The sequence below is a fragment of the Streptomyces sp. NPDC058758 genome, from assembly GCF_042746075.1.
Taxonomy (GTDB): domain Bacteria; phylum Actinomycetota; class Actinomycetes; order Streptomycetales; family Streptomycetaceae; genus Streptomyces.
This window is the reverse complement of record NZ_JBHYPS010000001.1, coordinates 111304-167907: the sequence shown is the minus strand read 5'-3', so window position 1 is coordinate 167907 and position 56604 is coordinate 111304. Positions and strand designations below refer to the sequence as shown.

51 protein-coding genes (2 of these 51 cut by a window edge) are annotated in these 56604 nt (G+C 74.0%); 34 read left to right on the top strand and 17 right to left on the bottom strand.

The window, feature by feature from the left end:
* A protein-coding gene (locus tag ACFW6A_RS00775) for an SPW_0924 family protein (RefSeq protein WP_107063131.1) crosses the window boundary here: on the top strand, window positions 1–76 show its 3' portion. The gene continues 65 nt to the left of window position 1, outside the view; the window shows 76 of its 141 coding nt (coding positions 66–141); its start codon lies off the left edge, out of view; it ends in the stop codon at window positions 74–76.
* Window positions 77–85: 9 nt separating this feature from the next.
* Window positions 86–1081, top strand: a complete 996-nt coding sequence (locus tag ACFW6A_RS00770; RefSeq protein WP_351851250.1) for a DUF3068 domain-containing protein — start codon at window positions 86–88, stop codon at window positions 1079–1081.
* Here ACFW6A_RS00770 and hrpB read toward each other — a convergent pair.
* Both hrpB and ACFW6A_RS00760 read right to left on the bottom strand, forming a co-directional pair.
* Window positions 1065–3644 carry an ATP-dependent helicase HrpB gene (gene hrpB / locus ACFW6A_RS00765; RefSeq protein ID WP_386638014.1) on the bottom strand — a complete coding sequence of 860 codons (2580 nt, stop codon included), beginning with the start codon at window positions 3642–3644 and terminating at the stop codon, window positions 1065–1067. The genes ACFW6A_RS00770 and hrpB overlap by 17 nt on opposite strands.
* A 100-nt stretch (window positions 3645–3744) precedes the next feature.
* Window positions 3745–4584, bottom strand: coding sequence for a methyltransferase domain-containing protein (locus ACFW6A_RS00760; RefSeq protein WP_351851256.1), 840 nt, complete (start codon window positions 4582–4584; stop codon window positions 3745–3747).
* A 346-nt stretch (window positions 4585–4930) separates the two neighbouring features.
* Here ACFW6A_RS00760 and rpsA point away from each other — a divergent pair, with 346 nt between their 5' ends.
* The 4 genes from rpsA to ACFW6A_RS00740 all read left to right on the top strand — a co-directional run bounded on the left by rpsA (window position 4931) and on the right by ACFW6A_RS00740 (window position 8593).
* Window positions 4931–6436, top strand: coding sequence for a 30S ribosomal protein S1 (gene rpsA / locus ACFW6A_RS00755; RefSeq protein WP_351851258.1), 1506 nt, complete (start codon window positions 4931–4933; stop codon window positions 6434–6436).
* Between the two features lie 166 nt (window positions 6437–6602).
* A complete protein-coding gene (locus ACFW6A_RS00750) occupies window positions 6603–7541 on the top strand; it encodes a PAC2 family protein (protein ID WP_351851260.1) in 939 nt (312 codons plus the stop codon).
* Between the two features lie 31 nt (window positions 7542–7572).
* Window positions 7573–8169 carry a dephospho-CoA kinase gene (coaE, locus tag ACFW6A_RS00745; protein ID WP_351851263.1) on the top strand — a complete coding sequence of 199 codons (597 nt, stop codon included), beginning with the start codon at window positions 7573–7575 and terminating at the stop codon, window positions 8167–8169.
* A gap of 55 nt (window positions 8170–8224) precedes the next feature.
* On the top strand, window positions 8225–8593 hold the full coding sequence (locus tag ACFW6A_RS00740; RefSeq protein ID WP_031002694.1) for a tetratricopeptide repeat protein: 369 nt from the start codon (window positions 8225–8227) through the stop codon (window positions 8591–8593).
* Window positions 8594–8609: 16 nt separating this feature from the next.
* On the opposite strand, the gene ACFW6A_RS00735 is transcribed toward ACFW6A_RS00740, so the two are convergent.
* Together ACFW6A_RS00735 and ACFW6A_RS00730 are read right to left on the bottom strand one after the other, a co-directional pair.
* Window positions 8610–8918, bottom strand: a complete 309-nt coding sequence (locus ACFW6A_RS00735; protein WP_351851265.1) for a DUF6343 family protein — start codon at window positions 8916–8918, stop codon at window positions 8610–8612.
* Window positions 8919–9027: 109 nt separating this feature from the next.
* Entirely contained in the window at window positions 9028–9360 is a 333-nt protein-coding gene (locus tag ACFW6A_RS00730) for a hypothetical protein (protein ID WP_351851268.1), read from the bottom strand.
* 229 nt (window positions 9361–9589) lie between these two features.
* Here ACFW6A_RS00730 and ACFW6A_RS00725 point away from each other — a divergent pair, with 229 nt between their 5' ends.
* The 3 genes from ACFW6A_RS00725 to ACFW6A_RS00715 all read left to right on the top strand — a co-directional run bounded on the left by ACFW6A_RS00725 (window position 9590) and on the right by ACFW6A_RS00715 (window position 14656).
* Entirely contained in the window at window positions 9590–12433 is a 2844-nt protein-coding gene (locus ACFW6A_RS00725; protein ID WP_351851271.1) for a DEAD/DEAH box helicase, read from the top strand.
* Window positions 12430–13707: an SWIM zinc finger family protein gene (locus tag ACFW6A_RS00720; protein ID WP_351851273.1), complete on the top strand. Its 1278-nt coding sequence runs from the start codon at window positions 12430–12432 to the stop codon at window positions 13705–13707. The genes ACFW6A_RS00725 and ACFW6A_RS00720 overlap by 4 nt, the downstream gene beginning before the upstream one ends.
* 148 nt (window positions 13708–13855) lie before the next feature.
* On the top strand, window positions 13856–14656 hold the full coding sequence (locus tag ACFW6A_RS00715) for a chaplin (protein ID WP_351851276.1): 801 nt from the start codon (window positions 13856–13858) through the stop codon (window positions 14654–14656).
* A 56-nt stretch (window positions 14657–14712) separates the two neighbouring features.
* Here the strand turns inward: ACFW6A_RS00715 and ACFW6A_RS00710 are convergent, their stop codons facing one another.
* Genes ACFW6A_RS00710 through ACFW6A_RS00695 form a run of 4 tightly spaced genes read right to left on the bottom strand, consistent with a single transcriptional unit; the run spans window position 14713 to window position 17147 of the window.
* Window positions 14713–15447, bottom strand: coding sequence for a DUF2293 domain-containing protein (locus tag ACFW6A_RS00710; protein ID WP_351851278.1), 735 nt, complete (start codon window positions 15445–15447; stop codon window positions 14713–14715).
* An 11-nt stretch (window positions 15448–15458) separates the two neighbouring features.
* Entirely contained in the window at window positions 15459–15917 is a 459-nt protein-coding gene (locus ACFW6A_RS00705) for a hypothetical protein (protein WP_351851281.1), read from the bottom strand.
* A 56-nt stretch (window positions 15918–15973) separates the two neighbouring features.
* Window positions 15974–16357, bottom strand: coding sequence for a MerR family transcriptional regulator (locus tag ACFW6A_RS00700; protein WP_351851283.1), 384 nt, complete (start codon window positions 16355–16357; stop codon window positions 15974–15976).
* 13 nt (window positions 16358–16370) lie between these two features.
* Window positions 16371–17147: an SDR family oxidoreductase gene (locus ACFW6A_RS00695; protein ID WP_351851285.1), complete on the bottom strand. Its 777-nt coding sequence runs from the start codon at window positions 17145–17147 to the stop codon at window positions 16371–16373.
* A gap of 44 nt (window positions 17148–17191) precedes the next feature.
* Here ACFW6A_RS00695 and ACFW6A_RS00690 point away from each other — a divergent pair, with 44 nt between their 5' ends.
* Both ACFW6A_RS00690 and ACFW6A_RS00685 read left to right on the top strand, forming a co-directional pair.
* A complete protein-coding gene (locus tag ACFW6A_RS00690; RefSeq protein ID WP_351851288.1) occupies window positions 17192–17767 on the top strand; it encodes a hypothetical protein in 576 nt (191 codons plus the stop codon).
* Window positions 17691–18338: a uridine kinase gene (locus tag ACFW6A_RS00685; protein ID WP_351851291.1), complete on the top strand. Its 648-nt coding sequence runs from the start codon at window positions 17691–17693 to the stop codon at window positions 18336–18338. Before ACFW6A_RS00690 ends, ACFW6A_RS00685 begins: the two co-directional genes overlap by 77 nt.
* On the opposite strand, the gene ACFW6A_RS00680 is transcribed toward ACFW6A_RS00685, so the two are convergent.
* Both ACFW6A_RS00680 and ACFW6A_RS00675 read right to left on the bottom strand, forming a co-directional pair.
* Window positions 18330–19256, bottom strand: coding sequence for a PfkB family carbohydrate kinase (locus ACFW6A_RS00680; RefSeq protein ID WP_351851294.1), 927 nt, complete (start codon window positions 19254–19256; stop codon window positions 18330–18332). The two genes, ACFW6A_RS00685 and ACFW6A_RS00680, sit on opposite strands and share 9 nt — an antisense overlap.
* The gene (locus tag ACFW6A_RS00675; RefSeq protein ID WP_351851296.1) at window positions 19253–20173 is read right to left on the bottom strand and encodes a pseudouridine-5'-phosphate glycosidase; all 921 of its coding nucleotides are present in this window, start codon (window positions 20171–20173) and stop codon (window positions 19253–19255) included. Before ACFW6A_RS00675 ends, ACFW6A_RS00680 begins: the two co-directional genes overlap by 4 nt.
* Before the next feature lie 286 nt (window positions 20174–20459).
* Here ACFW6A_RS00675 and ACFW6A_RS00670 point away from each other — a divergent pair, with 286 nt between their 5' ends.
* Window positions 20460–20819 (top strand): cupin domain-containing protein, encoded by a 360-nt coding sequence (locus ACFW6A_RS00670; protein WP_351851299.1) that lies wholly within the window; start codon window positions 20460–20462, stop codon window positions 20817–20819.
* 11 nt (window positions 20820–20830) lie between these two features.
* Here ACFW6A_RS00670 and ACFW6A_RS00665 read toward each other — a convergent pair whose 3' ends face one another.
* A complete protein-coding gene (locus ACFW6A_RS00665) occupies window positions 20831–22132 on the bottom strand; it encodes an MFS transporter (protein WP_351851301.1) in 1302 nt (433 codons plus the stop codon).
* Between the two features lie 135 nt (window positions 22133–22267).
* Entirely contained in the window at window positions 22268–22831 is a 564-nt protein-coding gene (locus ACFW6A_RS00660) for a methylated-DNA--[protein]-cysteine S-methyltransferase (protein WP_351851303.1), read from the bottom strand.
* 292 nt (window positions 22832–23123) lie between these two features.
* On the opposite strand from ACFW6A_RS00660, the gene ACFW6A_RS00655 reads away from it, so the two are divergent.
* The 5 genes from ACFW6A_RS00655 to ACFW6A_RS00635 all read left to right on the top strand — a co-directional run bounded on the left by ACFW6A_RS00655 (window position 23124) and on the right by ACFW6A_RS00635 (window position 30255).
* Window positions 23124–24023 (top strand): MHYT domain-containing protein, encoded by a 900-nt coding sequence (locus ACFW6A_RS00655; RefSeq protein ID WP_351851305.1) that lies wholly within the window; start codon window positions 23124–23126, stop codon window positions 24021–24023.
* A 94-nt stretch (window positions 24024–24117) separates the two neighbouring features.
* On the top strand, window positions 24118–26265 hold the full coding sequence (uvrB, locus tag ACFW6A_RS00650; protein WP_351851307.1) for an excinuclease ABC subunit UvrB: 2148 nt from the start codon (window positions 24118–24120) through the stop codon (window positions 26263–26265).
* Between the two features lie 108 nt (window positions 26266–26373).
* On the top strand, window positions 26374–26952 hold the full coding sequence (locus ACFW6A_RS00645) for a TerD family protein (protein ID WP_043219333.1): 579 nt from the start codon (window positions 26374–26376) through the stop codon (window positions 26950–26952).
* 119 nt (window positions 26953–27071) lie between these two features.
* Entirely contained in the window at window positions 27072–29006 is a 1935-nt protein-coding gene (locus ACFW6A_RS00640; protein WP_386638005.1) for a TerD family protein, read from the top strand.
* Window positions 29007–29238: 232 nt separating this feature from the next.
* Window positions 29239–30255, top strand: coding sequence for a TerC family protein (locus tag ACFW6A_RS00635; RefSeq protein WP_351851312.1), 1017 nt, complete (start codon window positions 29239–29241; stop codon window positions 30253–30255).
* Between the two features lie 79 nt (window positions 30256–30334).
* On the opposite strand, the gene ACFW6A_RS00630 is transcribed toward ACFW6A_RS00635, so the two are convergent.
* The 3 genes from ACFW6A_RS00630 to ACFW6A_RS00620 form a co-directional block, all read right to left on the bottom strand.
* Complete coding sequence (locus ACFW6A_RS00630; protein ID WP_351851325.1) at window positions 30335–31624, bottom strand: MFS transporter; 1290 nt, start codon at window positions 31622–31624, stop codon at window positions 30335–30337.
* Between the two features lie 140 nt (window positions 31625–31764).
* Window positions 31765–32421 (bottom strand): MBL fold metallo-hydrolase, encoded by a 657-nt coding sequence (locus ACFW6A_RS00625; protein WP_351851314.1) that lies wholly within the window; start codon window positions 32419–32421, stop codon window positions 31765–31767.
* A 47-nt stretch (window positions 32422–32468) separates the two neighbouring features.
* The gene (locus tag ACFW6A_RS00620; protein WP_351851317.1) at window positions 32469–33158 is read right to left on the bottom strand and encodes a maleylpyruvate isomerase family mycothiol-dependent enzyme; all 690 of its coding nucleotides are present in this window, start codon (window positions 33156–33158) and stop codon (window positions 32469–32471) included.
* Between the two features lie 195 nt (window positions 33159–33353).
* Between ACFW6A_RS00620 and uvrA the strand changes: the two genes are divergently transcribed.
* Both uvrA and ACFW6A_RS00610 read left to right on the top strand, forming a co-directional pair.
* A complete protein-coding gene (gene uvrA, locus ACFW6A_RS00615) occupies window positions 33354–36407 on the top strand; it encodes an excinuclease ABC subunit UvrA (RefSeq protein WP_386638001.1) in 3054 nt (1017 codons plus the stop codon).
* 211 nt (window positions 36408–36618) lie between these two features.
* Window positions 36619–37056, top strand: coding sequence for a Rieske (2Fe-2S) protein (locus ACFW6A_RS00610; protein ID WP_351857286.1), 438 nt, complete (start codon window positions 36619–36621; stop codon window positions 37054–37056).
* A gap of 30 nt (window positions 37057–37086) precedes the next feature.
* On the opposite strand, the gene ACFW6A_RS00605 is transcribed toward ACFW6A_RS00610, so the two are convergent.
* The gene (locus tag ACFW6A_RS00605; protein ID WP_351857284.1) at window positions 37087–38016 is read right to left on the bottom strand and encodes a hypothetical protein; all 930 of its coding nucleotides are present in this window, start codon (window positions 38014–38016) and stop codon (window positions 37087–37089) included.
* A gap of 300 nt (window positions 38017–38316) precedes the next feature.
* Here ACFW6A_RS00605 and ACFW6A_RS00600 point away from each other — a divergent pair, with 300 nt between their 5' ends.
* From ACFW6A_RS00600 to ACFW6A_RS00530, 15 genes are all read left to right on the top strand, one after another.
* Window positions 38317–38931 (top strand): papain-like cysteine protease family protein, encoded by a 615-nt coding sequence (locus tag ACFW6A_RS00600; protein ID WP_351857281.1) that lies wholly within the window; start codon window positions 38317–38319, stop codon window positions 38929–38931.
* Between the two features lie 2 nt (window positions 38932–38933).
* Complete coding sequence (locus ACFW6A_RS00595; protein WP_386637998.1) at window positions 38934–39770, top strand: hypothetical protein; 837 nt, start codon at window positions 38934–38936, stop codon at window positions 39768–39770.
* Between the two features lie 463 nt (window positions 39771–40233).
* Window positions 40234–42216 (top strand): excinuclease ABC subunit UvrC, encoded by a 1983-nt coding sequence (gene uvrC / locus ACFW6A_RS00590; protein WP_386637995.1) that lies wholly within the window; start codon window positions 40234–40236, stop codon window positions 42214–42216.
* Window positions 42213–43193, top strand: a complete 981-nt coding sequence (gene rapZ, locus ACFW6A_RS00585; protein WP_319011115.1) for an RNase adapter RapZ — start codon at window positions 42213–42215, stop codon at window positions 43191–43193. The genes uvrC and rapZ overlap by 4 nt, the downstream gene beginning before the upstream one ends.
* On the top strand, window positions 43190–44230 hold the full coding sequence (gene yvcK, locus ACFW6A_RS00580) for a uridine diphosphate-N-acetylglucosamine-binding protein YvcK (protein ID WP_351842331.1): 1041 nt from the start codon (window positions 43190–43192) through the stop codon (window positions 44228–44230). Before rapZ ends, yvcK begins: the two co-directional genes overlap by 4 nt.
* Window positions 44221–45210 carry a DNA-binding protein WhiA gene (gene whiA / locus ACFW6A_RS00575; protein WP_031002759.1) on the top strand — a complete coding sequence of 330 codons (990 nt, stop codon included), beginning with the start codon at window positions 44221–44223 and terminating at the stop codon, window positions 45208–45210. Before yvcK ends, whiA begins: the two co-directional genes overlap by 10 nt.
* A 342-nt stretch (window positions 45211–45552) precedes the next feature.
* The gene (locus ACFW6A_RS00570) at window positions 45553–48507 is read left to right on the top strand and encodes a M14 family zinc carboxypeptidase (protein ID WP_386637990.1); all 2955 of its coding nucleotides are present in this window, start codon (window positions 45553–45555) and stop codon (window positions 48505–48507) included.
* A 222-nt stretch (window positions 48508–48729) separates the two neighbouring features.
* Window positions 48730–49740: a type I glyceraldehyde-3-phosphate dehydrogenase gene (gene gap / locus ACFW6A_RS00565; protein ID WP_351842326.1), complete on the top strand. Its 1011-nt coding sequence runs from the start codon at window positions 48730–48732 to the stop codon at window positions 49738–49740.
* A 117-nt stretch (window positions 49741–49857) separates the two neighbouring features.
* Window positions 49858–51069: a phosphoglycerate kinase gene (locus ACFW6A_RS00560; protein WP_351842324.1), complete on the top strand. Its 1212-nt coding sequence runs from the start codon at window positions 49858–49860 to the stop codon at window positions 51067–51069.
* 7 nt (window positions 51070–51076) lie between these two features.
* Window positions 51077–51853 (top strand): triose-phosphate isomerase, encoded by a 777-nt coding sequence (tpiA, locus tag ACFW6A_RS00555; protein ID WP_351842322.1) that lies wholly within the window; start codon window positions 51077–51079, stop codon window positions 51851–51853.
* 105 nt (window positions 51854–51958) lie between these two features.
* The gene (gene secG / locus ACFW6A_RS00550) at window positions 51959–52189 is read left to right on the top strand and encodes a preprotein translocase subunit SecG (RefSeq protein ID WP_017238647.1); all 231 of its coding nucleotides are present in this window, start codon (window positions 51959–51961) and stop codon (window positions 52187–52189) included.
* Window positions 52190–52266: 77 nt separating this feature from the next.
* Window positions 52267–52602, top strand: a complete 336-nt coding sequence (locus ACFW6A_RS00545; RefSeq protein ID WP_003957010.1) for an RNA polymerase-binding protein RbpA — start codon at window positions 52267–52269, stop codon at window positions 52600–52602.
* 154 nt (window positions 52603–52756) lie between these two features.
* Window positions 52757–54421, top strand: coding sequence for a glucose-6-phosphate isomerase (gene pgi, locus ACFW6A_RS00540; RefSeq protein WP_386480210.1), 1665 nt, complete (start codon window positions 52757–52759; stop codon window positions 54419–54421).
* A gap of 3 nt (window positions 54422–54424) precedes the next feature.
* Window positions 54425–54925 (top strand): PH domain-containing protein, encoded by a 501-nt coding sequence (locus ACFW6A_RS00535; RefSeq protein ID WP_351842320.1) that lies wholly within the window; start codon window positions 54425–54427, stop codon window positions 54923–54925.
* The gene (locus tag ACFW6A_RS00530) at window positions 54922–56481 is read left to right on the top strand and encodes a PH domain-containing protein (RefSeq protein ID WP_351842318.1); all 1560 of its coding nucleotides are present in this window, start codon (window positions 54922–54924) and stop codon (window positions 56479–56481) included. The genes ACFW6A_RS00535 and ACFW6A_RS00530 overlap by 4 nt, the downstream gene beginning before the upstream one ends.
* A 19-nt stretch (window positions 56482–56500) precedes the next feature.
* Here ACFW6A_RS00530 and pgl read toward each other — a convergent pair whose 3' ends face one another.
* On the bottom strand, window positions 56501–56604 hold the end of the coding sequence (gene pgl, locus ACFW6A_RS00525; protein ID WP_351842316.1) for a 6-phosphogluconolactonase. Its footprint extends 649 nt past the window's final position; the window shows 104 of its 753 coding nt (coding positions 650–753); the start codon falls outside the window, past its right edge — the gene reads right to left on this strand; the stop codon is at window positions 56501–56503.

The window sequence follows — 56604 nt, the reverse complement described above, 5'->3', positions numbered from 1 at the left end:
CCTGGTCGATCTGCCGCCCGACGGACCCACCTCGCCCAGACCCCTGCTCACCGCCGACCCCGGCCCCAAGAAGTAGGGAGCCCCCGTGCGCCGCCGAGCCAGCCTCGTCCTCCTCTCCTTCGCCGTCTTCTTCGCCGCCATGGCCCCCACCCTGCGCTGGTACGCCTTCCCCCGGCTGGCCAAGATCCCGCCGAACCAGTACCAGGAGGTGGTCCTGGAGGCCCGCCCCGCGACCCTCCTCGACTACGGCACCCTCAAGTCCCGCGAGGTCGAGAAGATCACCATCGTCCAGACCCTCAAGGGCAACGTGGAGGAGTCGAAGCGGATCGAGGCCGGCACCGACCGCGACGTCGTCGTCTGGGACGGTCTCTCCTACGTCATGGGCCCCGACGGCAAGATGGTGTCCAAGATCCCCGAGCGGTACGTCTTCGACGCCCACACCCAGGACCCCGTGAACGTGCCCGGAGAGATGGTCGACGGCGACCCGGTCAAGCGCGAGGGCATCGAGTTCAAATGGCCCTTCCTCACCGAGAAGCGCGACTACCTCTACTTCGACGCCCAGACCCGCACCTCGTCCCCCATCCACTACGCGGGCACCCGCACCTTCCGCGGCCTGGAGGTCTACTACTACGAGCAGACCATCCCCTGGACCCAGGTGCCCATGCCCAAGACCATGCCGGTCGAGGGCATCACCCCCGAGGTCATCGCGAGCACCGGCCTCACCCGCTGGTACACCACGAAGCGGATGTTCTGGGTCGAGCCCGTCACCGGAGCCCCCGTCAACGGCGAGGAGATCCACAAGGAGGAGCTCCGCGGCGCCAAGGCCCTCATGGGCACCGACACCCTCACCGTCTTCGACGGCCACGTGAAGATGCGCGAGGACTACGTCGCCGACACCGTCGAGCTGGTCTCCGCCAACCGCACCACCGTCCTCCTCCTCGTCTCCCGGCTGCCCTGGACCTTCACCCTCCTCGCCCTCGCCCTCCTCGCCCTCGCGCTGTGGCTGGAGCACCGCTCCCGCCGCCCCGCCCCCGCGACCGCCCCGAAGGCCGCCCCCGAGCCGGTCACCCCTCCCGTCTGAGCCGCGCGCTCGTGTGCCGGGTCGCCACCGCGACGGTGGGGTCCTCCGGCCACGGGTGCTTCGGGTACCGCCCCCGCAGCTCCGCCCGCACCGCCCGGTAGCCGTCCCGCCAGAACGACGCCAGATCGGCGGTCACGGCCGCCGGCCGGCCGGCGGGGGAGAGCAGGTGCACCAGCACCGGCACCCCCGCCACCCTCGGCGTCCCCTCCAGACCGAACATCTCCTGGAGCTTCACCGCCAGCACCGGCCGCCCCTCCCCGTACGCCACCCGGATCCGCGAACCGCTCGGCACCTCGATCCGCTCCGGCGCCAGCTCGTCCAGCCGTCCCGCCTCGCCGGTGGCCCACGGCAGCAGCCGCCGCAGCGCCTGGCCGGCGTCGATCCGCCCCAGATCGGCCCGCCGCGCCGCCCGCGACAGCTCCGGCTCCAGCCACTCCCCGGCCCGCTCCACCAGCGCCTCCTCCGCCACGTCCGGCCACGCCCCGCCGACCGCCCCGTGCAGGAAGGCGAGCCGCTCCCGCAGCTCCACCGCCTCCCGCCCCCACCGCAGCAGCCCCGTCCCCTCTCTCCGCAGCCCGTCGAGCAGCGCCTCCCGCACCAGCACCGGATCGGCCCCCGCGCCCAGCGGCCGGACGGTCAGCTCCACCGCCCCCAGCCGCTCCACGGACCGCGCGACCACGTCGCCGTCCTCCCAGCGCACCTCCTCGCCCACCCGGAACAGGTGCCCCGCCGCCTTCCGCGCCACGGCCTCGTCCACCACCGCCGCCAGCCGCACCCGCGCCGTCGCGTCCCGGGCCGTCCGGTCCGCCACCGCGACCGCCAGCCACGGTGCCGACCGCAGCCCCGAGCCCTCCGCGAGCCGCGCCCCGCCGCCGGACACCATCAGATGCCCGCCCTGCTCACGGGCCCGCGCCACCCGCTCGGGGAACGCCAGCGCCGTCACCACCCCCGCCACCGCGTCGTCCCCGCCCCGGACCCCGGCCCCCGGGCCCCTGCCTTCGGCCTCCGGGTCCCGGCCTTCGGTCTCCTTCCCGCCCGAGGCGGCCGCGCGCTCCAGCCGGCGCACCTCCGCCCTCCACCGCGCCCCGTACGCGTCCCCGCCCCGGCGGGCCTCGCGCCAAGCCGCCGCCAGGTCGTCCCCGTACTCGCGGGGCGGTTCCTCGCTCAGCAGGGCCACCACCTCGGCCGCCCGCCGCACCCCCACCTCGGCCGCCCCGTCGAGCAGCGCCCGCCCGAGCCGCGGATGCACCCCGAGCCGGGCCATCCGCACCCCCCGCCCGGTCGCCTGCCCGGCCTCGTCGACCGCCCCGATCGCCGTCAGCACCGCACGCGCCGCCGCCAGCGCCCCGGCCGGCGGCGCGTCGAGCAGCGCCAGCCCCTCCGCCGTCGGGTCCCCCCAGCAGGCGGCCCGCAGCGCGAAGCCGGCCAGGTCCGCGATCCGGATCTCCGGCGCCGGGAACCGCGCCCGGCCGCTCTCCTCCGCCTCCGCCCAGCAGCGGTACACCGTCCCCGGCGCCTCACGCCCCGAGCGCCCCGCCCGCTGCGTCGCCGCCGCGGCCGACACCGGCACCGTCGCCAGCGAGCCCAGACCGCGCGCGTGGTCCATCCGCGGCTCCCGGGCCAGCCCCGCGTCCACCACCACCCGCACCCCCGGCACCGTGAGGCTCGACTCGGCCACCGACGTCGACAGCACCACGCGCCGCCGCCCGGCCGGGCCCGCCCCGCGCAGCACCGCGTCCTGCACCGCCGCCGGAGCCCGCCCGTGCAGCTGGAGCACCTCGGCGTCCACCCCGTCCAGGAGCCCCGCCGTCCGCGCGATCTCCCCGGTGCCGGGCAGGAAGCAGAGGACATCGCCCTCGTGCCGCGCCAGCGCCTCCCGGACCGTCGCCGCCACGTGCCGCAGCAGCGCCGGATCCACCCAGGTGCCGTGCGCCGGCCGGATCCCCGACGGCGGCGGCGCGTGGACCACCGCGAAGCCGTGCCCCTCGCCCTCGCTGCGCACCACCGGCGCCGGCCCGCCGCCCTCCTGCACGGTCAGCAGCCGCGCCCACGCCTCCGCGTCGCTGGTCGCCGAGGCCGCGACGACCCCCAGCTCCGGCCGCAGCGCGGCCCGTACGTCCACCAGGAACGCGAGGGCCGTGTCGGCGTCCAGATGCCGCTCGTGGCACTCGTCGAGCAGCACCACGTCCACGCCCGCCAGCTCCGGATCCCGCTGGAGCCGCTGGAGGAGGAGACCCGTCGTCACCACCTCGACCCGGGTCGAGGGGCCGGCCCGCCGCTCTCCTCGCACCGCGAAGCCGACCGTCCGCCCGACCTCCTCGCCCAGCAGCCACGCCATCCGCGCGGCCGCGGCCCGCACCGCCATCCGGCGCGGCTCGGCCACCAGCACCCGCCGCTCCGGCCCGTCCCCCACGAGCCCCGCGAGGGCCAGCGGCACCAGCGTGGTCTTGCCGGTGCCGGGCGGCGCGTGCAGCACCGCCGTGCCACGCCCGTCGAGCGCGGCCAGCAGCTCGGGAACGGCATGCCGGACGGGAAGCAGATCGAGTACGTCGTTTCGGATCACGCACTCAGTCTCGTACGCGAAGGAAAAAGGCGGGCCCGGTTATCCACAGGCCCGCCCATAAGTACGACTGTCCGACTCCTGGCGAGCCGGTCCGGCCCCGTCAGTCCTCGCGCTCGCACACGAAGATCGCCGTGCCCGGGATCAGATTGCCCCGCAGCGGGGACCAGCCGCCCCACTCCTGGCCGTTCCACGCCGGCCACTCCGGCTCGACCAGGTCCACCAGCCGGAAGCCGCCCGCCACCACGTCCCGCACCCGGTCGCCCAGCGTCCGGTGGTGCTCGACGTACACCGCCCGCCCCTCCCCGTCCTGCTCGACGTACGGGGTGCGGTCGAAGTAGGAGGCGGAGACCGACAGGCCCTCCGGCCCCGGCTCGTCCGGGAACGCCCAGCGGATCGGGTGCGTCACCGAGAACACCCAGCGCCCCCCGGGCCGCAGGACCCGGCGCACCTCGCGGAAGACCCGCACCGGATCGGCCACGAACGGCACCGCGCCGTAGGCCGAGCACGCCAGGTCGAAGGAGCCGTCGCGGAAGGGCAGCGCCCCCGCGTCCGCCTCCACCAGCGGCACCTCCCCGCCGATCCGCAGGGCGTGCTGGAGCTGCCGGTGCGACAGGTCGAGCGCCACCGGCCGGGCCCCCCGGGCCGCCAGCCAGCGCGAGCACTGCGCGGCGCCGGCCCCGATCTCCAGGACGTCGAGACCCTTCAGTTCCTCGGCCGGTCCGAGCAGTCCCGCCTCGGCCTCGTCCAGGCCCTCCGGGCCCCACACGAACCGGTCGTCGCCGAGGAAGGCGCCGTGGTCGTTCTGGTACTCGTCGGCGTTCCGGTCCCACCAGCCCCGGCTGGCCCGGCTGCTCTCCGCGTCGTCCGCGTCACGCCGGGTCGCCTCCGCCTCGTCCTCGTCCGTCTCGAAGCGGTCGTCCTGTTCGTACTCTTGGTTCATCTCGCCCGTCGATGTAGTTTGCGCTCAGTGCTCCGGAACGGCGGAGGCCCGCCGATGGCCCGCGGGCGGACACGAGTTGTGCCGGGTTTACGCACTTCTGCCCCGGGTGCGCGCTTCGCGCATTGACCCTGTCCGGCCGCCCCCGTATGCTAAAGGTTGCGCTGCGGGCCTGCGCGCCTCAGACGGAGCAGGCCGCGCTCGCACCTGTTGCGGTCCCCTCGGTTTACGAGGCGCCCCCGGTCACCGGGACGGCGCTTCATCGGCTGTCTGGCTTCTTCAGTGCGATACGGGCTCTCGGCGTAGCAGTACCTACGACTTTCTGTCCGTAACCGGAGCCCTTTCCCACATGACGAGCAGCACCGAGACCACCGCCACCACCCCGCAGGTTGCGGTCAACGACATCGGTAACGAGGAAGCCTTCCTCGCCGCGATCGACGAGACGATCAAGTACTTCAACGACGGCGACATCGTCGACGGCGTCATCGTGAAGGTCGACCGGGACGAGGTCCTGCTCGACATCGGTTACAAGACCGAAGGTGTCATCCCGAGCCGCGAGCTCTCGATCAAGCACGACGTCGACCCCAACGAGGTCGTCAAGGTCGGCGACGAGATCGAGGCCCTGGTTCTCCAGAAGGAGGACAAGGAAGGCCGCCTGATCCTCTCGAAGAAGCGCGCCCAGTACGAGCGCGCCTGGGGCACCATCGAGAAGATCAAGGAAGAGGACGGCATCGTCACCGGTACCGTCATCGAGGTCGTCAAGGGTGGTCTCATCCTCGACATCGGCCTCCGCGGCTTCCTCCCGGCCTCCCTGGTCGAGATGCGTCGTGTCCGCGACCTCCAGCCCTACGTGGGCAAGGAGCTCGAGGCGAAGATCATCGAGCTGGACAAGAACCGCAACAACGTGGTCCTGTCCCGCCGCGCCTGGCTGGAGCAGACCCAGTCCGAGGTCCGCCAGACCTTCCTCACGACCCTCCAGAAGGGTCAGGTCCGCTCCGGCGTCGTGTCCTCGATCGTCAACTTCGGTGCCTTCGTGGACCTGGGCGGCGTCGACGGCCTCGTGCACGTCTCCGAGCTCTCCTGGAAGCACATCGACCACCCCTCCGAGGTCGTCGAGGTCGGCCAGGAGGTCACCGTCGAGGTTCTCGACGTGGACATGGACCGCGAGCGTGTCTCCCTGTCGCTGAAGGCGACGCAGGAGGACCCGTGGCAGCAGTTCGCCCGCACCCACCAGATCGGCCAGGTCGTCCCCGGCAAGGTCACCAAGCTGGTTCCGTTCGGTGCGTTCGTCCGCGTCGACGAGGGCATCGAGGGTCTGGTCCACATCTCCGAGCTGGCCGAGCGTCACGTGGAGATCCCGGAGCAGGTCGTCCAGGTCAACGACGAGATCTTCGTCAAGGTCATCGACATTGACCTCGAGCGTCGCCGGATCTCGCTGTCCCTGAAGCAGGCCAACGAGTCCTTCGGTGCCGACCCGGCGTCGGTCGAGTTCGACCCGACCCTGTACGGCATGGCCGCGTCCTACGACGACCAGGGCAACTACATCTACCCCGAGGGCTTCGACCCCGAGACCAACGACTGGCTCGAGGGCTACGAGACCCAGCGCGAGGCGTGGGAGGCCCAGTACGCCGAGGCGCAGGCTCGCTTCGAGCAGCACCAGGCGCAGGTCATCAAGTCCCGCGAGGCCGACGAGGCCGCCGCTGCCGAGGGCGCTGCCGCCCCGGTCGCCGGCAACGCCGGTGCGGGCATCTCGGGCGGCTCCTACTCCTCGGAGTCGGACGACAACGCCGGCGCCCTGGCGTCGGACGAGGCCCTCGCCGCCCTGCGCGAGAAGCTGGCCGGCGGCCAGAGCTGAACAGGCTCACCGCTGAGCAGCGCTAGCCGCTAGCACAACCGGGGCCCGCTCCCTCCCGGGGGAGCGGGCCCCGGTCGCGTTCTCCCGGCACGGCCGAAGCCCCCCGCCGGGAATGACCTTGCGCCCCGGGGCGTTCTTCCAGGAGACGCGAGGAGGAGCGGTAACCGTGCTTGATCCCCAGGATTTGTACGAATGGGACGCCAAGGGCCTGGCCGTGGTGGACCTGGCCCTGGCACAGGAGTCGACCGGGCTGGTCATGCTCTACCACTTCGACGGCTACATCGACGCGGGGGAGACCGGCGAGCAGATCGTCGAGGGCGTGCTCGACACCCTGCCGAACCAGGTGGTCGCCCGCTTCGACCACGACCGGCTGGTGGACTACCGCGCCCGCCGTCCCCTGCTGACCTTCCGGCGCGACCGCTGGACCGCGTACGAGACGCCGGCCCTGGAGGTCCGCCTCGTCCAGGACGCCACCGGAGCCCCCTTCCTCGTCCTCAGCGGTCCCGAACCGGACGTCGAGTGGGAGCGCTTCGCCGCCGCCGTCGCCCAGATCGTCGAACGGCTCGGCGTGCGGCTCGCGGTCAACTTCCACGGCATCCCCATGGGCGTGCCGCACACCCGGCCCGTCGGCCTCACCCCGCACGGCAACCGCACCGACCTCATGCCCGGCCACCGCAGCCCCTTCGACGAGGCCCAGGTGCCCGGCAGCGCCGAGTCCCTCATCGAGTTCCGGCTCACCGAGGCCGGTTTCGACACCCTCGGCGTGGCCGCCCACGTGCCGCACTACGTGGCCCGCTCTCCCTACCCGGACGCGGCGCTCACCGCCCTGGAGGCCGTCACCGCCGCCACCGGGCTGGTCCTCCCCGGCGTCGCCCACGCGCTGCGCACCGAGGCCCGCCGCACCCAGACCGAGATCGACCGCCAGATCGGCGCGGGCGACGAGGAACTGGTCGCCCTGGTCCAGGGACTTGAGCACCAGTACGACGCGATGGCCGGTGCGGACACCCGCGGCAGCCTGGTCGCCGAGCCCGTCGACCTCCCCTCGGCCGACGAACTGGGCCGCGAGTTCGAGCGCTTCCTCGCCGAAAGGGAGGGCGACGCCTAGCCCGGCGGAGCCAGGGCCTAAGCTGCCGCCCATGCTGAAGGTGGGCCTGACCGGCGGTATCGGCGCCGGCAAGAGCGAGGTGTCCCGGCTGCTCGTCTCGTACGGAGCCGTGCTGATCGACGCGGACCGGATCGCCCGCGAGGTCGTCGAACCGGGCACACCGGGCCTCGCGGCGGTCGTGACCGCCTTCGGGGAGGACGTCCTCCGCGAGGACGGCACGCTCGACCGGCCGAAGCTCGGCTCCGTCGTCTTCGCCGACCCGGAGCGGCTGGCCGCGCTCAACGCGATCGTGCACCCGCTCGTCGGCGCCCGGTCGGCCGAGCTGGAGAGCGCGGCGGGCCCCGGGGACGTGGTGGTCCACGACGTGCCCCTGCTCACCGAGAACGGCCTCGCGCCCCTCTACGACCTCGTGGTCGTCGTGGACGCCTCGCCCGAGACCCGGCTGGACCGGCTGGTACGGATCCGGGGCATGGCCGAGGAGGAGGCGAAGGCCCGCATGGCGGCCCAGGCCACCCGTGCGGCCCGGCTGGAGATCGCCGACCTCGTGATCGACAACGACGGCCCGCTGGAAGCCCTGGAACCGCGGGTGCGCGAGGTCTGGGAAGAGCTGACACGGCGGGCGGCCTAGCCCCGGGACGCCCCGTCCGGTGTTCCGGGGCCGGATCGTGGGAAGGATGCAGTTCATGGCCGAGAGAAATCCGGAGACGCACGTCATCGACTTCCGTGCCGCCGAGCAGTTGCTGGCCGCACGGGACCCGCGTGGCGCCGTGAAACTGCTCGACTCGGTCATCGCCGAGCACCCGGAGAACACGGCGGCCCGCCTCCTGCGGGCGCGGGCCTTCTTCGCCGCGGCCCAGCTGCGGCCCGCGCAACTGGAGTTCGAGCTGGTCCTGGAGCGCGAGCCGGACAACGCCTTCGCGCACTTCGCCCTCGCCCGCACCCTCCAGCGCTCCGGGCAGGACGCGCGGGCCACCCGCCACTTCCGGCTGGCCGCCGCGCTCGACCCCCGGCCCGAATACGTACGGGCCGCCGGTTTCGGCACCGAGGACTGACCGCCCGCGGCCGGGCTCAGGGATCCCGCCCGTCCTGGCCCCGTCCGCCGGGGTCCCGGGGAGGCCGGTTGCCGCGGTCCGGCTCGTACGGAGGGACGTCACGGCCCGGCTGCCAGTGCGGGCCCTGCCGCAGGTGGCGCAGCACCATCGACATGTCGACCGCGACCACCAGGAACAGCACCCCGCAGGCCACCGCCCAGCCGGGGCGCCCGAGCAGCACGAAGACCACCGTGCCGAAGACCGCCCACACCATCCCCCAGGCACTCAGCCAGAACCGCAGCCGCAGCGCGCTGCGCGCGGTCGCGGGTTCGCTGCCGGTACGCATGACGGCGCCTTCTCCCGTCGGATCCCACCTGTCGGGCACTTCCAGCATGTACCCGCCCGGGGGCGAAGGGAACGGCGCCGTCCCGAGGAGGCTCGGTGCGCGGTGGGACTCAGTGCACGAGGGAGTAGCTGCGCCAGGGCAGGGTGCCCGGCGCGATCGAGTCGGAGCTGTTGGTGGGCAGGTAGATCGGCTCCTCGCCCCGGCAGTGCGGGGTCCGGTAGAGGATCAGGTCGATCAGGGTCCCGTTCTCCACCCGGGTCGCGCCCAGCGGGAGCCGGTGGCAGCCCTTCACCGGCGGGCTCATCACCCGCACCACCTTCTCCCCGCGCGTCTCGTACGTCACGGGGCCGACGGCGGTGCGGCCGAGGCCCGAGCAGCCCGCGACCGTGAGCGTGAGCAGCACGGCCCCGGTGGCGGTCGTGAGACGCCGGCGAACGGACATGGCGGGATCCCCTTCGATCGGGCGAGCGAGGCGGTCGGCGGCAGCCCCGGAGGCGAAAAGCCCTGGTCGACGCCACTTTCCCGCCCCCGGGGGCCGCTGTCATCCGGGGTTGGGCCGGCCGGGGGACACGCCTGCGCCACCGTTGTCAGACCCCGCCCGTAAGGTCGGGGAGACCGACGCGGAAGATCCGCGCCGGCTCGACGGACCCCGGGGGGAAGGAGCACGGCCCGTGACGGAGCGCTGGACGGCCCGTGCCGCCGTCTTCCTGCCGGCCGCGCTGCCCCGCGACGGCCGGATCGCCCTGTGGGCGCCCGACGGGGCGGCCCTGCCCCCGGCCGACGGCCTCGCCGGGGCGGAGCCCGCCCGGATCACCGTCGTCCGCCGCCACGGCACGGGCGCCCGCGGCCGGGAGGTCCCCGCCGTCACCCTGCCCGTGGCCACCGCGCTGCCCCTGCTGGTCGAGGCCCGGCACAGCCCCGCCGCCCATCCCGCCACCGCCTGCTGGGGTGCGGCCGCCCTGCACGCCCTGCACCTCGTCGCCCGGGGCCGGATGCTGCCCGGGCTCACCGCCGACGACCTGGACGCCTGGCGGGCCGGCCCGCTCGACGCCGAGGACATCGCCCACCTGCGGGCCGTCGCCGCCGCCATGCCGTACGAGGCGCACGCGGTGCCCGTCGCCGGCTCCGGCCCGCTCGGGCTGCCCGACCCGGAAGCCCTGGTGCGGGCCTTCCTGGACGCGGTCGCCGACACCCTGCCCCGCACGCCCGCCGCCGTGCACGCGGTCGGCGCGCCCTTCGCCGCCGCCGCGCCGCAGCACCTCCCCGGGGCCCGGGCCTGGGCCGCCGAGGCCGCCGCCGGCATGGACGCCGGGGTGCGGATCTCGCTCCGCCTCGACCTCTCCGCCGCCGAGCTCTTCGACACCGCGGAGGAGGCCGAGGGCGGGCCCGAGCGGCAGGCCGCGGCCGCCGTCCTCCAGGTGCACAGCCTCGCCGACCCGACCCTCGTCATCGACGCCGCGGCCCTCTGGGCGGGGGAGGGGGAGCACTTCGGTCCCCGCGCCCGGATCGACGCCCTCCTCGCCCTGCGCCGCGCCGCCCGGATCTGGCCCCCGCTCGGCCGGCTCCTGGAGCGCGACGCGCCCGACGTCCTCGCCGTCACCGAGGCCGAGCTGTACGAGCTGCTCGGCCCCGCCGCCGCCCGGCTCGCCGACGCCGGGGTCGCCCTGCACTGGCCGCGCGACCTGGCCCGCTCGCTCAGCGCCTCCGCCGTCGTCCGCCCCGCCCGCTCCGCGCCCGGCTCCGCCACCGACGGCACCAGCTTCTTCGACTCCACCGAACTGCTCCGCTTCGACTGGCAGCTCTCCCTCGACGGCGACCCCCTCACCCAGGGCGAGATGGACGTCCTCGCCGAGGCCCACCGGCCCGTCGTACGGCTCCGCGACCGCTGGGTCGTCGTCGACCCCGACCTCGTCCGCAAGGCACGCAAGCGGGAGCTGGGCCTGCTCGAACCGGTCGACGCGCTCGCCGCCGCCCTCACCGGCAGCGCCGAGGTCGACGGCGAGACCGTCCCCGCCGTGCCCGTCGGCGCGCTCGCCGTCCTCCGCGACCGGCTCCTCGCCGGCCCCGAGGCCGCCGCGCCCCCGCCCGGGCTCACCGCCACCCTCCGGGACTACCAGCTCCGCGGCCTCGCCTGGCTCGACCTGATGACCTCCCTGGGCCTCGGCGGCTGCCTCGCCGACGACATGGGCCTCGGCAAGACCGTCACCGTCCTCGCCCTCCACCTGCGCCGGGCCCGCCGCGAGCCCACCCTCGTCGTCTGCCCCGCCTCGCTCCTGGGCAACTGGCAGCGGGAGGCGGCCAGGTTCGCCCCCGGCGTCCCCGTCCGCCGCTTCCACGGCACCGCGCGCGAACTCGGCGGCCTCGACGGCGGGATCGTCCTCACCACCTACGGCACCCTGCGCACCCGCGCCGGCCGGCTCGCCGAGCAGCCCTGGGGGATGATCGTCGCCGACGAGGCCCAGCACGTGAAGAACCCCTTCTCCGCGACCGCCAAGGCACTGCGGACCCTGCCCGCGCCCGCCCGGGTCGCCCTCACTGGCACCCCCGTGGAGAACAACCTCTCCGAGCTGTGGGCCCTCCTCGACTGGACCACCCCCGGACTCCTGGGCCCCCTCAAGGCCTTCCGCGCCCGGCACGCCCGCGCCGCGGAGAACCACGAGGAGCTGGAGAACGAGGAGGCGGTGGAGCGGCTCGCCCGCCTCGTCCGCCCCTTCCTGCTGCGCCGCCGCAAGTCCGACCCCGGCATCGTGCCCGAGCTGCCCCCCAAGACCGAGTCCGACCACCCGGTGCCGCTCACCCGCGAACAGGCCTCGCTGTACGAGGCGGTGGTCCGCGAGACGCTGGGCCGGATCGAGGAGGCCGAGGGGATGGCCCGCCGCGGACTGGTGATGAAGCTGCTGACCTCGCTCAAGCAGATCTGCAACCACCCCGCCCAGTACCTCAAGGAGGACGCCCCGCGCGGCGGCGGCACCGCCCGCCTCGCCGGCCGCTCCGGCAAGCTGGCCCTCCTCGACGAACTGCTCGACACCATCCTCGCCGAAGGCGGCTCCGTCCTGGTCTTCACCCAGTACGTGTCGATGGCCCGGCTCCTCGCCGACCACCTCACCGCCCGCGGGATCGGCAGCCAACTCCTGCACGGAGGAACGCCCGTGGCGGAGCGGGAGCGGATGGTCGATCGCTTCCAGGCCGGTGAGGTCCCCGTCTTCCTGCTCTCCCTCAAGGCCGCGGGCACCGGCCTCAACCTCACCCGCGCCGGCCACGTCGTCCACTACGACCGCTGGTGGAACCCGGCGGTCGAGGACCAGGCCACCGACCGCGCCTACCGGATCGGCCAGACCCAGCCCGTGCAGGTCCACCGGCTCGTCACCGAGGGCACCGTCGAGGACCGCATCGCCGAACTGCTCCGCGCCAAGAAGGCCCTGGCCGACGCCGTCCTGGGCTCCGGCGAGGCCGCCTTCACCGAACTCACCGACCGCGAACTGGCCGACCTGGTCTCCCTGAGGAGGTCCGCGTGAACCGCCCCGGAGCCCGGGCCGCCCGTCCCGCGCGCGGGGCCGGCCCCCGCCACGACGAGCGCCGCCGCACCTTCCCGGCCGTCCCGCCCCGCGAGACCTCCGACGGACGCTTCGCCGCCACCTGGTGGGGCAACGCCTGGGTGGCCGCCCTGGAGCGCACCGCGCTCGACCGGGCCCGCCTCGGCCGCGGCCGGGCCTACGCGGAGCGCGGACACGTCGACGCGATCACCGTCACCCCCGGCCGGGTCGTCGCCTACGTGCACGGCAGCCGGATCCGCCCGTACCGCACCGAGATCCGGATGCGGACCCTCGGCGACGACGGCTGGGAGCTCTTCCTCGACGAGGCCGCCGCCCGCCCCGAGCACATGGCCGCCCTCCTCGACAAGGAGGTCCCGCACGCCCTGGAGGCGGTCGAGGGGCTGCTGCCCGCCCCCGGCGACCTGCTGCCCGACTGCTCCTGCCCCGACGACGGCTTCCCCTGCAAGCACGCCGCGGCCCTCTGCTACCAGGCGGCCCGCCTCCTCGACGAGGACCCCTTCGTCCTCTTCCTGATGCGCGGCCGGGGCGAGGGGGAGCTCCTCGCCGAACTCTCCCGGCGCAACGCCGCCCGGTCCGCCGCCGAGACCGCGGCCACCGCGCCCGTCCTGCCCGCCGTGCCCGCCCGCGAGGTGCTCGCCGCCGGGCCCCCGCTGCCGCTGCCCCCGCCACTGCCCCTCCCGGACCGGCCCGGGCGCCCCGCCGTCTTCCCGCCGGACCCGCACGCCCCGGACCCCCTCGCGCTCGACCTGCTGGCCGGCGAGGCCGCCGCCCGCGCCCACGCCTTCCTCGCCACCGGGCACGACCCGGTCGCCGCCCTCACCCCCTGGCAGGACGCCGTCCGGCTCGCCGCCGCCCACCCCGGCTCCGGACTCACCGCCTCGACCCGCGCGCTCTACCGGGACCTGGCCGACGCCCTCGGCCGCACCCCCACCGACCTCGCCCGCGCCGTCGCGGCCTGGCGGCAGGGCGGCGCGGAGGGCCTCACGGTCCTGGAGGAGCCCTGGGACCCGCCCGCCGGTCCGTTCGACCGGGCGAGACCCGCCCTCCTCGCCGCCGACTTCCCGTCCTTCCGGCCCTGGCGCAACCGGCTCTCCACCGACTCGCTCCAACTCCGGCTCGGCCGGGACGGCCTGTGGTACCCGTACGAATCGGACCACGGCCGCGAGGACTGGTGGCCGCGCGGCACGCCCGACCCCGACCCGGTCGGAGCCCTCACCGAGCTCCTCGGCCGGTAGCCCCGTCCGAGGGAACGCCCGGGTCGCCACTCGAACGGAAACTCCCTCGAAGGAGTGAAACCCGCCAGCGGCCGGATCCGGCAGACGCGTGCGTCGCGTTTATTCCGGTACGGGCACTTGCCCGTGCAACTCCGGAAGGCAGGAAGCCATGAGGCAGATGCGCCGAAGTGGTCTGGCCACACTGTTGGTCACGGGTGGTGCGCTCGCGCTGTCGGCGGGCGCCGCCCACGCGGACTCGGGCGCCGAGGGCGCCGCGGTCGGCTCGCCGGGAGTCGGCTCCGGCAACGCGATCCAGCTGCCGGTCCACGTACCGGTCAACCTCTGCGGGAACACGGTCAACGTGGTCGGGCTGCTCAACCCGGCCATGGGCAACTCGTGCGCCAACACCTCGGCCCCGGCCGGGGAGGACCGGGGCACCGGCCCCGGCCGCACACACAAGGACGAGGCCGTGACCCCGCGCGGCGGCGAGCAGACCGACACCCGCGGCGGCGCCTCCGGCGGCGGGGCGGCCAACGGCGGCGGAGCCACCGCCGAGAGCCACGCCGAGGGCTCCCCGGGCGTGCTGTCCGGCAACGGCCTCCAGCTCCCGATCGACCTGCCGGTCAACGTCGTCGGCAATTCGGTCAACGTCGTGGGCGTCGGCAACCCGGCCGTCGGCAACACCGGGGTCAACGGCCCGGGCACCCCCGAGGAGCCGCAGGTCGAGATCCCGACCCCGCGCCCGCAGACCCCGGTGCGCAACCTGCCGCCGAAGCCGGTCGCCGAGCAGGAGAAGCCCGCGGTGCCCGCGCCGGCCCCGGCACCGGCCCCGCAGGGCGAGACCAGCACCTCGTCGCTGGCCGCCACCGGCAGCGAGCCCGTCGGCTACGCCGCCGCGGGCAGTGCCGCGCTCCTCCTCGGCGGCGCGCTGATGTACCGCCGCGCCCGCCGCGCGGCCGACCGGGTCTGACCGGGTCCGATCCGGACCGCCCACGCCGTGGCCCGGCCCCGCCGACGTCCGAGCCGTCAGCGTTCGGCCCGGCCCGGCGTCCCCTCCGCGCCCGTCGCGCCCCTCGCGCCGGGCGCGTCCCCCTGTCCGGACGGCCGCTCCCGCCAGGCCCGGAGCACGGTCTCGATGGCGGGGGAGACCCGGGTGCGGGCCTGGTGGCGGGGGACACCGCGCATCAGCAGCGCGTCGTACGGCGTGTCCACGTGCCGTACCGAGGCGCGCACCGCGGCCGTCACGGCGCCCCGGTCGAGGGCGCGTCCGGCGGCCGTCCTGCCCACCCGGCCGCTGCCCTTCGCCGAGGCGTGGACGGCGATCTCGGTCGCCCGCTCCGCCGGCATCGCGGGGAACAGCCGCAGGATCTCCGTCCGCAGGGCCTCGGTGATCCCGGCGTCCTCCACCGCGCGCCGCTCCGCGTCCCGGGCCCGCCGCCGGGCCCGGGCCTCCGCGTCGGCGAGGCAGGCCGTCTCCGCCCGGGCGAGGGCCGCCTCCTCGACGAGCAGCCCCTGGCGCTCGTACCGGGTGCGGCGCCGGTTGTGGCGTACCACCACCGCCCACAGGGCGCTCTGCTCCCGGGCGCGCCGGGTGAGCGCGGTGTCGCCGCGGCGCAGGAAGACGAGGTGGCCGAGGTCGGCGCAGTCCAGGCAGACCGGCCGGCCGTACTCGACGATCATGCGCTCCAGCGGGCCCTTGCGGCACTCGGAGCAGCGGCGGCGGCGCAGCGGTTCGACGACGACGGGGGCGACGAGGTCCACGGCGGTGCCCCTCAGCGGAGTCCGGGCGCGGCGGCGGCGATGAACCGGGCGAGGGCGTCCTTGGCCCGGTCGGACCGGCGGGCCCGGTCCGTCGTCCCCACCGCCTCGTGCATGCAGTGGGTCTCGTCGAACGCGGCCTCGGCGAGCCGCCGGAGGTCCGCGTCGTCGCAGACCAGCTGGACGCGGAAGAGGGCCTGCCGGGCGGCGGTCCGCTGCCGGTAGGAGGCGTGGCGGGACTCCTCGGCCTCCTCCGAGCCGGGTTCCTCCACGGCCCGGAACCAGCGGTCGTTCTGGCTGTGCCGGTACTCGACGACGGCGCCGGCGAAGGCGCTGTAGGTGGCGATCCGCTCCTGGCGGAGCTGCTCGTTCCGGGCGAGCACGGCCGTGCGCAGGGTCGTCCGGCCCTGGAACCAGTGGGTGGCGATCACGCCGAGGAGCGTGCCCGCCACCGCTATCAGTGCCACGTCCATGCCGGTCGCCCTCCCCGTACCGCTCCGACCGTCCGAAGATCCATCGGACCTTCAGATCATGGCAGCCGCACGGCGGTTGCGTCACGGGGGCCGTCGGACCGGGCGGCGAGCGCCGACGCCAGCCGGTCCCGGGCCGCGGTCTGCGCGGCGATCCGGGCGTCGAGCACCGCGAGCCGCTCGCGGGCGATCTCCAGACCGCGGCCGGAGGGGCGTACCGACGGCAGGTCCCCGTCGAGGCACGAGCGGAAGGCGGCCACGTCGTCCAGGGTGAGGCCGGCGTCGAGCAGGTACCGGATGTTGGCGACGCGGACGACCGCGGTCTCGTCGTACACCCGGTAGCCGTTGGCCGCGCGGGACGAGGAGACGAGGCCCGCCTGCTCGTAGTGGCGCAGGGACCGCGCCGACACGCCCGTCCTGCGGGCCAGTTCACCGATGCGCATCCGCGCAGTCCTCTCACGTGACGAGCGCGCCCCCGTCGACCGGGAGCACGGTCCCGGTGAGAAAGGCGGCCTCGGGGGCGGCGAGCGCGGTGACCGCCCAGGCGACCTCCTCGGGGCGGCCGACCCGTCCGAGCGGGGTGTGCGCGAGCTGCCAGGCCCGTACCGCGCGGAGCTGTTCCGGTGCGAGGCCGCTGTGGTCGCCGATCGGGGTGTCGATCGCTCCGGGGGCGACGGCCACCACCCGGACGCCGGCGGGCGCGAGTTCGACGGCCCAGCAGCGGGTGAGGGTCTCCAGGGCGCTCTTGGTCGCGGGGTAGACCGAGTTGCCGGGCCAGCCGCGCTGCCCGATCGTCGTCGTCACGTTCACGACGACGCCGCCGGAGGCACGCAGCGCGGGGACGGCGGCCTGGGTGAGCAGGACGGGCGCGAGGAGGTTGGTCTCCAGGAGGGGGACGAGCGCGGCGCGGTCGAGGGTGCCCAGGGGGCCGCCCGTGGCGATGCCCGCGTTGTTGACCAGGACGTCGAGGCGGCCGTGGTCGGCGAGCACCCGGCGTACGAGCTCCTCGGGCGTGCCCTCGGCGGTGATGTCGGCGGGATGCGGGTGGATCGCGGTGGGGTCCTCGGCCGCGGTCTCGCGCAGCGGTCCGGGCCTGCGGCCCACGGCGACGACGGTCGCGCCCTGCCGGGCGAAGGCACGGGCGGTGGCGCGGCCGATGCCGGTGCCCGCGCCGGTGACGAGGACGACCCGGGGGGAGGAGGTGCGGGTGGCGGGCGTGGTGGTGGTGTCCATGAATCCGATGGTGGAACCGTGACGCCAGTGACAAGGTCAAGCCCATGGCCCACGACGACCGTTCCCTTCCGCCGCACGAGCTGTGGGCGGCCCTGTCGTGGGAGGTGCGGGAGCGGGTGGACGCCCGTGTGGTGCGGCGGGCGCGGCTGTCGGCGGCCCGGGAGGTTCTGGACGCCGGGGTGTCGCCGCGCCCGGGGCTGTACGCGTGCCTCGAACTCGTCCACGTGCGGGAGGAGATCCTCGCCGACCGGCTCGTGCCGCTGCCGCCCCGGGACGCGGAGACGCTCACGGAGCGGGCGCGGGCGCTCGGCCGGCCGGTCGTGGCCCTGGAGCTGGAGTGGGACGGGGACAGCTGGGGCACGGTCCTGGTGCTGTCCGCCGTGGACGAGGCGGGGGAGCGGGCGCAGCTCGCCCAGTGGCAGGGGTGCCCGTGGGACGGACCGCTCGCGGTCGCGGCGGAGGTCGCCGGGCGGCTCGGGGCGCCGGTGCGGGGGCCGGGGGAGGACGGGCCTGGAGCGGTGGACGCAGGGCAGAATGGGCGGGATGCGATACGAGGCGATCACCTGGGGCCGGATGGCCGGGCGGCTGGCGAAGCACGTGGACCGGCTGGCGCCCGGTGACGGCGGGGAGTGGCTGAAGGTCGCCGTCGACGGGGCGCCCGACGCCCGGGGCGAGGAGCTGGCCGGGCTCCTCGCGGAGCAGTTCCAGGACCGGGGGCGGCCGGTGCGCGTCATCGGGACCCGCGGGTTCCTGCGGCCCGCGTCGCTGCGGTACGAGCACGGCCGGCAGGACCCCGACGCGTACTACGGGGGCTGGACCGACACCGGCGCCCTGTGGCGGGAGGTGTTCACCCCCCTGGAGCCCGGCGGCGACGGGCGGATCCTGCCCGACCTGTGGGACCCGGTGAAGGACCGGGCGACCCGCAGCCCGTACGTGACGCTGCCGCCCGGCGGTGTCCTGGTGCTGCACGGGCCCTTCCTCCTCGGGCACTGGTTCCCCTTCGACCTGACCGTCCATCTGCGCCTGTCGCCCGCCGCCCTGGCGCGGCGCACCGGGGAGGCCTGGACGCTGCCCGCCTTCGCCCGCTACGAGGCGGAGGTCGACCCGGTCGGGACCGCCGACGTCGTCGTACGGGCCGACGACCCGCGGCACCCGGCGTGGACCGGGCTGGGGGCGCTCGGCTCAGACTGACGGCGGCCGGCCGCCCACCACGGTCACCGCCTCGGCGCCCGCCGCGCACCCCGCCCGGGCCGCCTCCGCCGGGTCCGCGCCCGCGAGCCGGGCCGCGAGGAACGCCCCGGTGAAGGCGTCGCCCGCGCCCGTCGAGTCCACCCGCCGCTCCGGCGGCACGGCGGGGGCCGCCACCCGGGCGGTGACCGTCCCGGCCTCGGCGACCAGCGCCCCGGCCGCGCCCAGCGTCACCACGGCCAGCGGCACCCGCCGGCTCAGCTCCCGGGCGGCCGTCTCCGGGTCCGGCGCGCCGGTGAGCAGCCGGGCCTCGTCGGCGTTGGGCAGCAGGAGGGACGCGCCCCCGGCCGCTTCGAGGAACCGCTCGGGGCCCAGTCCGGCCAGGAAGCCGGCCGACGCCGGGTCGACGCTCACCGGTATCCCGGCCGCCCGGGCGTCCCGCAGGGCCAGCAGCGCCGCCGCCCGGCTCGGCTCGGCGAAGAACAGGTAGCCGGAGAGGTGGAGCGCGGCCACGCCGTCGAGGAGTCCGGCCGACCAGTCGGCGGGGCAGAGGCGCAGCACGGCGCCGCCGTCCGTGAGGAAGGTGCGCTCGGCCGCCGCGTCCACCAGGGCGATCACGGTGGCCGTCGGCGCCTCCGGGTCGGGCACCAGCAGCGGGCGGACGCCCGCGCAGGTCAGCGCCCGCTCGTGCCAGCCGGCCGACTCGGTGCCGACCCGGCCGAGCAGCCGCACGTCCGGGTGGCCCGAACGGGCCGCCCAGCAGGCCGCGTTGGCCCCCGCGCCGCCCGGCAGGGTGCGGATCGCGGCCGCCGTGTCCGTCGCGGGCGCGAGCGGGGTGCGGTGCCGGGCCACCACGTCCGTGACGACGTCCCCGACGACCAGCAGCGCACCGCCCGGAGTCCGCCTCCCGGCCTCCGTCACCGCTCGCCCGCGGCGTACGCCCCGGCGATCTCGGCCGCGAGCCGGACGTTGCCCCGCACCGCCGCCAGGTTGGCCTCCAGGGAGGCGCCGTCCGTGTGCGTCGTCAGGTACTCCAGGAGGAACGGGGTCACCGCCTGCCCGGTGACGCCCTTCTCCCTCAGCTCGGCGAGGCCCCGGGCGAGGACCCGGTCGTGCAGTGCCGGGTCCAGCTGCTCCGCCTCCGGCACCGGGTTGGCCACGATCAGCGCCGACCAGGGGCGGCCGAGCGCCTCCCGGGCCCGTATGACCGCGGCGACCTCGGCCGGGGTGCGCAGCGTCCAGTCGACCGGCTCCCCCGAGGAGGCGAGGTAGAAGCCGGGGAAGGTCTCCGTGCCGTATCCGGCGACCGTGACGCCCAGCGTCTCCAGGCGCTGGAGCGTCGCCGGCACGTCGAGGATCGACTTCACGCCCGCGCAGACCACCGTGACGCCCACCTCGGCGAGCAGGCGCAGGTCGGCGGACTCGTCCTGGGTCTCGCGCCACTCGCGGTGCACCCCGCCGAGGCCGCCGGTGGCGAAGACCCGTATGCCCGCGGCGTCGGCGAGCCGGGCCGTCGCCGAGACCGTGGTCGCCCCGGTGGCGCCGGTGGCGAGCGCCGGTGCCAGGTCGCGGTGGCCGAGCTTGCGCACCGTGGGGTCCTCGGCGATCCGGGTCAGTCCGGCCCGGTCGAGGCCGATCCGCGCCACTCCGTCGAGCACGGCGATGGTGGCCGGCACGGCGCCCCGGGACCGTACCGACTCCTCCAGCTCCTCGGCCACCGCCAGGTTCCGCGGGCGCGGGAGGCCGTGGGCGATGATCGTCGATTCGAGGGCGACGACGGGCCGGCCCTCGTGGAGCGCCTGCCGTACCTCTTCGGACACCAGTGTGGTCGTGGTCATGGTCCATTCCTGGCGCGGCCACCCGCCCCGCAAACACCTCTGGCGATCTCCCGCCACCCCCCTTTCGTACGGGGGTGCGAGCGGGGTACGGATTCGGTTTCCGGGTGCCGGGCGCGCCGGGGGCGAGCGGCGCGGAACCCGCCGCAGCGGTGGCCAAGGCCCCGGTGCGGAATCCGTCGCCTCCGGCCGGATCCGTAACGTGCCTGGTCAGGGCGGGTAACGGAGGGATTCGTTCCGCGATCCCGGCGTCACGTGCCACCGGCGGGCCCGGCTACAGTCACCGCCCATGACGACTCACGACCTCCCCTCCTTCGCCGTCCACATCCCCGACGCCGAGCTGGAAGCCGACCCGCTCGACCCCGACCAGATCGTGTCCGGCACCCCCGAGGTGTCCGGCAAGGTGCTGTGGGAGTCCGCCGACGGCAAGCAGCTGCGGGGCATCTGGCAGATCACCCCCGGCGTCGTGACCGACACCGAGGCGAACGAGCTCTTCGTCGTCGTCAGCGGCCGCGCCACCGTCGCCGTCGAGGGCGGCGCCACGATGGAGGTCGGGCCCGGTGACGCCTGCGTCCTGCGCGAGGGCGACCGGACCACCTGGACCGTCCACGAGACGCTGCGCAAGGCGTACCACATCACCCTGCCCTGAACCGGGCACGGTCAGGCCCTGCGGAGCACGCCCCGCAGGGCCAGGGCCGCCATCGGCAGCAGCAGACAGGCCGCGAGGGCGTTGAGCGGCCCGTAGCCCGCCTGGGAGACGACCACGCCGGCCACCAGGCCGCCGATGCCCGCCGCCGCGTTCATCACCGTGTCCGACAGGCCCTGCACGGCCGCCCGCGCCGCCTGCGGCACCGAGTCCGTCAGCAGCGCCGAGCCCGACACCAGGCCGGCCGACCAGCCGAGCCCCAGGACGAACAGGCCGGCCGCGACCTGGGGGTGGCTCGCCCCCGAGGTGCCCGCGAGCAGCGCCGCGAGCCCCAGGAGCCCGACCGCGAGGCCGATCACGGCGAGCCGCCCGAGCCGGTCCGCGAGCCAGCCCATGACCGGCGAGAAGGCGTACATGCCCGCGATGTGCACGCTGATGACGAGCCCGATCAGCTCGATGCCCGCCCCGTGGTGGGTGAGCGCCACCGGCGTCATCGACATGATCGACACCATCACCGTCTGCGAGGCGGCCACCGTCACCAGGGCGATCCGGGCCTGCGGCGAGGCGCGGACCGCCCGCAGCCCGGCCCGCAGGGACCGGTTCTCGGGCCGGTCCGCCGCCCCGCCCTCGTCCGCGGCGGCCAGCGCCCGCGCCGTCAGCAGCGGATCGGGCCGCAGCAGCAGCGCCACCACCAGCGCCGACACCACGAACACCACGGCGGCCCACAGGAACGGTCCGGCCGCCACGGGTATGCCGAGGCCCGAGACGCTCCGGCCGGCCGGAGCCGCGATGTTCGGGCCGAGGACGGCACCGATCGTGGTCGCCCACACCACCGTCGAGATGGCGCGCGCCCGCCGGTCCGGCGCCGCCAGGTCGGCGGCGGCGAACCGGGCCGCCAGGTTGGCCGAGGACCCGGCCCCGAAGCCCACCAGACCGGCCAGCAGCACCGGGAAGCTGCCGAGGACCGCGCCGAGCACGGCGACCCCGGCGCCGAGCGCGCCCAGCAGGTAGGCCAGCACCAGGCCGGCCCGCCGCCCCCGCCGCGCCATCAGCGCCGCCAGCGGCATGGCGAGCAGCGCGGGGCCGGCCACCGTCGCCGTCGAGGCGAGCCCGGCCAGCGCGTCCGTGCCGCTGACCTCGGTGGCGAGGACGGCGGCGAGCGCGACGCCGGTGGCGATCCCGAGGCCGCCGAGGATCTGGGTGGCGACGAGCACGGCCTGGACCCGCCGGCGCAGCTCCGGCAGGGCGGCGGGGGCGATCGGGACGGCGGCCTCCCGGGAGGCGGCGGTGTCAGGGGCGTCGGGCGTTTCGGTCACTACCGGAGTGTGCCAGCCACCCGGTCCTATGGGAACGCCCGGAACGGGAATCCCCAGGTGGGCCGCCTCGCGGCCCTCGCGGCGCGGCCCCTCGCAGGCGCGACGCCCCGCCCCCGCAGCGGACCGCCGCGGGCCTCAGAAGAGCGGTTCCGGCAACACGCCCTCCAGGGCCAGCAGTCTCCGCTTCGTCTCCAGGCCGCCGCCGAAGCCCCCGAGCCCGCCGTCGCTCTCCACCACGCGGTGGCACGGCACCACCACCGGCAGCGGATTGGCGCCCATCGCCGCTCCCACCGCCTGTGCGGCCCCCGGCTGCCCCACGCGCCGCGCCAGCTCCCCGTACCCGACCACCGCGCCGTACGGCACGCCGGCGGCCAGCTCCCGCAGCACCTGGCGGTTGAAGCCGGTCGTCAGCGACCAGTCCAGCGGCAGGTCGAACGCGCGCAGCGCGCCCGCGAAGTACCGCTCCAGCTGCCGCACCGGCTCGGCGAGCAGCCCCGTGGAGCACGCGACGACCGTGGCGCCCAGCTGCTCGGCGAGCAGCCCGGGCATCCGCTCGCCGCGCGCCCCGCCCGCGTGGAACCCGACCCGCACGAGCCCCCGCCCGGTGGCCGCCAGGAAGAGCGGGCCGATGCCGCTCTCCACGACCGCCCACTCGGCGGCCACGCCCCCGGCCGCGCGGCGCCCGTCCTCATCGTCCATGCCCTCACCGTACGGCCCGGCACCGACAGCCCGGCCCCGCCGGAGGTCGACCGCCGCCCTCCGGCCACCTTCCCGCCGACGCCCACCGGCCAAAACGGGCGTTCGACGGCGATCCGGCGGTGCGGCCCCCCCCGAGGTCACGGACCGGTCTCGCTCCGGTCTCGCGACCGGAAAATCCCCGGTCAGGTGCCCGCGGGGCCCGCGGCGCGCCATAATCTCGCCCCGGTAGTACTACCCAGCGGTACCGACTGTTTTCGGACGTCATGCGCCAGGGGTGGGAGGGCTCACGCTCATGCAGGGCACGGTCGACGGATTCAGCTACGGGATCGTCACGCCGGTGGCGGCCTTCCTCATGGCCTGTCTCGGCGGCGCCCTGGGGCTGAGATGCACGACCCGCTCGCTGCGCCACCGGGAGTCCTTCAAGGCCGGCTGGCTCGCGCTCGGCTCCACGTCCATCGGCACCGGCATCTGGACCATGCACTTCATCGCGATGATGGGCTTCTCGGTCCAGCAGGCGCCGATCGACTACGACCGCCCGATCACCTTCGCCAGCCTCGGCGTCGCCGTCGTCATGGTCGGCGTCGGCATCTTCATCGTCGGCTACCGGGGCGCCACCGCGCTGACCCTCGTCACCGGCGGCACCATCACCGGCCTCGGCGTCGCCACCATGCACTACCTCGGCATGGCCGGCATGCGCCTGCCGGGACGCATCGAGTACGACACCCTCACCGTCGCCCTCTCCGTGGTCATCGCCGTCGTCGCCGCCACCACCGCCCTGTGGGCGGCGGTCTCGGTCCACGGCTTCCTCGCCAGCCTCGGGGCCAGCCTCGTCATGGGCGTCGCCGTCAGCGGCATGCACTACACCGCCATGGCGGCCGTCAGCGTCCACCTGCACGCCGCCCCCGCCGCGGGCGCCGCGGCCGCCACCACCGGGTCGCTGCTGCTGCCCATGCTGATCGGCCCCGCCGTCTTCCTCATCCTGGCCGCCGTCGTCGTCATGTTCGACCCGCTGCTCGTGATGGGCGAGCCCGACTGGCGGCGGACCCCGGCACGCCCCCCGTACCGGCCCGGGGTCCCCGCCCCCCGGCACGTCCCGAGCTACGGCGAGCCCGCGAACTGGACCGCCCGGCCGGCCGGACGCGGCTTCCGCCGCTCCGTCCCGCGCGGCGGACACCGCTCCCAGGACTGGTGACGCGGACCGGCGGCGCCGGCCGACGACCCCCGCCGCGCCCCGGTGGCGCGGCGATCGCACCCCGACTGTCGGTGGCGGGTCGTACGGTGGTGGCATGCGGCCCGTTTCCAAGATCGAACGTTCGGTGGCGCCCTTCGAGGTCGTCTCCTCCTACCAGCCGAGCGGCGACCAGCCGACGGCCATCGCCGAGCTGGACCGGCGCATCCGCGCCGGCGAGAAGGACGTCGTCCTGCTCGGCGCCACCGGCACCGGCAAGTCGGCCACCACGGCCTGGATGATCGAGAAGCTCCAGCGCCCCACCCTGGTGATGGCGCCGAACAAGACCCTGGCCGCCCAGCTGGCGAACGAGTTCCGCGAGCTCCTGCCGAACAACGCCGTCGAGTACTTCGTCTCGTACTACGACTACTACCAGCCCGAGGCGTACGTCCCCCAGTCGGACACCTACATCGAGAAGGACTCCTCGATCAACGAGGAGGTCGAGCGGCTGCGCCACTCCGCGACCAACTCCCTGCTCACCCGCCGGGACGTGGTCGTGGTCGCCTCCGTCTCCTGCATCTACGGCCTCGGCACCCCGCAGGAGTACGTGGACCGCATGGTCCCGCTCAAGGTGGGCGACGAGATCGACCGCGACCAGCTGCTCCGCCGCTTCGTCGACATCCAGTACACGCGCAACGACCTCGCCTTCACCCGCGGCACCTTCCGCGTCCGCGGCGACACCATCGAGATCTTCCCCGTGTACGAGGAGCTCGCCGTCCGCATCGAGATGTTCGGCGACGAGATCGAGGCGCTCTCCACCCTCCACCCGCTCACCGGCGAGATCATCAGCGAGGACCGGCAGCTGTACGTCTTCCCGGCCAGCCACTACGTCGCCGGCCCCGAGCGCATGGAGCGGGCCGTCAACGACATCGAGCGCGAGCTCGACGGGCGCCTGAAGGAGCTGGAGAAGCAGGGCAAGATGCTGGAGGCCCAGCGGCTCCGCATGCGCACCACCTACGACATCGAGATGATGCGCCAGATCGGCTCCTGCTCCGGCATCGAGAACTACTCGATGCACTTCGACGGCCGCGAGCCCGGCTCCCCGCCCCACACCCTCCTCGACTACTTCCCCGAGGACTTCCTCCTCGTCATCGACGAGTCGCACGTCACCGTGCCGCAGATCGGCGCCATGTACGAGGGCGACGCCTCCCGCAAGCGGACCCTCGTCGACCACGGCTTCCGGCTCCCCTCCGCCCTCGACAACCGCCCGCTGAAGTGGGAGGAGTTCCAGGAGCGGATCGGCCAGACCGTCTACCTCTCCGCCACCCCCGGCACCTACGAGCTGTCCCGCGGCGACGGCTTCGTCGAGCAGATCATCCGCCCCACCGGCCTCGTCGACCCCGAGGTCGTCGTCAAGCCCACCGAGGGCCAGATCGACGACCTGGTCCACGAGATCCGGCTGCGCACCGAGCGCGACGAGCGCGTCCTCGTCACCACCCTCACCAAGAAGATGGCCGAGGACCTCACCGACTACTTCCTGGAGCTCGGCATCCAGGTCCGCTACCTCCACAGCGACGTCGACACCCTGCGCCGCATCGAGCTGCTGCGCGAACTGCGCTCCGGCGAGTACGACGTCCTCGTCGGCATCAACCTGCTCCGCGAGGGCCTCGACCTGCCCGAGGTCTCCCTCGTCGCCATCCTCGACGCCGACAAGCAGGGCTTCCTGCGCTCCGGGACCTCCCTCATCCAGACCATCGGCCGCGCCGCGCGCAACGTCTCCGGCCAGGTCCACATGTACGCCGACACCATCACCCCCGCCATGGCCCAGGCCATCGACGAGACCAACCGGCGCCGCGAGAAGCAGGTCGCCTACAACAAGGAGCACGGGATCGACCCCCAGCCGCTCCGCAAGAAGATCAACGACATCGTCGCCACCATCGCGCGCGAGGAGATCGACACCGAGCAGCTGCTCGGCACCGGCTACCGCCAGGGCAAGGACGGCAAGGGTGCCAAGTCGCCGGTGCCCTCGCTCGCCGCGCACGCACCGAAGCCGGGCAAGGGCGCCAAGGCGGCGGCCAAGGGCGGCTCGACGCTGGAGCTCGGCGACCGGCCCGCCGCCGAACTGGCCGCGGTCATCGAGGAGATGACCGAGCGCATGCGCGCCGCCGCCGCCGAGCTGCAGTTCGAGGTGGCCGCCAGGCTGCGGGACGAGGTCGCCGAGCTGAAGAAGGAGCTGCGCCAGATGAAGGAGGCGGGACTGGCGTGACCCGGGGCGGCCCGGTGTGTTGCAAGACCGACACAAAACCGGGCCGCACCCGGCACGTTGTCAGTGGGCCTGCGTAGGGTGCTGCCACAACGACGAGAGGGGCAGCGCGTGACGGTCAACATGACCAAGGGGCAGGCCATCAGCCTGGAGAAGCAGGGCGGGGGCAGCCTCACCCAGGTGCGGATGGGGCTCGGATGGCAGGCGGCGCCGCGCCGAGGACTCTTCGGTTCGCGCACCCGCGAGATCGACCTGGACGCCTCCGCGGTGCTCTTCGCCGAGAAGCAGCCGGTGGACGTGGTCTTCTTCCGTCACCTGGTCAGCGACGACGGCTCCGTCCGCCACACCGGGGACAACCTGGTGGGCGGCGTGGGCCAGGGCGGCGACGACGAGGCCATCCTCGTCGACCTCCAGCGGGTGCCCGTCCACATCGACCAGATCGTCTTCACGGTGAACTCCTTCACCGGGCAGACCTTCCAGGAGGTGCAGAACGCCTTCTGCCGGATCGTCGACGAGACGAACGGCCAGGAGCTCGCGCGCTACACCCTGGACGGCGGCGGCCAGTACACCGCGCAGATCATGGCGAAGGTGCACCGGGTCGGCTCCGGCTGGCAGATGACCGCCCTGGGCAACCCGGCCAACGGCCGCACCTTCCAGGACCTGATGCCGGCGATCCTGCCGCACCTGTAGGCGGACCCGCGGGACCGGCTCCACGGCCCCGCCGCCGCACCGCAGCTCCCGACGGGCACCGGCCCGCCGGGAGCTGTCCCGCATGACCGATCGAAGCGCCGAGGGGAAACAGAGTCCAGATGACGGCCGAGCTGGTCCGGGGGCAGAACCACCCCCTGCCCGACACCCGACTCGAACTCCGGGTCTCCGCCGGACACCCGGTCGTCGCCGGGGCCACCCTCGGCGACGAACGGGGCCGCGTCGCCGGCGCCGAGTGGATCGCCCACCCCGGTGCGCCCGTACGCCCCGGCGTCGAGGTGTCCGGCGCGGTCGCGGCCGAGCACCGGATCGCCGTGGACCTCGCGGCCGTCCCGGAGGCCGTGCACCGGCTCTCCCTGCTGCTCGCCCTGCTGCCCGGCGCGGGCGGCCCGGCCCGCTTCGGCACCGCCGCCGCCCCCTTCGTGGCCGTCGCCGACCCGGCGGGCGCGGCCGTCGCCACGTACACGATCACCGGTCTCGACCGGGAGTCCGCCGTCGTCGCCCTGGAGCTCTACCGCCGTCAGGGCGCCTGGAAGGTCCGCGCGGTCGGGCAGGGGTACGAGGGCGGGCTCGCCGCCCTCCTCGCCGACCAGGGCGCCCCGGCCGCCGCGGACCTCGCCGCCGCCGTCCTCGACGCGGCCGCCCCCGCCGGCGCCCCGGCACCGCCGCCGCTGGTCGCCGAGACCGCCCCGGCCGAGACCGCCCCGGCCGACTCCGCCTCGTCGACCACCACCATCAGCTACTCCCACCCGGGCCGGCGCCCCGCCCCCGCCGCGCGGCCCTCCGCGCCCGCGCCCGGGCAGGGCCCCACCGGAGCCGGAGCCGGAGCCGGGACCGGGACTGGGACCGGAGCCGTACCGCCTCCGCCGGCCGGGCCGCCCGCCGGGCCGCAGGAGTCCCGCCCGGCGCCCGTCGCCGGGGATGCCACCGGCTGGACCATGGACGAGCGGCTCTACAACCAGGTCTGGGGCATGTTCGAGGACCTGGCCCGGACCGTCGCCGCCTACCGCAGCGCCCGCGACTTCGCCGACCACCGCCTCGACCGCGCCGTCGACCAGATCCTCGCCGACCCGGGCACCCGCGTCGGAGGCGCCGGCGAGGCCGCCCGGGCCGCCGCCCGGGCCACGCACGAGGAGCTGATGGGCCGGGCCCAGGAGGTCCTCGACCGGGACCTCGCGCAGCTCGCCGCCGAGTCCGAGGTCGTCGAACCGGCCCTCCCCGTCGCCTACGCCCGCTGGGACAACCCCGCCTGGCACGCCTACCGGATCCCCGAGGAGCCCCCGATGGCGGTCCGCCTCGGCGACCTCCACCTCCCGGAGCGGAGCGACCTCAGGATCCCCTTCCTCGTCCGCCTGCCGCTGGAGCGCGGGCTGTGGGTGGACTCGGGGCCCGGCCGGACCTCGGCCGCCGGACTGCTCGACGAGACCGAGCTGCGCCGCCTCGCCCTGGACAGCGCCGTCGCCCACACCGCCCGGCTGCTCGCCGCCCACCCCGCCGGCGCCCTCACCGTCCACGTGCTCGACCCGGCCGGCGGCGGGGCCGCCGCCTTCGCGCCGCTCGTCGAGACCGGCGTCCTGGCGGCCCCGCCGGCCCGGGCAGCGGCGGGGGTCACCGCCGTCCTGGCGCAGCTCACCGAGCGGGTGGACCTGCTCCAGATGGCGGTGCGCGGCGACGCCTCCGAGGACCTGCCGCCCGGCTTCGACCCGGCGCGCCAGCTGCTCGTCGTCCACGACTTCCCGCACGGCTTCGACGACCGGGCCGTCACCCGGCTGCGCTACCTCGCCGACGAGGGCCCCTCCGTCGGCGTCCACCTGCTGATGGTCGCGGACCGGGCGGACGCCGCCGCGTACGGCCCCGTGCTCGACCCGCTGTGGCGCTCGCTGCTCCGGCTCACCCCCGTGCCCGACGACCATCTCGCCGACCCCTGGGTCGGCCACGCCTGGACGTACGAGCCGCCGACGGTCCCGCCGGGCAGCGCGGTGCTCTGGCAGGTCCTCGGGCAGGTCGCGGAGGCGCGTCGGCGAAACCTCGGCTGACCTGGCCTTTTGGGCCTCCTTTACCCTTCTCTTTACCTTCTCTTGGTCCTTCGGGTACTCTCTTTCCAGCGGAGGGGAGTACTCCCCATGCGCGGCGTACCCGTCAATACGGACGGATCAAGGACATCCGGTCCCGGGGCGTCGGCCCGGCGGTCGTGTCCGCACGCCCCGGGTGGAAGAGACCTCCGGCAGCGACGACGCTGATCAGTAGCCGTACGAAGCCGGAGGCGCAGTGGACGTTTCGATGACCATGTGGGTGCTGACCATTCTCGGTCTGTGTGCCCTGATCGCGGTCGACTTCTTCATCGGGCGCAAGCCCCATGACGTGTCGATCAAGGAAGCCGGAATCTGGACGATCGTCTGGATCGTCCTCGCCGTGCTCTTCGGGCTCGGCCTGCTCATCTGGGGCGACAGTCAGGCGTCCGGAGAGTTCTTCGCCGGTTACATCACGGAGAAGTCCCTCAGCGTCGACAACCTCTTCGTCTTCGTCCTGATCATGGCGAAGTTCGCGGTCCCCTCGCACCTCCAGCAGCGGGTGCTGATGGTGGGCGTGCTGATCGCCCTGGTCCTCCGCGCGATCTTCATCGCCGCGGGCGCCGCGATCATCGCGAACTTCTCCTGGGTCTTCTACATCTTCGGCGCGTTCCTGATCTACACCGCCTGGAAGCTCATCCAGGAGGCGCGCGCCGGTGACGAGGAGGACGACTACGAGGAGAACCGCCTCCTCAAGTCGATCGAGAAGCGCTTCGGGGTGGCCGACCGCTACCACGGCACCAAGCTCTTCGTCCGGGTCAACGGCAAGCGGGTGATGACCCCGCTGATGGTCGTCATGCTCGCCATCGGCACCACCGACATCCTCTTCGCCCTCGACTCCATCCCGGCGATCTTCGGCCTGACCCAGGACCCGTACATCGTCTTCACCGCCAACGCCTTCGCCCTCATGGGCCTGCGCCAGCTGTACTTCCTGATCGGCGGCCTGCTCAAGAAGCTGGTCCACCTCAGCTACGGCCTGTCGGTGATCCTCGGCTTCATCGGCGTCAAGCTGGTGCTGCACGCCCTGCACGAGTCCGGGCTCCACGTCCCCGAGATCTCCATCCCGTTCTCGCTGGCGTTCATCTGCGCGGTCCTGGTCATCACCACGATCACCAGCCTGATCGCCTCGAAGAAGCAGTCCGAGAAGGCCGCAGCCGAGGCCGCCGAGAAGGACGCGGCGGAGCACGGCGCGGACAAGCCCGGCGTCGAGGCCTGATCCCCTCCTCCGACACGACGGCGACGGCCGGCCCGGGCATCCCGCCCGGGCCGGCCGTCGCCGTCTCCGTACGCCGCCGTCAGGCGGGCGCGCCCTCCGCGACCTCCTCGGCGCGGCGCTCCGGCAGCGTCTCCGGGAGCAGGGCGAAGCAGCCGAGGCTCACCAGCGCCACCACGGTCAGATAGGCCGCCACGCCCCACGGCGGCCCCGAGCCGCCGCCCTCCGACAGGGCCGTGGCCACGAGGGGCGTCAGCGCCCCGCCGAGGACCCCCGCCAGGTTGTAGCCCACCGCCGCGCCGGTGCAGCGGACCCGGGGCTCGTACAGCTCCGGGAGGTACGCCGCGACCACCGCGAACATGGTGATGAAGGCCAGCAGCGCGCCCAGGAACCCCAGGAACATCAGCAACGGCTGCCCCGTGTGCAGCAGCGCCACCATCGGGAACATCCACACCGCGGCCCCCGCGCACCCCGCCAGACAGAGCGGCCTGCGCCCCCACCGGTCGCCCAGCAGGGCCAGGAAGGGCGTCACCGCGCCCTTCACGGCCACCGCCGCCATCACGCAGACCAGCATCACCGTGCTGCTCACCCCGAGCCGCTCGGTGCCGTAGGCCAGCGCCCAGGTGGAGACCGTGTAGAAGATCGCGTACCCCACCGCCAGGGCCCCGGCGGTCAGCAGCACCAGCCGCCAGTGGTCGCGCGCCACCTCGGCGAGCGGCGCCCCCGCCCGCCGTCCGGACGCGGACAGCTCCTCGAACTGCGGGGTCTCCGCGAGCGAGGAGCGCAGCAGCAGACCGGCCGCGGCGAGCAGACCCGCCGCCCAGAACGGCACTCGCCAGCCCCAGGACCGGAAGTCGGCGTCGCTCAGCCCGGCGGTGAGCGCCAGCATCACGCCGTTCGCGAGGAGGAAGCCGACCGCCGGGCCGATCTGCGGGAAGCTCGCCCACAGCGCCCGCCGGTGCGGCGGGGCGTGCTCGGCGGTCAGCAGGACGGCCCCGCCCCACTCGCCGCCCAGCCCGAGTCCCTGGAGGAAGCGCAGCAGGAGCAGCAGCAGGGGAGCGGCGACGCCGATCGACTCGTACGTGGGGACGCAGCCGACGGCGACGGTGGCGCAGCCGGTGAGCAGCAGGGAGGCGAAGAGCACCGGCCGGCGTCCGTGCCGGTCCCCGACGTGCCCGAAGAGGACGGAGCCCATGGGGCGGGAGAGGAAGCCGACGGCGAAGGTGCCAAAGGCGGCGAGCGTCCCGGCGAGCGGGGAGAAGGTCGGGAAGAAGAGCGGCCCGAGGACGAGGGCGGCGGCGGTGCCGTAGACGAAGAAGTCGAAGAACTCGACGGCCGTGCCGACGAGCGAGGCGGCGGCGAGCCGGGGCATCGAGGGCGCCGGCCGGGCCGCCGGCGGCGACGGAGGGTGACTGGGGTGCATGTGGCGCCAACTACCCGGCCGCCGTCCGGGTTACGGGGGCGTGCGGGAGCGCCCCCGGCGTCACCGGGGGCGCTTCGGTGCCGGACGGCTCACCAGCCGCGCGCGCGCCACTCCGGGAGGTGGGGGCGCTCGTCACCGAGCGTGGTGTCCTTGCCGTGGCCGGGGTAGACCCAGGTCTCGTCCGGCAGGACGGCGAAGAGCTTGGTCTCGACGTCGTGCAGGAGGCTCGCGAAGGCCTCCGGGTCCTGCCGGGTGTTGCCGACGCCGCCGGGGAAGAGGCAGTCGCCGGTGAGGAGGTGGGGGTGGCCGTGCGGGTCGTCGTAGACCAGCGCGATCGAGCCGGGGGTGTGGCCGACGAGGTGCCGGGCGGTGAGCTCGACCTCGCCCACCCGGATCGTGTCGCCGTCCTCCACGAGGACGTCGGTGGCGACCGGGATGCCCTCCGCGTCGTACGCGCCCGCGTACGTGGTGGCGCCGGTGGCGGCCACCACCTGGGCCAGGGCCTGCCAGTGGTCGGCGTGCCGGTGGGTGGTGACGACGGCGGCGATGCCGTCGTCACCGATCAGCGTGAGCAGGGTCTCCGCGTCGGCGGCCGCGTCGACGAGCAGCTGCCGTCCGGTGGCCCGGCAGCGCAGCAGGTACGCGTTGTTGTCCATCGGGCCGACCGCGACCTTGGAGATCATCAGGTCCTTCAGCTCGTGGACGTCGGCCGGACCGCCCACCCTCACCGCTCCGCTGTACGTCATGGCCTCAGACTAGCCCCGCCCGCCGACGGCGGTCCCGGCAAGGCCGTCTACAGCGGCGGGAGCTGGGGGAGCGGGCCGCCCTCGGTCTTCAGGGCGGAGCCGTCGCGGCGGCCGGCCAGCCAGCCGAGCAGCTCGGGCGCGGGTCCGGAGACGGCCACCGGGCCGCCCTCGGCGCCGCCACCGGTGGTCCACGTCCGGCCGTCGTCGGCGCGCAGCCCGGTGGAGGGGACGTCCGGGTGCCCGGCGAACCGCTCCGCGAGGAAGTCGATCTCCCGGCCGACGAACTCCTCGGGGAGGTCCTCCAGCTCGTAGCCGCAGCCGAGGTCCACGTGGTGCAGGGCCACCTCCACCCAGCGGCGGAAGGGGACCCGGGAGGCGCTGTCGGTGACGCCGTTGCGCAGCTCGACGGTGCGGCTCCAGTCGCCGGGGGCGGCGGTGGCCGCCCTGAAGCGCTCGGCGGTCGCGCGGACGTCGGCGAGCTGGACGTCGAGGGGGCGGGAGGCGTCGCGCTCGATGTCCGCGTCGCGGGTCTCGGCGCTCGCGTACATGGGACGGCCCTCGAAGACGTTCACCAGGGCGTCGGCGTTCCGGGCCAGGTGGGCGAGGACGTGGCCGCGCGTCCAGCCGGGAAGCCGTGACGGCTCGGCGACGGAGGCGTTGTCCCAGGAGGCGGCGTCGGTCAGCAGCCGCTCGGTCGCTTCGTGCAGGGAGGCGAGGTCGCGCTCGTGGTCGATCATGGCGCCGACCCTAGCGCCGACCACTCGTTCGGGTGAAGCAGGCGAGCGATCGCCGGAAATCGAATGTACGTGCTATAGGCTCGATGGAGGCACCTGCACCGAGGAAGCATCCGGCATCCTTGGGCGTTGAGTGCTTGTCGGGTGTTCAGGCACATCCGCTCTCCATCCGCTCTCTCAAGAAAGGTGCGGACCGGCGTGGCCGACCGTCTCATCGTCCGTGGCGCGCGCGAGCACAACCTCAAGAACGTCTCGCTCGACCTCCCCCGTGACTCCCTCATCGTCTTCACCGGGCTCTCGGGATCGGGCAAGTCCTCCCTCGCGTTCGACACGATCTTCGCCGAGGGGCAGCGCCGGTACGTCGAGTCGCTCTCCTCGTACGCACGGCAGTTCCTCGGTCAGATGGACAAGCCGGACGTGGACTTCATCGAGGGTCTCTCGCCCGCCGTCTCCATCGACCAGAAGTCGACCTCGCGCAACCCGCGCTCCACGGTCGGCACCATCACGGAGGTCTACGACTACCTCCGCCTCCTCTTCGCCCGCATCGGCAAGCCGCACTGTCCCGAGTGCCGCCGGCCGATCTCCCGCCAGTCGCCGCAGGCCATCGTCGACAAGGTCCTGGAGCTCCCCGAGGGCAGCCGCTTCCAGGTGCTCTCCCCGCTGGTGCGCGAGCGCAAGGGCGAGTTCGTCGACCTCTTCGCCGACCTCCAGACCAAGGGCTACAGCCGCGCCCGGGTCGACGGGGCGACGATCCAGCTCAGCGAGCCGCCGACGCTCAAGAAGCAGGAGAAGCACACCATCGAGGTGGTCGTCGACCGCCTCACCGTGAAGGAGGGCGCCAAGCGCCGCCTCACCGACTCCGTCGAGACCGCCCTCGGGCTCTCCGGCGGCATGGTCGTGCTCGACTTCGTCGACCTCCCGGAGGACGACCCCGAGCGCGAGAAGATGTACTCGGAGCACCTCTACTGCCCGTACGACGACCTCTCCTTCGAGGAGCTGGAGCCCCGCTCCTTCTCCTTCAACTCGCCCTTCGGCGCCTGCCCCGACTGCACCGGCATCGGCACCCGCATGGAGGTCGACCCCGAGCTGGTCGTCCCCGACGAGGACAAGTCCCTCGACGAGGGCGCCATCCACCCGTGGTCCCACGGCCACACCAAGGAGTACTTCGGCCGGATGATCGACGGGCTCTCCCAGGCCCTCGGCTTCCGCACCGACATCCCCTACGCGGGCCTCCCGCAGCGGGCCAAGAAGGCCCTCATGCACGGCCACAAGACCCAGATCGAGGTCCGCTACCGGAACAGGTACGGCCGCGAGCGCGCCTGGACCAGCCCCGCCTTCGAGGGCGCCGTCTCCTTCGTGAAGCGGCGGCACGGCGAGGCCGAGAGCGACTCCAGCCGGGAGCGCTTCGAGGGCTACATGCGCGAGGTGCCCTGCCCCACCTGCCACGGCACCCGGCTCAAGCCGATCGTGCTCGCGGTCACCGTGATGGAGAAGTCCATCGCCGAGGTCTCCGCGATGTCCATCAGCGACTGCGCCGAGTTCCTGGGCCGGCTCACCCTCAACGCCCGCGACAAGAAGATCGCCGAGCGGGTCCTCAAGGAGGTCAACGAGCGGCTGCGCTTCCTCGTCGACGTCGGCCTCGACTACCTCTCGCTCAACCGCGCGGCCGGCACCCTCTCCGGCGGCGAGGCCCAGCGCATCCGGCTCGCCACCCAGATCGGCTCCGGCCTGGTCGGCGTGCTCTACGTGCTCGACGAGCCGTCCATCGGCCTCCACCAGCGCGACAACCACCGGCTGATCGAGACCCTCGTCCGGCTCCGCGACATGGGCAACACCCTCATCGTCGTCGAGCACGACGAGGACACCATCAAGGTCGCCGACTGGGTCGTCGACATCGGCCCCGGCGCCGGCGAGCACGGCGGCAAGGTCGTCCACTCCGGCACCTTGAAGGAGCTCCTCGCCAACGAGGAGTCGATGACCGGGCAGTACCTCTCCGGCCGCCGGGCGATCCCCACGCCGGACGCCCGCCGCCCCCTCGACCCGGACCGGCTGCTCACCGTCCACGGCGCCCGCGAGAACAACCTGCGGGACATCGACGTCTCCTTCCCGCTGGGCGTCCTCACCGCCGTCACCGGCGTCTCGGGCTCCGGAAAGTCGACGCTGGTCAACGACATCCTCTACACGCACCTGGCGCGCGAGCTGAACGGCGCCAAGACGGTGCCCGGGCGCCACACGCGCGTGGAGGGCGACGACCTCGTCGACAAGGTCGTGCACGTCGACCAGTCGCCGATCGGCCGCACCCCGCGCTCGAACCCGGCGACGTACACCGGCGTCTTCGACCACGTCCGCAAGCTCTTCGCGGAGACGATGGAGGCGAAGGTGCGGGGCTACCTCCCCGGCCGCTTCTCCTTCAACGTCAAGGGCGGCCGCTGCGAGAACTGCTCCGGCGACGGCACGATCAAGATCGAGATGAACTTCCTCCCGGACGTGTACGTGCCGTGCGAGGTCTGCCACGGGGCCCGGTACAACCGGGAGACCCTGGAGGTCCACTACAAGGGCAAGTCCATCGCCGAGGTCCTGGACATGCCGATCGAGGAGGCCCTCGGCTTCTTCGAGGCCGTCCCCACGATCGCCCGCCACCTGCGGACGCTCAACGAGGTCGGACTCGGCTACGTGCGCCTCGGGCAGTCGGCCCCGACGCTCTCCGGCGGCGAGGCGCAGCGCGTCAAGCTCGCGTCCGAGCTCCAGAAGCGGTCGACCGGCCGCACGGTCTACGTCCTGGACGAGCCGACCACCGGTCTGCACTTCGAGGACATCTCGAAGCTGATCAAGGTGCTGTCCGGTCTGGTGGACAAGGGCAACTCGGTGATCGTCATCGAGCACAACCTCGACGTCATCAAGACCGCCGACTGGATCATCGACATGGGGCCCGAGGGCGGCAGCGGCGGCGGCGTGGTCGTCGCCGAGGGCACCCCGGAGGAGGTCGCCTCGGAACCGGCCAGCCACACCGGCAAGTTCCTCCGCGAGATCCTCGGCGCCGACCGCGTCAGCGACGCGGGGGCGCCCGCGCCGCGCGGGACGGCGAAGAGGGCGGCGGCGAAGAAGACGGCGGCCAAGAAGGCCCCGGCCCGGAAGACGGCCGCCAAGGCCGCCGAGGCGGCGCCCTCGAAGGCCGCGAAGAAGTCGGGTGCCGCCACCTCGGCGAAGGCGGCGCCGGCCAAGAAGGCGACGGCCCGCACCCGCAAGGCGTGACGCCGCCGCCGGGCTGTCCGGGAAGCCCGGACAGCCCGGCGGGCGCGCCTGCGTCGGCGTGGGCCGCGCTCGCCCCTGCGCGGGGCGCGCCTGCGGTGGCGCGGGCTGCGCCCGCGCGGGGCGTGCGGGTTCGGGGTCGGTCGAAACCGCACGAAACGGCGCGGGTATCGTCGGGGCAGACCAACGTCCCCCGCCCCCGTGGAGAGCGATCATGTCCGGCCAGTCCACCCGCCGCACCGTCCTGAAGGGTGCCGCGCTCGCCGGTGCCGCCGGGCTGGGAGTCGCCGCCTGCTCCACCGACTCCAAGCTGGGCCACGCCCAGGTGCCGACGCCGACCGCGCCGGTCGCCCTCGGCTCGCCCGACGAGGTCCCGGTCGGCGGCGCGAAGCTCTTCCGCGAGCAGCGGGTGCTGGTCAGCTGCCCCGCCAAGGGCGAGTACAAGGCCTTCAGCGCCCAGTGCACCCACGCGGGCTGCGTCCTCGACAAGATCGAGGACAACGAGGGCAACTGCCCCTGCCACGGCAGCCGCTTCGACGTCACCACCGGCAAGGCCCTCAAGGGCCCCGCCACCGTCCCGCTCCCCCCGGTCGAGGTCCGCGTGGAGGACGGCAAGCTGGTCGCCGGACCGAAGACCGCGCCCTCCGCCTGAACGGCAGGCCCGTGAGCCGGCCCGCCCGGCTCACTCCCAGTCCCAGTCGATCCCCAGGATCCCGGGACGCACCCCCTGCTCCACCAGGTGCACCGTGCGGTGCCGGCCGCCGAGCGTCAGCTCCGTCCGGCCGCCGCGCGGCGCCCCCGCCGACGCCTGGGCGAAGCGCCGGCACCGCACGGGCAGCGCCGCCTCGTCGAAGGCGACCTGGAGCACGTACTGCCCGCCCGCGAAGCTGAAGCCCCGCAGGTACTCGCCGCTCGGCCCGGCCGTCCCGTCCTCGAAGCCGTACGAGAACAGATGGGTGTCCCCGGCCCGCAGCCGCGCGTCGAAGAGCAGCTCGGCGACGACCACCCCCGTCTCCGCGTCCCCCCGCACCCGCCCCGTGCGGCAGTTCTCCACCGCCCGCACCCGCACCCGCGCCGGGTCGCAGCCCGGGTCGCCGTGGTGGATGGCGAGGTAGCGGTCGACCCCGTCCCGGTGCGCGCGCACCACGTGCTGCGACTCGCGCCCCACCAGCTCCCGGCCCGGCCCGATCCGCACCCGCTCGTGGTGGCCCACCGTGTGCAGCCCGCCGTCCGCCGGCGACTCCAGCTCCGCGAACAGCTCCTCCACCGCGCCCGAGGCCTCCACCAGCGAGCGGTACGAGCGGGCCGCCGGCCGCTCCACCCCCTCCCGGGCCGCCGCGTCCTCCGCGAGCAGCCGCAGCAGCGAGTTCCCCGGCAGCTGGAGCACCTCCTCCAGCGCACGGACCGCCTTCAGCGACTCCGGCCGCTGCGGCCGCCGGGCGCCCTGCTGCCAGTAGCTCAGCGAGGTCACCCCGACCTTGACGCCCCGGTGGGCGAGATGGTGCTGGACCCGCTGGAGCGGCAGCCCGCGCACGGCCAGCGCGGTGCGCAGCGCCAGGTGGAAGGGGCCGGTGTGCAGCAGCTGCACCAGATCGGCCTCGGTGTGGCTCACACGGGCTCCTCGGTGTCCTCGGTGTCTCGGGCGTCTTCTGCGTCTGCGGGGTCCGGGGCTTCCGGGCTTCCCGGGCGCGCGCGGTGAACGTTCACGCCCGGAACGCGGGCCGCCGGGGCCCGGACGGCGGGCGGGCAGGTGGACGGCGGCCGCGCGTTCACACCCGCGCCACACCGTTCACAGCCCGATGTCACCCCGCATTGAAGCGTGTTGACCCGCTCCCGACAACGACCGATGCTCCAAGCGGTGTCCGGACGCCACCCCCACGCATCCCCAACCCCCGCACTGGGAGGAAACCCCATGCGCAGACGACTCCAGAACGGGAGGAGGGGCCTCGTGGCGTTCGCCGCCGCCGCGCTGCTCCTCGTCCCCACCGCGGCCTCGGCGTCCGCCGCGCCGGCCACCGACACGGCGCCGGCGCCCGCCGCCGTCCTCGCCGCCAAGCGCCTGGACATCACCATGCAGGCCCAGCAGAAGACCAACTGGTGCTGGGCGGCCGCCGGGAACACCATCGCCACCTGGTTCGGCCGCGGCTACAGCCAGAACCAGTTCTGCAACGCCGCCTTCCAGCGCCAGCAGGGCTACGACTGCCCCAACTGGCAGGCCACCCTCGGCAACGTCCAGACCGGCCTCGCCTGGGCGGGCGTCAGCCCCGGCTCGTACGTCGACGGCTGGCTGCGCTACTCCACCGTCCAGACCGAGATCAACGCGAACCGGCCCGTCGAGACCCGCATCCAGTGGTCGAGCGGCGGCGGCCACATGCACGTGGTGTACGGCTACGACGACGCGAACAGCTGGGTCTACTGGGGCGACCCGTGGCCTTCCAGCAATCGCTACAACTGGGCCTCCCACGCGTGGTACGTCAACAACGGATCCTTCTCCTGGACCCACTCGCTCTACCGGATCGGGGCGTGACCATGACCACCACGGCACTCGTGACCGGAGCCGCCGCCGCGCTCCTCGCCCTCGGCGCGGCGACCCCCGCCGCCGCGTCGGCCGGCGAGCCGCTGCCGACCGCGCCGACCGCGGAGCAGGCCGCCGCCGCGCCGGAGACGCTGGCCACCCTCGGCCGCTTCTTCGCCCGCGACGGGGCGCTCGCCCGCACCGCCGCGGCGCCCCGGATATCCGGCGCGTCCGTCCCGGTGCGGGTCCTCTCCGCGGACTTCGTCGCCGGAACGGCGGGCGCGCCCGTGGCCCGCGAGGAGTTCCGGGCCAGCCTCGCCGTCGCCGCCGACGGGCAGAAGGCGTCCCTGTGGACGGTGCGGAGCCCCGCCGGCTGGCAGGTGGTGAACATCGCCACCGGGGACGACGAGTTCCGGTACGCGCGCGAAGGGGCCCGGAAACTCCCCGGGGGCCTCGTCTTCCGCGAACCGCAGATCGACGCCTGGTACGTCCAGAAGGGCGCGAAGGTGCTGCCGCTGGACGAGGACGCCGTGACGGCCGTCGGCAGGAACGGGACCACCCTCGCCGCCTACCGCGACCGCGTCACGCGCGCGTACGCCGACAAGCTCCCCGGCTCCGCGTACGCCCGCAAGGGCGCGGCCGGCGGCTACGCACCCGGGGCGGCCCCGGCCCCGGGGGCCCGCGCCGCGGAGCAGCCGGCGCCCCGGGCCGCCGAGGCCCCCCGTCACCAGCCCGCCGCGGCCACCGCCGCCTCCACGGTCGCCGCCTTCGGTGCCGTGGCCGCCCTCGCCCTCATAGGCGCCGCCGCCCTCCGCCGCCGCGCGGCCGCCCGCCGCGCCCGGGAGTCCTGACCCCGGGCCGCCGCGACGGGGCAGGCCGCGCCCGGCCGCGCCCCGTCGCCCCCTCCCCGCCCGCGCCCCGGCCCACGAGGCCACGCCGGCAGCACCGCACGGCCCGGACCGCCCACGAGGCGCCCGGGCCCCCGGCGCACCCCGCCCACGCCCCGCCCCGGCCGCCGGCGCGACCCGCCCCGGCCACCGGCGCACGACGCCCCGGCCACCGACCGCAAGCCGCCCGCGCTCCCGTCTCCCACCCCCGGCGCGCCCCGCCCCCCACCACCGGCGCGCCCCGCCCCGGCCCTCAGCGCGCGGACCCCCGCCACCGGTGCGCGCCGCCCCCGTACGGCTCCGGCGGCGGCCGCCCCGTCCGCCGTACGGACTCCGCTTCCCCCGCCCCGGCGGGCCCGCCGGGGCCCGTCCCCCGGGGGTCCGCGCGCCCGCCCTCGGTGTCGGCCGGCGCCAGTAGGGTGGGCGCATGGCCGACCCCACCACCTACCGCCCCGCGCCGGGGCAGATCCCCGACACGCCGGGCGTCTACAAGTTCCGGGACGAGCACCGGCGGGTGATCTACGTCGGGAAGGCGAAGTCGCTCAGGCAGCGGCTGGCGAACTACTTCCAGCCGCTCGCGAGCCTGCACCCGCGGACCGCCACCATGGTGACCACGGCCGCCTCCGTGGAGTGGACGGTCGTCTCGACCGAGGTCGAGGCGCTCCAGCTGGAGTACTCCTGGATCAAGGAGTACGACCCCCGGTTCAACGTGAAGTACCGGGACGACAAGAGCTACCCCTACCTCGCGGTCACGCTGAACGAGGAGTTCCCGCGCGTCCAGGTCATGCGCGGGCACAAGAAGAAGGGCGTGCGGTACTTCGGGCCGTACGCGCACGCGTGGGCGATCCGCGAGACCGTCGACCTGATGCTGCGGGTCTTCCCGGTCCGCACCTGCTCGGCGGGCGTCTTCCGGAACGCCGCCTCCGTCGGCCGGCCCTGCCTGCTCGGTTACATCGGCAAGTGCTCGGCCCCCTGCGTCGGCCGGGTCACCCCGCAGGAGCACCGCGAACTGGCCGACGACTTCTGCGACTTCATGGCCGGCCGCACCGGCACGTACATCCGCCGCCTGGAGAAGGAGATGGCGGCGGCGGCCGAGGAGATGGAGTACGAGAGGGCCGCCCGGCTCCGCGACGACGCGGAGGCGCTGCGCCGGGCCATGGAGAAGAGCGCCGTCGTCCTCGCCGACGCCACCGACGCCGATCTCGTCGCCCTCGCCGAGGACGAGCTGGAGGCCGCCGTCCAGATCTTCCACGTCCGCGGCGGGCGCGTCCGCGGCCAGCGCGGCTGGGTCACCGACAAGGTCGAGGCCGTCGACACCGCCGGGCTCGTCGAGCACGCCCTCCAGCAGCTGTACGGCGAGGAGAGCGGCGACGCCGTCCCCAAGGAGGTCCTGGTCCCGGCCCTGCCGGACGACGCCGCGGCCGTCACCGAGTGGCTCTCCGGCCGCCGAGGCTCCCAGGTCTCCCTGCGGATCCCGCAGCGCGGCGACAAGAAGGACCTGATGGCGACCGTCGCGCGCAACGCCCAGCAGGCCCTGGTGCTGCACAAGACCAGGCGCGCCAGCGACCTCACCACCCGCTCCCGGGCCCTGGAGGAGATCGCCGAGGCCCTGGACCTGGGGTCGGCGCCGCTGCGCATCGAGTGCTTCGACATCTCCCACCTCCAGGGCGAGGACGTCGTCGCCTCCATGGTCGTCTTCGAGGACGGCCTGCCCCGCAAGAGCGAGTACCGCCGCTTCCAGATCAAGTCCTTCGAGGGCCAGGACGACGTCCGCTCCATGCACGAGGTGATCGGCCGCCGCTTCCGGCGCTACCTCGCGGAGAAGGAGAAGACGGGGGAGTGGGGCGAGGACGGCGAGGTCGCCGTCGACGAGGCCGGCGACGACGGCCGCCCCAAGCGCTTCGCCTACCCGCCGCAGCTCGTCGTCGTCGACGGCGGGCAGCCGCAGGTCGCCGCCGCCCGCCGCGCCCTGGACGAGCTCGGCATCGACGACGTCGCCGTCTGCGGCCTCGCCAAGCGCCTGGAGGAGGTCTGGCTGCCCGGCGAGGACGACCCGGTCGTGCTGCCCCGCTCCAGCGAGGGCCTCTACCTCCTCCAGCGGGTCCGTGACACGGCTCACGATTTCGCCATCCGCTACCAGCGCTCCAAGCGGACCAAACGGCTCCGGAGCAGCCCGCTGGACGCCGTCCCCGGCCTCGGCGACACGCGCAAGCAGGCCTTGATCAAGCACTTCGGCTCGGTGAAGCGGCTGAAGCAGGCGACAATCGAGCAGATCTGTGAGGTCCCCGGCTTCGGCCGGAAGACCGCGGAGGCGGTCGCCGTGGCCCTGGCCCGGGCGACCCCCGCCGCACCCGCCGTGAACACGGCCACAGGAGAGATCATGGAAGACGACGGGGGCACCACCGCATGACCGACCGCCACCCCGGCGACGGGCACCACACGCACGACGGGCACCACCGAGAAGACGGAGCAGGACACGTGAGTACGGGCACGAAGGAGACCGCGGGCGACAACGGCGCCGAGGCGGCCATCCCCGAGCTGGTGATCATCTCCGGCATGTCCGGAGCCGGCCGTTCCACCGCGGCGAAGTGTCTGGAGGACCTGGGCTGGTTCGTCGTCGACAACCTGCCGCCCGCGCTGATCCCCACCATGGTGGAGCTCGGCGCCCGCTCCCAGGGCAACGTCGCCCGCATCGCGGTCGTCGTCGACGTCCGCGGCCGCCAGTTCTTCGACGCCCTGCGCGAGTCCCTCGCCGACCTCGACGCCAAGCAGGTCACCCGCCGGATCGTCTTCCTGGAGTCCTCCGACGAGGCCCTGGTCCGCCGCTTCGAGTCGGTCCGCCGCCCCCACCCGCTCCAGGGCGACGGCCGCATCGTCGACGGCATCGCCGCCGAGCGCGACCTGCTGCGCGAGCTGCGCGGCGACGCCGACCTGGTCATCGACACCTCCAGCCTCAACGTCCACGAACTGCGCGCCAAGATGGACGCCCAGTTCGCCGGCGAGGAGGAGCCCGAGCTGCGGGCCACCGTCATGTCCTTCGGCTTCAAGTACGGCCTCCCGGTCGACGCCGACCTCGTCGTCGACATGCGCTTCCTGCCCAACCCGCACTGGGTCCCCGAGCTGCGCCCGTACACCGGCCTCAACGAGGAGGTGGCGAACTACGTCTACAACCAGCCCGGCGCCAAGGAGTTCCTGGACCGCTACACCGAGCTGCTCCAGCTGATCGCCGCCGGCTACCGCCGCGAGGGCAAGCGGTACGTCACCATCGCCGTCGGCTGCACCGGCGGCAAGCACCGCTCCGTCGCCACCGCCGAGAAGCTCGCCGCCCGCATCGCCGCCGAAGGCGTGGAGACGGTGGTCGTCCACCGCGACATGGGGCGCGAGTGAAGCCGTACCGTCGGCGCTCCTCCTCCACCCTGTCGGTGCGGCGGACGCTCCGCAGGCGCGGCGCCCAGCCGAAGGTCGTCGCCCTCGGCGGCGGCATGGGCCTCTCCGCCTCCCTCGCCGCCCTGCGGCGCATCACCGGCGACCTCACGGCCGTCGTCACCGTCGCCGACGACGGGGGATCCAGCGGCCGGCTCCGCGAGGAGCTGGGCGTGCTGCCCCCGGGCGACCTGCGCAAGGCGCTCGCCGCGCTCTGCGGCGACGACGACTGGGGCCAGACCTGGGCCCGGGTCATCCAGCACCGTTTCCAGTCCAAGGGCGAGATGGGCGGCCACGCCGTCGGCAACCTGCTGATCGTCGCCCTCTGGGAGCAGCTGGGCGGCGACCCCGTGCAGGCCCTCGACCTGGTCGGCCGGCTGCTCGGAGCCCAGGGCCGGGTGCTGCCCATGTCCGCCGTGCCGCTGGAGCTCCAGGCCCTGGTCAGAGGGCACGACCCGGAGCGCCCGGACGACGTGGACACCGTGTGCGGGCAGGCCACCGTCGCCCTCACCCCGGGCGAGGTGCAGTCCGTGCACCTGGTGCCGCACGACCCGCCGGCCGTGCCGGAGGCCGTCGCCGCGGTCCTGGACGCGGACTGGGTCGTCCTCGGCCCGGGCTCCTGGTTCTCCTCGGTGATCCCGCACCTGCTCGTGCCCGAACTGCTCGACGCGCTGATCGAGACCAAGGCCCGCAAGGTGCTCTCGCTGAACCTCGCGCCCCAGCCCGGAGAAACAGAGGGCTTCTCACCGCAGCGTCATTTGGAGGTTTTGGGACGACACGCCCCTAAACTCGCCCTGGACGTGGTGCTGGCCGACGAGGCCGCCGTGCCCGACGTGTCAGCCAGGGAACCCCTCGTCGACGCCGCCAAGCGGCTCGGCGCCGCGCTGGAGCTGGCGCCGGTGGCCCGTGCCGACGGCTCTCCGAAGCACGACCCGGAGCGCCTGGCCGCCGCGTACGACCGTATTTTTCGGATGCATGGAAGGATCGGCCCATGGCGATGACGGCAGCGGTGAAGGACGAGATCTCCCGGCTCCCCGTCACCCGGACCTGCTGCAGGAAGTCGGAGGTCTCGTCGATCCTGCGGTTCGCGGGCGGTCTGCACCTGGTGAGCGGGCGCATCGTGATCGAGGCGGAACTCGACACGGCGATGGCGGCCCGGCGGCTGAAGCGGGACATCCTGGAGATCTTCGGGCACAGCTCGGAGCTGATCGTGATGGCCCCCGGCGGGCTGCGGCGCGGCTCCCGCTTCGTGGTGCGCGTGGTTGCGGGCGGCGACCAGCTGGCCCGCCAGACGGGCCTGGTCGACGGCCGGGGCCGCCCCATCCGGGGCCTCCCGCCGCAGGTGGTCTCCGGCGCCACCTGTGACGCCGAGGCGGCCTGGCGGGGCGCCTTCCTCGCCCACGGCTCGCTGACCGAGCCCGGCCGCTCCTCCTCCCTGGAGGTCACCTGCCCCGGCCCGGAGGCCGCGCTCGCCCTGGTCGGCGCCGCCCGCCGGCTCTCCATCGCGGCCAAGGCCCGCGAGGTCCGCGGGGTGGACCGGGTCGTGGTCCGCGACGGCGACGCCATCGGCGCCCTGCTCACCCGGCTCGGCGCGCACGAGTCGGTGCTGGCCTGGGAGGAGCGGCGGATGCGCCGCGAGGTCCGGGCCACCGCCAACCGGCTGGCCAACTTCGACGACGCCAACCTGCGCCGCTCGGCCCGCGCGGCCGTCGCCGCCGGAGCCCGGGTGCAGCGCGCCCTGGAGATCCTGGCGGACGAGGTGCCCGAGCACCTCGCGGCGGCCGGCCGGCTGCGCATGGAGCACAAGCAGGCCTCCCTGGAGGAGCTGGGCGCGCTCGCCGACCCGCCGCTCACCAAGGACGCGGTGGCCGGCCGGATCCGCCGGCTGCTCGCCATGGCCGACAAGCGGGCGCAGGACCTGGGCATCCCCGGCACCGAGTCGAACCTGACGGAGGAGCTGGACGAGAGCCTGGTCGGCTGAGCCCGGCCCCCGGCCCGCGCGGCCCCCGCCCCTCCGGGGACGGGGGCCGCTGCCGTACCGGAGGCCGTTCCCGTACCGGGGGCCGCTGCCGTGCCCGAGGCCGCTGCCGTACCCGGGGCTCCTCCCGCACCGGAAGCCGTTCCCGCACCGGCACCCCACCCGCACCAAGAGCCCCTTCCGGTGCCGGGAATCCTGAACTCCGTTGTGGTGAAACGTTTCTGAGTGATCGACAGCTCTCCGGACGCCGGAGTCCGTCGCGGCGAGGCGCCCTTGACAGTCCCATGGGCGCCCATGAGCCTGGCATCCGTTCTTCCTCGTGACGGATCACACCAAGGGGGGCTCATGAGACGAAGGGCGCGGGCGGTCATCGCCGCGGCTTCACTGCTGATCGCCGGACTCGCGGCGGCACCCGCCGCCGGGGCGCGGCCGGCGGACCCGGAGGGCGGCGACGTCCTCTCCGTATGGCGGGCCACGGTCACCGAGGAGCAGGTTCCGCTCCTCCTCGACGCCGGGGCCGACGGGCACGAACTGACCGAGCGGGTGCCCGAGGAGGGCACCGCCACCGTCGAGCTGTACCTGACCGAGGCGCAGGCCGGCGCGCTGCGGAACCAGGGCGTCACGATCGCCGCGCACGACCCGGGCCCGGCCGCCGCCAAGCGGTCCGCAGCCGCCGGCGACGGCGTCTTCCGCCCCTACGGCGGCCCCGGCGGCCTCAAGGAGGAGATCCTCGCCACCGCCGCCGGCCACCCCGGCCTCACCAAGGTCGTCTCCATCGGCAAGACCCTCAAGGGCCAGGACATCCTCGCCGTCAAGGTCGGCAAGGACGCCCGGAGGACGAAGGACGGCAGCAAGCCCGCCACCCTGTACGTCTCCAACCAGCACGCCCGCGAGTGGATCACCCCGGAGATGACCAGGCGGCTGCTCCACCACTACCTCGACAACTACGGCACCGACGAGCGGATCACCCGGATCGTCGACTCCACCGAGCTGTGGTTCGTGCTCTCCGCCAACCCCGACGGCTACGACTTCACCCACGCCGACCCCGCCAACCGCCAGTGGCGCAAGAACCTCCGCGACAACGACGGCGACGGCGTCGTCGGAGCCGGCGACGGCGTCGACCTCAACCGCAACTTCGCCTACAAGTGGGGCTACGACGACGAGGGTTCGTCCCCCGACCCGGCCGACGAGACCTTCCGCGGCAAGGGCCCCATGTCCGAGCCGGAGACCCGGGCCCTGGACGCCTTCCAGAAGCGCATCGGCTTCTCGTACGGCGTCAACTACCACTCCGCCGCCCAGCTGCTGCTCTACGGCGTGGGCTGGCAGGTCGCCACCGACACCCCCGACGACCTGGCGCTCAAGGCGCTCGCCGGCACCCCGGCGAACTCCGCCGTCCCCGGCTACCGGCCGCAGGTCTCCTCCGAGCTGTACATCACCAACGGCGAGGCCGACGGACACGCCGCCAACGTCAACGGCATGCAGATGTTCACCCCGGAGATGTCCACCTGCGCCACCGCCTCCCGCGTCGACCCGAACGACGCCTGGGAGGCCGCCGACTGCGCCTCCGTCTTCACCTTCCCCGACGACGAGAAGCTGATCCAGGCCGAGTTCGCCAAGAACATCCCCTTCGCGCTGGCCGTCGCCGAGTCCGCCGCCCGCCCCGACGACCCGGTCTCCCCGGTCGGCGCCGAGGCCCCGGACCTCGCCCCCGACCCCTTCACCACCTCCTACGCCGCCGCCGGCGAGGAGCAGCCGGTCGCCGTCACCGCCCGGAAGTCGCTGCGCGCCAAGACCCTCCACTACCGGATCAACGGCGGTCGCACCCACCGCTCCGGGGTCGAGGCGTGGGACGGCGGCGAGACCTACGGCGGCGAGGACAACCTGTACTACGACCAGTACCGAGGCGAGGTCAGGGGCGCCCGGCCCGGAGACTCCGTCGAGGTCTGGTTCAGCGCCCGCGGCCGCGACGGGAAGCCCACCACCACCGCCCCCTTCACCTACGAGGTGGCCGAGCGGGCCCGCGGCGACGTCCTCGTCCTCGCCGAGGAGGGCGGTACGAGCGCCGCGCCGAACGCCGCCGCCTACGTGCGGGCGCTCGCCGCGACCGGCCGGAAGGCCGCCGTCTGGGACGTCGCCACCCAGGGCGTCCCGCACGCCCTCGGCACCCTCTCCCACTTCGGCGCCGTCGTCTGGTACACCGGCGCCGAGCGCCCCTCCGGGGCCGTCCAGCTCGCCGTCCGCTCCTACCTCAACGAGGGCGGCAAGCTGCTCAACGCCGGCGAGAAGACCGGCGGACTCACCCGGATCGGCCGGGCCGAGTCCAACGACTTCGCCCAGTACTGGCTCGGCGCCTACCACCGGGCCGGGCTGAACGGCCCGGCCTCCTTCGCCGGCGCCGGCCGGCTCGCCGGCCCGGCCACCGGGCTCGCGGCCGCCGCCGGCAACCCGCTCGACAACGCGGGCGCCTACACCGTCACCTCCGACACCCTCGACCCCGAGCGGTTCCCGCAGTTCGCGTCCAGCGCCCCGGCCGGCGACTACCCCGGCCTGCGCACCCCCTTCGAACCGGCCGAGGGCGACTCCTTCGCCGCCGTCCGGCACGCCGACGACACCTGGGCCCGGCTCTCCCGGACGGTCGACCTCACCGGCACCACCGCCGCCGACGCGCCCCGGCTCGACTTCCAGATCAGCTACGACACCGAGCCCGGCTACGACAACCTCGTCGTCGAGGCCCGCACCGTCGGCCAGGACGACTGGACCACCCTGCCCGACCGCAACGGCGGCACCTCCACCGAACCGCCCGCCGACTGCGGCGAGGGCTACTACCTGAGGCTCCACCCCGCCCTCGGCCGCTACCTCACCCTCGGCGCGGACGGCTGCGCCCCCACCGGCACCACCGGTGCCTGGAACGCCTTCACCGGCCCCTCCAACGGCTGGCGGCAGGCCTCCGTCGACCTCGCCGCCTACGCGGGCAAGCGGGTCGAGCTCTCCCTCTCGTACGTCTCCGACCCCGGCACCGGCGAGACCGGCGCCTTCGTCGACGACGTCCGGCTGGTCACCGCGGCCGGCACCGAGCGCGAGGGCTTCGAGGACTCCCTCGGCGCCTGGACCGTGCCCGGCGCCCCGGCCGGCAGCCCCGGCAACGCCGCCGACTGGGCCCGCTCCCCGGCCCTGTTCCACTCCGTCGCCGCCGTCACCACCCGTGACACCGTCCTCCTCGGCTTCGGCCTGGAGCACGTGGCCTCGGCCGCCGAGCGGCAGCGGCTCCTCGACCGCGCCCTCACCGCGCTCCGCCGCTGACGGAGAGTAGTGGGGACAAAGGTCCCAAGACGGCCCGTACCCGTTGGTAGGTACGGGCCGTCGGCCGTTTTCCGGTCACTTTCCGGGCTCGAACGGCTGCGCTCGATGTCACTCGGGGGCGCCCGGAGAGGTAGGGTCGTAAGCGGTCGGGGACATCCCAAAAAAATCAAGATCTCGCCGGTGTGACATTTCACCCGGCGTTCCTAACGAGGAGATCGGTTCGTGACGATCCGCGTAGGCATCAACGGCTTTGGCCGTATCGGTCGCAACTACTTCCGCGCGCTTCTTGAGCAGGGTGCCGACATCGAGGTCGTGGCCGTCAACGACCTGGGCGACACCGCGACCACGGCCCACCTGCTGAAGTACGACACCATCCTGGGCCGCCTCAAGGCCGAGGTCTCCCACACCGCCGACACCATCACCGTCGACGGCCACACCATCAAGGTGCTGTCCGAGCGCGACCCCGCCGACATCCCGTGGGGCGAGCTCGGCGTCGACATCGTCATCGAGTCGACCGGCATCTTCACCAAGCGCGAGGACGCCGCCAAGCACCTCGCCGGCGGCGCGAAGAAGGTCCTCATCTCGGCTCCGGCCAAGGACGAGGACATCACCATCGTGATGGGCGTCAACCAGGACAAGTACGACCCGGCGCACCACGACGTCATCTCCAACGCGTCGTGCACCACCAACTGCGTCGCCCCGATGGCCAAGGTCCTCGACGAGAACTTCGGCATCGTCCGCGGCCTCATGACCACGGTCCACGCGTACACCAACGACCAGCGCATCCTGGACTTCCCGCACAAGGACCTGCGCCGCGCCCGCGCCGCCGCGGAGAACATCATCCCGACCACGACCGGTGCCGCCAAGGCCACCGCCCTGGTCCTCCCGCAGCTCAAGGGCAAGCTGGACGGCATCGCCATGCGCGTCCCGGTCCCCACCGGCTCCGCCACCGACCTGGTCGTCACCCTCGACCGCGAGGTCACCAAGGACGAGGTCAACGCCGCGTTCAAGAAGGCGGCCGAGGACGGCCCGCTCAAGGGCATCCTCTTCTACACCGAGGACCCGATCGTCTCCTCGGACATCGTCAGCGACCCGGCGTCGTGCACCTTCGACTCCTCCCTGACCATGGTCCAGGACGGCAACTCGGTCAAGGTCCTCGGCTGGTACGACAACGAGTGGGGCTACTCCAACCGTCTCGTCGACCTGACCACCTTCGTCGGCGACCAGCTCTGAGGTACTAGGGTTCAGCAGGGCAGGCTTTCGATGTGAGCAGGGCTCGGGCAGCGCGACGAAGCGCTGCGCGGGCCCTGTCTCGTGTGCTCCACCGCGTACCAAGGAGTCAGTGAACAGATGAAGACGATCGACGAGCTTCTCGGCGAGGGCGTCGAGGGCAAGCGGGTGTTCGTCCGCGCCGATCTCAACGTGCCGCTCGACGGCACCACCATCACCGACGACGGCCGCATCCGCGCCGTCGTCCCCACGGTCAAGGCGCTCGCCGACGCCGGCGCCCGCGTCGTGGTCGCCTCCCACCTGGGCCGCCCCAAGGGCGCCCCGGACCCGGCGTTCTCCCTCGCCCCGGCCGCCGCGCGCCTCGGCGAACTGCTCGGCACCGAGGTGGCCTTCGCCACCGACACCGTCGGCGAGTCCGCCCGGGCGACCGTCGCCGGCCTGGCCGACGGCCGGGTGGCCGTCATCGAGAACCTGCGCTTCAACGCCGGCGAGACCTCGAAGGACGACGCCGAGCGCGACGCCTTCGCCGGCGAGCTGGCCGCCCTCGCCGACCTCTACGTCGGCGACGGCTTCGGCGCCGTGCACCGCAAGCACGCCTCGGTCTACGACCTCCCGGGCAAGCTGCCGCACGCCGCCGGCTACCTCATCACCACCGAGGTCGGCGTCCTCAAGAAGCTGACCGAGGACGTCCGGCGGCCGTACGCGGTCGTCCTCGGCGGCGCCAAGGTCTCCGACAAGCTCGGTGTGATCGACCACCTCCTGGAGAAGGCCGACCGCATCCTCGTCGGCGGCGGCATGGCCTACACCTTCCTCAAGGCCCAGGGCCACGAGGTCGGCATCTCCCTCCTCCAGGAGGACCAGATCCCGGCCGTCAAGGAATACCTGAAGCGGGCGGCGGACAAGGGCGTGGAGTTCGTCCTCCCCGTCGACGTCCTGGTCTCGACCGAGTTCCCCGACCTCAAGACCAAGGCCCCGGCCCACCCCACCACGGTCGCCGCGGACGCCATCCCGGCCGACCAGGAGGGCCTGGACATCGGTCCGGAGACCCGCAAGCTCTACGCCTCGAAGCTCGCCGACGCGGCCACCGTCTTCTGGAACGGGCCGATGGGCGTCTTCGAGCACCCCGACTACGCCGAGGGCACCCGGGCCGTCGCCCAGGCGCTCGTCGACTCCCCGGCCTTCTCGGTGGTCGGCGGTGGCGACTCCGCCGCCGCCGTCCGCATCCTGGGCTTCGACGAGAACGCTTTCGGCCACATCTCGACCGGTGGCGGCGCCTCCCTCGAATACCTCGAGGGCAAGAAGCTCCCCGGCCTCGTCGCACTGGAGGACTGACCCCCTTATGACCACCCGCACCCCGCTGATGGCGGGCAACTGGAAGATGAACCTCAACCACCTGGAGGCCATCGCCCACGTCCAGAAGCTCGCCTTCACCCTCACCGACAAGGACTACGACGCCGTCGACGTCGCCGTCCTCGTCCCCTTCACCGACCTCCGCTCGGTGCAGACCCTGGTCGACGGCGACAAGCTCAAGATCAAGTACGGCGCCCAGGACCTGTCGGCCCACGAGTCCGGCGCGTACACCGGCGAGATCTCCGGCGCGATGCTGGCCAAGCTGAACACGGCCTTCGTCGCCGTCGGCCACTCCGAGCGCCGGCAGTACCACGCCGAGACCGACGAGCTGTGCAACGCCAAGGTGAAGGCCGCCTTCGCCCACGGCATCACCCCGATCCTCTGCGTCGGCGAGGAGCTGGACGTGCGCGAGGCCGGCAACGCCGTCGCGCACACCCTCGCCCAGGTCGAGGGCGGCCTCAAGGACGTCCCGGCCGAGCAGGCCGAGACGATCGTGGTCGCCTACGAGCCCGTCTGGGCCATCGGCACCGGCAAGGTCTGCGGCGCCGCCGACGCCCAGGAGGTCTGCGGGGCGATCCGCGGCAAGCTCGCGGAGCTGTACTCGCAGGACGTCGCCGACAAGATCCGCATCCAGTACGGCGGCTCCGTCAAGGGCGGCAACGTCGCCGAGATCATGGCGCAGCCCGACATCGACGGCGCCCTGGTCGGCGGCGCCTCGCTGGACGCGGACGAGTTCGTCAAGATCGTCCGTTTCCGCGACCAGTGACGATGTAGAGCGGCGGAGGCGATCCGTCGTACCCTTGCGGGGGTCGGGCAGGTGCCCGGCCCCCGTCCCTTTTCAAGCTCCGAGGAAGTTGGTCCCGCCGTGGTTATGGGGTTCTCGATCGCCCTGATCGTCTTCAGCGGCCTGCTGATGCTGCTGGTGCTGATGCACAAGGGGAAGGGCGGCGGCCTCTCCGACATGTTCGGTGGCGGCATGCAGTCCTCCGTCGGCGGCTCCTCGGTCGCCGAGCGCAACCTCGACCGCATCACGGTCGTGGTCGGACTGCTCTGGTTCGCCTGCATTGTGGTGCTTGGTCTGCTCATGAAGCTGGACGGGTAACTCCGCACACTGGACGCGCGTTGGGCCTTCCGTAGACTGGGGCATCTTCGAGCACCATCACGCAGGGAGTTACGACCGTGGCAAGTGGCAACGCGATCCGGGGAAGCCGGGTCGGAGCGGGGCCGATGGGGGAGGCCGAGCGGGGCGAGTCGGCACCGCGCCTCCGCATCTCCTTCTGGTGCTCGAACGGGCACGAGACCCAGCCGAGTTTCGCGAGCGACGCGCAGGTCCCGGACACCTGGGACTGCCCGCGCTGCGGCTTCCCGGCCGGCCAGGACCGGGACAACCCGCCGGACCCCCCGCGCACCGAGCCGTACAAGACCCACCTCGCCTACGTCCGGGAGCGCCGCAGCGACGCCGACGGCGAGGCCATCCTCGCCGAGGCGCTCGCCAAGCTCCGGGGCGAGATCTGAACACCGGACGAACAGCCGCCGAAGGGCCCCGTACGCGAACCCGCTTCGCTCACGGGGCCCTTCGTCGTGTCCGGCTCCGGTGGCGCGGATCGCCCCGCGCGATCAATTAGGTTGGAGGAGCAGCGGGGCAGAAACGTACGAGAAGAAGTGGGCGATGTCCGAAATGACCACTGAAGGACGCATCAGGCTCAACCGGCTGCCCGAGTGGGCGGCCCTCGGCAAGCACCGGGAGCAGCTGGGCGGCACCCATCTGCGCGAGCTGTTCGCGGCCGACCCCGAGCGCGGCACCCGCTACACCCTGCGGGTCGGCGACCTCCACCTGGACTACTCCAAGCAGCTCGTCACCGACGAGACCCTGGAGCTGCTGCGCGACCTGGCCGCCGCCACCGACGTCGCCGGACTGCGCGACGCCATGTTCCGCGGCGAGAAGATCAACACCACCGAGGACCGGGCCGTCCTCCACACCGCGCTGCGGGCCCCCCGCGGGGCCGTGGTCGAGGTCGACGGCGAGAACGTCGTCCCCAAGGTCCACGCCGTCCTCGACAAGATGGCCGGCTTCGCCGACAGGATCCGCTCCGGCGCCTGGACCGGCCACACCGGCAGGCCCATCAAGAACGTCGTCAACATCGGCATCGGCGGCTCCGACCTCGGCCCCGCCATGGCCTACGAGGTCCTGCGCGCCTACACGCGGCGGGATCTGACGTTCCGTTTCGTCTCCAACGTCGATGGCGCCGACCTCCACGAGGCCGTCCGCGACCTCGACCCGGCCGAGACCCTCTTCATCGTCGCCTCGAAGACCTTCACCACCATCGAGACGGTCACCAACGCCACCTCCGCCCGCGACTGGCTGCTCGGCGGCCTCGGGGCCGGCCAGGAGGCCGTCGCGAAGCACTTCGTGGCGCTGTCGACCAACGCCGAGCGGGTCGAGGAGTTCGGCATCGACACGGCCAACATGTTCGAGTTCTGGGACTGGGTCGGCGGCCGCTACTCGTACGACTCCGCCATCGGCCTCTCCCTGATGATCGCCATCGGGCCGGACCGCTTCCGGGAGATGCTCGACGGCTTCCACCTCGTCGACGAGCACTTCCGCACCGCCCCGCCCGAGGAGAACGCGCCGCTCCTCCTCGGCCTCCTCGGCGTCTGGTACGGCGGCTTCTTCGACGCGCAGTCGCACGCCGTCCTGCCCTACTCGCACTACCTGTCCAAGTTCACCGCCTACCTCCAGCAGCTCGACATGGAGTCCAACGGCAAGTCCGTGGACCGCCAGGGCGAGCCGGTCGACTGGCAGACCGGCCCGGTCGTCTGGGGCACCCCCGGCACCAACGGGCAGCACGCCTACTACCAGTTGATCCACCAGGGCACCAAGCTCATCCCCGCCGACTTCATCGGCTTCGCCCGGCCCGTCGACGACCTGCCGTCCGGTCTGGTCCCCCAGCACGACCTGCTGATGGCCAACTTCTTCGCGCAGACCCAGGCCCTCGCCTTCGGCAAGACGCCCGAGGAGGTGCGGGCCGAGGGCGTGCCGGAGGAGCTCGTCCCGCACAAGACCTTCCGGGGCAACCACCCCACCACCACCCTCCTCGCCGACGCCCTCACCCCCTCGGTGCTCGGCCAGCTGGTGGCGCTCTACGAGCACAAGGTCTTCGTCCAGGGCGCCGTCTGGAACATCGACTCCTTCGACCAGTGGGGCGTCGAGCTGGGCAAGGTCCTCGCCAAGCGGATCGAGCCCGTCCTGACCGGTGAGGAGTCCGCCGACGGTCTCGACAGCTCCACCGCGGCCCTCGTCGCCGCCTACCGCTCCCTGCGCGGCCGGAGCTGACCGGTGGCGGGGGAGAACGCGGTGCGGCTGCGGCCGCCCAGGAACGCGGTGGACCGCAGGGCCGTCGGCTGGTGGAGCGCCCGGTGCCTCCTCGCCGCCGGCGTCCCGGCCGCCGTCCTGGCCGCGGCCGGCCTCCTGATCGGACCGGCCCGGACCTGGCTGCTCACCGCGGCCGCGGTCCTGGCCGTGCTCGGGGCGGCCTGCACCGCGTTCTTCCCCGCCTGGTGGTTCCGGGTGCACCGCTGGGAGGTCACCGACGAGGCCGTGTACGTCCGCACCGGCGCCCTGTGGCAGGAGTGGCGGATCGCCCCGATGTCCCGGATCCAGACCGTGGACACCGTACGCGGACCGCTGGAGCAGCTCTTCGGCCTGGCCACCGTCACCGTGACCACCGCCTCCTCCAAGGGCGCGCTGCGGGCGGAGGGGCTCGACCACGAGCTGGCCGCCGAACTCGCCGAACGGCTCACCGCGCTCACCCGGGCCACCCCCGGGGACGCCACGTGAGCACCGGGCCCGAGGAGGAACGGCCCGGGGAGGAGTGGCGGCGGCTCGACCCGCGCACCCTGCTCGTCACCGCCGCCGTCTTCTGCGGGATCGCCGTCGGCGCCGGCGTGCCCCTCGCCGCCGGACTGGCCGGCGGCCGGCCGCTGTGGCAGGCCGTCGCCTGGGTCCTCGCCGGCGCCGCCCTCCTGGTCGGCGGCGGCACCGCCGCCGACTGGGTCCGCTGCCGCCGCACCCGCTACCGGGTCGGCCCCGACCGGGTCGACCTCCACACCGGCCTGCTCCTCCTCAAGCGCCGCTCCCTGGCCCGCGACCGGATCCGCACGGTCGACCTCACGGCCAACCCGCTCCAGCGCGTCCCCGGCCTCGTCAAGGTCCGCATCGGCACCGGCGAGTCCACCGGCGGCGGCGAGTCCACCCTCGCACTCGAACTCGTCACCCGCGCCGAGGGCGAACGGCTCCGCCGCGAACTCCTCGCCCGCCCCGCCGCCCCGGAGGCCGACCCCGCCCACGACGGCACCCTCGCCGTCGTCGACCCCCGCTGGATCCGCTACGCCCCGGTCTCCTTCGTCGCCCCCGCCCTCGGCGGCGCCGCCGCCGGAGCCGTCATGCAGGTCAGCGAGTGGTTCGGCGCCCAGGCCGAGGTCATCGACTGGATAGGGGACCGCTTCCGGGAGGTCTCGCTGCCCTGGATGGTCGTCGACCTGTTCCTCCTCGCCACCGCCGCCGGGGCCGTCGGCGCCCTCGGCCTCTGGGTCGAGATGTGGTGGAACCACCGGCTGGAGCGCGAACCCGGCGGCACCCTGCGGGTCCGCCGCGGCCTGTTCACCGCCCGTTCGGTCACCCTGGAGGAGCGCCGGCTGCGCGGCGTCGAACTCGTCGAGCCCCTCGGCGTCCGGCTCTGCGGGGCCGCCCGGATCGACGCCGTCGCCACCGGCCTCGCCGAGGACGACGACGAGAAGCACGGCGACCTCAAGACCCTGCTGCCGGCCGCGCCCCGGGCGGTCGCCGACCGGGTCGCCGCCGAGGTGCTGCGCGCGACCGAACCGCCCACCTCCGCCCCGCTCGCCGCCCATCCCCGCGCCGCCCGCGCCCGCAGGCTCCGTCGGGCCCTCGGCGCCGTCCTGCTCCCCGCCGCCGTCCTCGCCCTCCTGGGGGCGCTCCTCACCCCGGTGCTGCTGTACGCGGCGGCCGGCTGGACCGCGGTCCTCGCGCCGCTCGCCGTGCTCCTCGCCCGGGACGCGTACCGCTCGCTCGGACACGCCGTCAGCGGGGCCCACCTGGTGACCCGTTCGGGCACCGTGCGGCGGGCCACGGTCGCCCTCCAGCGGACCGGGATCATCGGCTGGACGGTCAAGCAGTCGTACTTCCAGCGCCGCGCCGGGCTCCTCACCCTCACCGCCACCACGGCCGCCGGAGAGGGCGCCTACGACGTCCTGGACGCGGGCGAGTCCCAGGCCCTCGCCCTCGCCGACCGGGCCGTACCGGGGCTGCTCGCGCCCTTCCTCGTACCGGCGGCGGCCCCGGAAACGACGGAGGCCCGGTCCACCGGGGGGTGAACCGGGCCCGAGCGGGGGGCTAGGACAGCTCCGAGGCCGCCGCTCCGTCCATCAGCCACAGCGTGCGCTCGGTGCCGCGGGCGCCGGAGGCCGGGACCCGCGCCTCGTCCGCGCCTTCGGAGA

What these genes read in the sequence shown, in the direction of transcription:
- ACFW6A_RS00760 (WP_351851256.1), bottom strand. Translation starts at nt 4,584, where the DNA reads ATGAACCAAGAGTACGAACAGGACGACCGCTTCGAGACGGACGAGGAC.
- rpsA (WP_351851258.1), top strand. Translation starts at nt 4,931, where the DNA reads ATGACGAGCAGCACCGAGACCACCGCCACCACCCCGCAGGTTGCGGTC.
- coaE (WP_351851263.1), top strand. Translation starts at nt 7,573, where the DNA reads ATGCTGAAGGTGGGCCTGACCGGCGGTATCGGCGCCGGCAAGAGCGAG.
- ACFW6A_RS00740 (WP_031002694.1), top strand. Translation starts at nt 8,225, where the DNA reads ATGGCCGAGAGAAATCCGGAGACGCACGTCATCGACTTCCGTGCCGCC.
- ACFW6A_RS00735 (WP_351851265.1), bottom strand. Translation starts at nt 8,918, where the DNA reads ATGCGTACCGGCAGCGAACCCGCGACCGCGCGCAGCGCGCTGCGGCTG.
- ACFW6A_RS00730 (WP_351851268.1), bottom strand. Translation starts at nt 9,360, where the DNA reads ATGTCCGTTCGCCGGCGTCTCACGACCGCCACCGGGGCCGTGCTGCTC.
- ACFW6A_RS00715 (WP_351851276.1), top strand. Translation starts at nt 13,856, where the DNA reads ATGAGGCAGATGCGCCGAAGTGGTCTGGCCACACTGTTGGTCACGGGT.
- ACFW6A_RS00705 (WP_351851281.1), bottom strand. Translation starts at nt 15,917, where the DNA reads ATGGACGTGGCACTGATAGCGGTGGCGGGCACGCTCCTCGGCGTGATC.
- ACFW6A_RS00700 (WP_351851283.1), bottom strand. Translation starts at nt 16,357, where the DNA reads ATGCGCATCGGTGAACTGGCCCGCAGGACGGGCGTGTCGGCGCGGTCC.
- ACFW6A_RS00695 (WP_351851285.1), bottom strand. Translation starts at nt 17,147, where the DNA reads ATGGACACCACCACCACGCCCGCCACCCGCACCTCCTCCCCCCGGGTC.
- ACFW6A_RS00690 (WP_351851288.1), top strand. Translation starts at nt 17,192, where the DNA reads ATGGCCCACGACGACCGTTCCCTTCCGCCGCACGAGCTGTGGGCGGCC.
- ACFW6A_RS00685 (WP_351851291.1), top strand. Translation starts at nt 17,691, where the DNA reads ATGCGATACGAGGCGATCACCTGGGGCCGGATGGCCGGGCGGCTGGCG.
- ACFW6A_RS00675 (WP_351851296.1), bottom strand. Translation starts at nt 20,173, where the DNA reads ATGACCACGACCACACTGGTGTCCGAAGAGGTACGGCAGGCGCTCCAC.
- ACFW6A_RS00670 (WP_351851299.1), top strand. Translation starts at nt 20,460, where the DNA reads ATGACGACTCACGACCTCCCCTCCTTCGCCGTCCACATCCCCGACGCC.
- ACFW6A_RS00660 (WP_351851303.1), bottom strand. Translation starts at nt 22,831, where the DNA reads ATGGACGATGAGGACGGGCGCCGCGCGGCCGGGGGCGTGGCCGCCGAG.
- ACFW6A_RS00655 (WP_351851305.1), top strand. Translation starts at nt 23,124, where the DNA reads ATGCAGGGCACGGTCGACGGATTCAGCTACGGGATCGTCACGCCGGTG.
- uvrB (WP_351851307.1), top strand. Translation starts at nt 24,118, where the DNA reads ATGCGGCCCGTTTCCAAGATCGAACGTTCGGTGGCGCCCTTCGAGGTC.
- ACFW6A_RS00640 (WP_386638005.1), top strand. Translation starts at nt 27,072, where the DNA reads ATGACGGCCGAGCTGGTCCGGGGGCAGAACCACCCCCTGCCCGACACC.
- ACFW6A_RS00630 (WP_351851325.1), bottom strand. Translation starts at nt 31,624, where the DNA reads ATGCCCCGGCTCGCCGCCGCCTCGCTCGTCGGCACGGCCGTCGAGTTC.
- ACFW6A_RS00625 (WP_351851314.1), bottom strand. Translation starts at nt 32,421, where the DNA reads ATGACGTACAGCGGAGCGGTGAGGGTGGGCGGTCCGGCCGACGTCCAC.
- ACFW6A_RS00620 (WP_351851317.1), bottom strand. Translation starts at nt 33,158, where the DNA reads ATGATCGACCACGAGCGCGACCTCGCCTCCCTGCACGAAGCGACCGAG.
- ACFW6A_RS00610 (WP_351857286.1), top strand. Translation starts at nt 36,619, where the DNA reads ATGTCCGGCCAGTCCACCCGCCGCACCGTCCTGAAGGGTGCCGCGCTC.
- ACFW6A_RS00600 (WP_351857281.1), top strand. Translation starts at nt 38,317, where the DNA reads ATGCGCAGACGACTCCAGAACGGGAGGAGGGGCCTCGTGGCGTTCGCC.
- ACFW6A_RS00595 (WP_386637998.1), top strand. Translation starts at nt 38,934, where the DNA reads ATGACCACCACGGCACTCGTGACCGGAGCCGCCGCCGCGCTCCTCGCC.
- uvrC (WP_386637995.1), top strand. Translation starts at nt 40,234, where the DNA reads ATGGCCGACCCCACCACCTACCGCCCCGCGCCGGGGCAGATCCCCGAC.
- rapZ (WP_319011115.1), top strand. Translation starts at nt 42,213, where the DNA reads ATGACCGACCGCCACCCCGGCGACGGGCACCACACGCACGACGGGCAC.
- whiA (WP_031002759.1), top strand. Translation starts at nt 44,221, where the DNA reads ATGGCGATGACGGCAGCGGTGAAGGACGAGATCTCCCGGCTCCCCGTC.
- ACFW6A_RS00570 (WP_386637990.1), top strand. Translation starts at nt 45,553, where the DNA reads ATGAGACGAAGGGCGCGGGCGGTCATCGCCGCGGCTTCACTGCTGATC.
- ACFW6A_RS00560 (WP_351842324.1), top strand. Translation starts at nt 49,858, where the DNA reads ATGAAGACGATCGACGAGCTTCTCGGCGAGGGCGTCGAGGGCAAGCGG.
- tpiA (WP_351842322.1), top strand. Translation starts at nt 51,077, where the DNA reads ATGACCACCCGCACCCCGCTGATGGCGGGCAACTGGAAGATGAACCTC.
- secG (WP_017238647.1), top strand. Translation starts at nt 51,959, where the DNA reads ATGGGGTTCTCGATCGCCCTGATCGTCTTCAGCGGCCTGCTGATGCTG.
- pgi (WP_386480210.1), top strand. Translation starts at nt 52,757, where the DNA reads ATGTCCGAAATGACCACTGAAGGACGCATCAGGCTCAACCGGCTGCCC.